The following is a 56,232-nucleotide window of genomic DNA, read 5'->3' as shown; positions in this document are numbered from 1 at the left end:
GGGCGCTCCTAGCGCGGCGCCATTCCGGCGGCTCGGTAGGCCGCGTCAACGAACGCCATGTTCTCCACCGCGTCAGCGGTGTCCAGCGGTAGCGCAGCGCCGTCGCGCACGTGGGCGGCGAATGCCTCCAGCTGGTAGGTGTACGACGGGCGCGTGCCCAGATGTTCTACCGAGACGCCTGCCGGTGTGCGGATGGTCAGTCGGTCGTCGTCCTGGGGCTTGATGAAGTTGTGCACGACGACATCTCCTCGCGTGCCGACAATTCGGAGGGTGAACGAGTAATCGTCGGCAACCATGGAGTTGGCGCTCAATCCCGTTGCGCCCTCAGGGAACGCGATCTCGACGTCGCACCATGCGTCGATACCCGGGCTCTGTTCCTTGGCGTGCGCGCGGACGATGGACGGATGACCGAACTGCCGCATGACGTGCAGGCCGTAACACCCCAGGTCCATCAACGCTCCACCTGCCATCTCGAGCGACCACCTCGGGTCGTCGGCCTCGGGAGCGGGCATCGCCATCCGCGCCTCGACATGCAGGAGGTCACCTACAGTGCCGTTGCCGGCGAGTTCCAGCGCGCGCCGTGTCGCCGGATGAAACAGGTAGTGGAAGCCTTCCAGCACAGTGACTCCCGCTGCGTCGGCGGCCGCGGCGACCTGCTGCGCTTCGGCGCGGTTACGCGCGAAGGGCTTCTCGGTCAGTACGGGCTTTCCGGCCGCGACCGCGACGAGGTTCCACGGAGCGTGCAGTGCGTTCGCCAGCGGGTTGTAGATGACGTCGACGTCGGGATCGTGAATGACGTCCTCGTAGGTGTGCAGCGCGCGTTCGACACCGTGCGTCTCGGCGAACGCCTCAGCCCGTAGCGGATCGCGGGCGGCGACCGCGACGAGTCGATGCCCGAGTTCGTGCGCGGGTCCGACGATTGCCAACTCCGCGATTCGGGACGCGCCGAGCACGCCGATTCGAAGGGTCATACCGGAGCGTGAATCCCGGCCATGAAGTCCACGCTGGCGCGGACGTCGCGCGCCGGCCCCTCGTCGGTGGGTTCGCCGTCGAGAATCGTGTCCTGCTCCATGACGAACCAGCCGTCGAAACCGTTGCGGCGCAACGCGGTGACAATGCCTGCGATATCGACGTCACCGGAGCCCAACGGTGTGTACATGCCCGCATGGACCGCCTCGGTGTACGTCAGCTCGCCGGCCTGTACGCGGCCGGCCACCGTCGCGTCGACGTCCTTCAAGTGCACATGGGCGATGCGCCCGGGTACGGTTCGGGCCAGCTGTAGCGGGTCGGTGCCGCCGATCAGCAGGTGACCGGTGTCCAGACAGAGCTGCACGCCCGACCCCGCCAGCACACGGTCGACGTCCTCGCGGGTCTCGACCATGGTGCCCACGTGCGGGTGCAGCACGGCGAGCACTCCGCGGTCAGCGGCCATCGCGGCGAGCCGATCCAGGTTGGTCAACAGTGCGGTCCACTGCCGGTCGTCCAGCGTGGGACGCGAGTCGTACCCCTCAGCTCCTGTTGCCGCAGCCATCACAAGAACCTCGGCGCCGCAGGCGATCAGCGCGTCGACGGGACCGGCGATGTCCGTCGCGGGATCGTGCCCGGCGTCGTGCAGCAGCACCGGCGCGAAGACTCCGACGCAGGTGAGTCCGTATGAGTTCAGCAGAGTCGTCAGCGCCGCGGGATTCGACGGCAGAAAACCCTCCGGCCCGAGTTCGGTGGCGGAGAGCCCGAGGTCGCGCATCTCGGCGAGCACGCGCTCAGGGCCGAGTTGATAGCCCCAACCGGGCACCTCGCAGACACCCCACGAAATGGGAGCACCAGCCAGTTTCATCGAGACCTCACTTCGTCGATCCGTACGGGGCCTCCGCGTCGCAGCGACTCGGTGGCGGCTTCGGCCAACCAGGCAACCTCGACCGCGTCGGCCACCGTGCACGCCGGGGCGGCGGCGCCGTTGACGACGTCGACGAACGCGGACAGCTCGGCACGAAACGCCTCGGTGAAGCGGTCCATGAAGAAGTGATGCGCCGGACCGGCCGGAAATTCGTTGTCGGGGTCGACGTTTCGCACCGGTGCGCCCTGGTCCCATCCGGCGACGACCGTGCCGTGGAAGCCGTGGACTTCCAGCCGGCAGTCGTAGCCGTGGCCGTTGTAGCGGGCCGCGGACACCAGTCCGAGCGTGCCGCCGTCGAACTTCACGACCACCGCGGCGGTGTCGACATCGCCGAACTCGGCGAACATCGGGTCGCCCTGCACGCTGCCGGTGGCATAGACCTCGACTGCCTGCTGCCCCGTGATCCATCGGATCACATCGAAATCGTGCACAGCGCAGTCACGGAAGATCCCGCCGGAGCCGGCGATGTACTCCATCGGGGGTGGCGCGGGGTCCATCGTCGTGCTGCGGACGGTGTGCAGCGCGCCCAGCGAGCCGTCGTCGACGGCGCGTTTCGCGGCGGCGAACGCCGCATCGAACCGCCGCTGATACCCGACCTGCACCGGCACGCCGGCGCGCAGGATGACCTCGGCGACCCGGGCGCTTTCGGCCGCGGTCGACGCTATTGGTTTCTCGCAGAAGGTCGGTAGCCCCCGTTCGATCGCGGCCAGCGTCAGCTCGGCATGTGCGGGAGTGGCGGCCGCGACGACCACGCCGTCCACGCCCGAGGCCAGCAGTTCCTCCACTGAGGCCGCCGGCTTCGCACCGTGTTTGACCGCGACTGCCGCCACCAGTTCCGGGCGATCGTCGGTGACCACCAGCCCGTCGATGTTGTCCAGCCCGCAGAGGGTGTCGGTGTGGAAGGCACCGATGCGGCCGAGCCCGATCACGCCGAGGGTGGTCATGGGATTCTCCGTTCGTTCTGGTTGCGCAGCGCGAGATCGAGTTGTTCGGGGCTCAGCTCGTCGGCAAGCGCCGCGAGCACCGTGTCGACCTGACTGGGCGGAGCAAGGCTGCCGATCGGCTGATCGCGGTCCAGGTTGGTCGGGAAGGCGTAACCCTCGGCGGTGGCGACGACGACGTTGACTAGATCGCGATCGGGTCGCCCGGCGGTCTTCATCGCGAGGAGATCTGGATAGACCGCTCGCACCATGGCGGTGCGGTCGAGCGCCTCCATGGCGCGGCCGAACGGCGACGACACCTGCAGCAGGTTCGCGATTCGGCGGATGCCGGCCGAAACGTTCGATCCTGCACCGTGATACAGCGCCGGGTTGAAGAACACCGCATCGCCTTTGGCGAGGGGGAGTTGTACGTGATGGTCGGCGAAGAAGTCGATGAACTCCGGCCGGTTGAAGGCGAGGTAGCCGCCCGCGAACTTCTGCGAATGGGGTAGCAGCATCGTCGGACCGCTGGCCACAGGCATGTCGCAATGGGCCACCGCGCCCTGCAGCGTCAACACCGGCGACGTGCGGTGCACGTGCGCTGGATAGTGCGCCAGATGTTCGTCGGGGACAAAGCCCAGGTGATAGTCGCGATGGGGGACCTGTGGCGCGCTGCCCGGGTTGACGACGTTGACCTGAGAGGTGAGCTGATAGCGCGGGCCCAGCCAGGCCTGCGAGATGACGGCGACGGCGTCGTTGGCGTAGTAGTCGGCGAACACCGCGGGGGAGTGCAGGGCCAGCTTCTGTGCCGCGTTCCAAATCCGATCGTTGGCACCCGGTTCGCCGAAGTGATCACCGGCCGCCGTGTCTTCGGCGCGCTGTCGGTCGATGATCGCGAAGAACGCGGCGCTGGCCCGGTCGACGATGTCTGCGGCGAACGCGCCTTCGACCAGCACCACCCCGGGCCCGTCGGCGAGCGCGCCGATCAGCTCGGTTTGCAGCACGCGTCGGTCGGCGCGCGCGAACCCGTCGGCCGTGTAGAGAAGCACGTTGTCCCGCACGCCCTCGGCGTGTGGGTAGGCCGCGGTATCGGTCTCGCGAAGCACCTCGGCGCGGAAGTCCTCGAGCCGGAGATCAGCCTCGTGTATCCAAGCTCGATTCGCCGAGCTCACGGGTGCCGCCATGTCGTTCAGTCTTGCCGTATCAGTGGCCTCAGGCAACGGCATGAATCCATCAAAAATACCTCACGGCCGACGACGCTCAGGGGCATCGGATCACCGATGCCCCTGAGCCTTAATCGCGCGGACTAGCGAGCAGTCCTGCGGTCCGGCCGGTCAGACGCCACCGTCGTCGCCACCGGCACCGCCGGCTCCGCCGCCGCCTCCGGGGCCGCCCGAGCTGCCCATGCCGCCCGCGCCTGCGGTGCCGCCCTTTCCAGGCTGGCCCGCGGTGCCGTCGCCGCTGGTGCCGCCTGCTCCGCCGACGCCACCGGTGCCACCCTTGCCGCCGTCGCCGTTCTCTCCGGCCGTGCCGGATGTATCACCGCTGCCGGCCGACCCGGCCGTGCCGCCCTTGCCGCCGGTGCCGCCGGTTCCGCCCTGGCCGCCAGTGCCACCTGCGCCGTCGGTTCCGCTGCCGCCGCCACCGGTTCCGGCTGAACCGCCGTTGCCGCCCTCGCCTCCGGCGCCACCAGTGCCGCCCGCGGCGCCGTCGCCGCCGTCGCCGCCGTCGCCGCCTGGCCCGATCTCGGTGTCGCCGCCGTCACCGCCTGCACCGCCGCTGCCGCCAGTCGCTCCGGTACCGCCTTGGCCGCCCTGGCCGCCAGCGCCGCCGTCGCCCCCAACGCCGAGGAACCCGCCGCTGCCGCCCTTCCCGCCGTTACCGCCGGCCGTGCCGGTGCCGCCGGTGACACCGGCCGCACCGTTTCCACCGTTGCCGCCGTTGCCGCCGACGCTGTAGTCGAGACCGGTCGGGTCATCTCCGCCGTCACCGCCCGCGCCGCCGTTGCCGCCGCCGCCGAGGGCGTTACCGCCGTTGCCGCCGTCACTCGCCAAATTGGAGTCCGTCCCATCAGCGCCGGCCCCGCCGATTCCGCCGTTGCCGCCGCCCGTACCGCCCTGACCGCCGTTGCCGCCAGCGGTGCTGCCATCGAACTCGGCCGTGCCGTCGGCGCCTGGACCCCCGTTTTGAACGCCGACGCCGTCGTTGCCGTTGCCGGTCGTGGGATTGGTGCCAGCCGTGTTCATGGTCACTGGGTTCTTGCCGGGGGCGCCGGTGCCGCCATTGCCGCCGGCGCCACCGGACCCGCCCTGGCCGATGCCGAACAGGGCGCCGTTGCCGCCGTCGCCGCCATTCCCCCCGGCGAGGGTGGCATTGCCGTCGGCGCCCTTGCCGCCGTTGCCGCCGTTGCCGTAAAACCATCCGGCGTTGCCGCCCTTGCCGCCATTGGCCCCGGCGGTGGTCGGGCTGAAGCCGTTGCCGCCGCTGCCGGCGAACATTCCGCCGGCGAAGCCGTCCGGATGCGCCGCGGTGCCGTCTGCGCCGTTGCCGATGAACAGATTCAGGACCGGGATCGCCCCGGCCATATCCAGGAACGCTTCGATGTCCGCCGGGTTACCGATGGCGAACGCGTCATTGAGAGCCTGGGAGTTGCCCAGCTGGGCGCAGCCGAACAGGCTGCTGTTGGCGCACGAGAATGAAGCCACAGGCGCGGACTCCTCGGGCAGCGCATGCGCTGCGGGAGCGGCGAGCAACGCCGCTGCGGGTGCGGCGAGCACGATGCCTGCGCCGCTGATCGCGACCGCCGTAGTAGTTACGCGACGATGCGACTTCGATGAACGATGCGAGCCCGGACCTCGCTTGCTTCGATTGGACACCTGAACTTCCCCCTTCAAGAGTTCCTGCCACCGGCAGCTCGAGCGTCCGCCCGCGGCATTGCTGTACGTAGGGCATCGTCGGTCGGCAGCCGCCTCACGGCGTGAGTAGCCGGCTACTCGAAATTTGCAGTGACACCACGCGAATACCGCGTTGGCGGGACGGAGAGCCGCTACTGTGGGCCGGACAGCCAGCGTCACACCAGAAACACCTCATAAACACCTCAGAACGGACCACGATGCCGCACCGCTACAAAGTCCGGGAGATTGCACAGCAGTCCGGCCTGAGTGAGGCGACGGTCGACCGCGTGCTGCACCGGCGCCCGGGGGTGCGCGAGAACACCAGGGCCGAAGTCGAACAGGCGATCGCCGATCTCGACAAGCAGCGCGCGCAATTGCGACTCAACGGGCGGCGTTACCTGATCGACGTCGTCATGCAGACCCCGCACCGGTTTTCCGATGCCTTTCGCGCGGCGATCGAGGCCGAACTGCCCGCGTTCGCGCCCGCCATGGTCCGGGCGCGGTTTCACCTCTGGGAGTCCGGACCGACCGATCAGATGGTCGAAGTACTCCACGGACTTCGCGGCAGTCACGGCGTGGTCCTCAAAGCGCAGGACGCACCCGACGTCGTCGAAGCAATCGACGGCCTCGTCGAGGCCGGCATCCCCGTCGTCACCTATGCGACCGACGTGCCGACGAGTTCGCGGTGCGGGTACGTCGGCATCGACAACCACGGCGCGGGGCTGACCGCGGCGTACCTCATGCGTCAGTGGCTCGGTTCCACTCCGTCCGATGTCCTCATCACGCTCAGTCGCACGGTCTTCCGCGGTGAGGGGGAGCGCGAGGTCGGTTTCCGCACGGCCTTGCGCGGCTCCGGACGCACGATCGTCGAGGTCAGCGACAGCGATGGCATCGACGCAACGAACGAGCGCCTGGTGCTCGAGGCCCTGGAGCAGAACCCAGCCGTCTCGGCGGTCTACTCCGTCGGCGGCGGCAACACCGCCACCGTCGCCGCCTTCGACCGGCTCGGCCGGGCATGTCAGGTGTTCATCGCCCACGACCTCGACGCCGACAATCGGCGGCTGCTGCGCGAGGGCCGCATTTCAGCGGTACTGCACAACGACCTGCGGGCGGACGCTCGACTCGGGATGCGACTGATTTTGCAGGAACGCGGCGCGTTGCCGGCCGAGCCGACTCGACCGGCGCCCATCCAGGTCGTCACCCCGTACAACCTGCCGCTCTAGGTGCTAGCAACTGGCTACTGATCGGTAACTATTTCCTTAGAATCGGATGTCTCGCAGACGTGACGAACACCACAGTTTTGTCTCATGGCAGGTGGTCGCACATCGCCTGATCAGCGGGTTCGGTCAACAACCGACGGTTCGCTCGCCATCGTCTCGGTAAAGGGCTACCTAAGAGAAGTGCAATAATCGGTACTGGCAGTGACATCAAAACTTCGGTGAGTGTCCACCGACGGCGCGTCAGCATGACCGCGACGCGAACGACATTCGCTGGCGCAGGGCGCAAGCAGACGGAAGGCAGGCGTAGTGGGGGCCAAAGACAACGTTGTCAGTCCCGGAACTGCAGGGCCTCGGCAGAAGCTCGAAAAGGTCGTCATCCGGTTCGCCGGTGACTCCGGCGACGGTATGCAGCTCACGGGTGACCGCTTCACGTCGGAAGCCGCCTTGTTCGGCAATGACCTTGCGACACAACCGAATTACCCCGCCGAGATTCGCGCGCCCCAGGGCACGCTGCCGGGTGTGTCGTCGTTCCAGATTCAGATCGCCGATTACGACATCCTGACCGCGGGCGATCGCCCCGACGTGCTGGTAGCGATGAACCCCGCCGCGCTCAAGGCCAATGTCTCCGACTTGCCCCGTGGCGGCCTGATCATCGCCAACTCCGACGAGTTCACCAAGCGCAACCTCGCCAAGGTCGGCTACGAAGCCAATCCACTGGAGACCGAAGAACTCTCCGATTATGTCGTGCAACCGGTCGCGATGACCACGCTGACGCTGGGTGCGGTGGAATCAATCGGCGCGTCGAAGAAGGACGGCCAGCGCGCCAAGAACATGTTCGCCCTCGGCCTGTTGTCGTGGATGTACGGTCGCGAGCTCGAGCACAGCGAGGCCTTCATCCGCGAGAAGTTCGCCCGCAAGCCCGACGTCGCCGAGGCCAACGTGCTGGCACTGAAGGCCGGCTGGAACTACGGCGAGACCACCGAAGCCTTCGGCACGACCTACGAGGTGTCGCCGGCCAAGCTCAAAGAGGGCGAGTACCGCCAGATCTCGGGCAACACCGCGCTGGCCTACGGTCTCGTCACCGCCGGTCACCTCGGCGATCTGCAAATCGTGCTCGGCACCTACCCGATCACGCCGGCGTCGGACATCCTGCACGAGCTGTCCAAGCACAAGAACTTCAACGTCATGACGTTCCAAGCCGAGGACGAGATCGCCGGCATCGGTGCGGCCATCGGTGCTTCCTACGGTGGCGCGCTGGGCGTGACGAGCACCTCGGGCCCGGGCATTTCCCTGAAGTCGGAGGCCATCGGCCTGGCCGTGATGACCGAGCTTCCGCTCATCGTCATCGACGTGCAGCGCGGCGGACCGTCGACCGGGCTGCCGACCAAGACCGAACAGGCCGACCTGCTCCAAGCGATGTTCGGGCGCAACGGTGAGTCGCCGGTCGCGATCCTCGCGCCGCGTTCGCCATCGGACTGCTTCGACGTCGCGATCGAAGCGGTACGCATCGCGATCAATTACCACACGCCGGTGATGATCCTGTCCGACGGCGCGATCGCCAACGGCTCTGAGCCGTGGCGCATTCCGGACGTCAGCACCTACCCCGCGATCGAGCACATCTTCGCGAAGTCAGGCGAGCGGTTCCAGCCGTACGCCCGTGACCCCGAAACCCTGGCCCGCCAGTTCGCTGTCCCCGGCACTCCCGGTCTCGAGCACCGCATCGGTGGACTCGAATCTGCCAACGGCTCGGGCAACATCTCCTATGAGCCCAAGAACCACGATCTGATGGTGCGACTGCGGCAGGCCAAGATCGACGGCATCGCAGTCCCGGATCTCGAGGTCGACGACCCGAGCGGCGACGCCGACCTGCTGATGATCGGGTGGGGGAGCAGCTATGGCCCCATCGGCGAGGCGTGCCGACGCGCGCGGCGCAGGGGCCTGAAGGTCGCCCACGCGCAGCTGCGCAACCTCAATCCGTTCCCGGCCAACCTCGGCGAGGTGCTCCGGCGCTACCCCAAGGTCGTGCTGCCGGAAATGAACCTCGGGCAGCTGGCGCTGCTGCTGCGCGGCAGGTTCCTCGTCGACGTTCAGTCGGTGACGAAAGTGGAAGGCATGGCGTTCCTGGCCGACGAGGTCGAGGGCATCATCGATGCCGCTCTGGATGGAACGCTGGGCGACAGGGAAATCGACAAGGCCAAGTTCGCGCGGTTGGCAGCAGCCACCATCGAGGTGGACGCCGACGCGACTGGCGTAGGAGCAGGCGCATGACAGACGTGCTCGGCAACGATCTCGGGTTGACCCCGCTGACGAAGATCAGTGGAGTGCCGAAGACCGACCAGCCACAAAAGGGCAAGGACTTCACCAGCGATCAGGAAGTCCGGTGGTGCCCCGGTTGCGGCGACTACGTCATCCTCAACACGATCCGCAACTTCCTGCCCGAGCTGGGGCTGCGCCGCGAGAACATCGCGTTCGTCTCCGGCATCGGTTGCTCGAGTCGCTTCCCGTACTACCTGGAGACGTACGGCTTCCACTCGATCCACGGGCGCGCGCCGACCATCGCCACCGGTCTGGCGCTGGCGCGCGAGGATCTGTCGGTCTGGGTCGTCACCGGCGACGGCGACGCGTTGTCGATCGGTGGCAACCACCTCATTCATGCGCTGCGCCGCAACATCAACATCACGATCCTGCTGTTCAACAACCGCATCTACGGCCTGACCAAGGGTCAGTACTCGCCGACGTCCGAGGTCGGCAAGGTCACCAAGTCGACACCGATGGGCTCACTGGACTACCCGTTCAACCCGGTGTCGCTGGCGCTGGGCGCGGAGGCGACGTTCGTTGGTCGCGCGCTGGATTCGGACCGCAAGGGTCTGTCCGAGGTGCTGCGCGGGGCTGCACAGCATCGCGGCGCGGCTCTGGTCGAGATCATGCAGGATTGCCCGATCTTCAACGACGGCTCCTTCGACGCGCTGCGCAAGGAAGGTGCCGAGGAGCGGCTGATCAGCGTCACCCATGGTGAGCCGATCGTTTTCGGCGCCGACGGTGAGTACTGCGTGGTGAAGTCCGGGTACGGCCTCGAAGTCGCCAAGACCGCCGACGTGGCAGCCGACGAGATCGTTGTGCACAACGCCCGGGTCGACGACCCGGCGTACGCGTTCGCGCTGTCGCGGTTGTCCGAGCAGAATCTCGAGCACATGGTGATGGGCATCTTCCGTCAGGTCAGCAAGCCGACCTACGACGACGCCGCCCGCCAGCAGGTGCGGTCGGCCATCGACGCCAAACCTCACGACACGGCGGCACTGCAGTCGCTGCTTCGCGGGAAAGACACCTGGACCGTCGACTAACGTCACGGGTGTGACATCCCCCATACCCCTGGCCGGCGTTGTGCTCGCCGGAGGCGCGTCGCGACGGATGGGCCGCGACAAGGCCACTCTCGCGTACGACGGAACCACGTTGGTCGAACGCATCGTGTCGATCGTGCGTCCCCGCTGCGCGCCGGTGTTCGTCATCGCCGCACCCGGCCAGGCGCTGCCTGCGCTGGACGCCGACGTACTGCGCGACGAGATCAGCGGCGTCGGACCGTTGCTGGCGACGGGGCGTGGTTTGCGAGCGGCGGGCGAGGCCGGGATCGAGCACGCCTTCGTGTGCGCTGTCGACATGCCGCTGTTGTCCGTCGACTTGTTCGACGAACTCGCCGGTCCCGCTGGGCGCCTCGGTGCCGATGTGGTTCTGCCCTGGGACGGACGGGATCACTATTTGGCTGGGATCTACCGAACCGCCCTGGCCGACCGGGTCGCCGCGCTGGTCGAGGCCGGCGCACGAAGCATGAGAGCGCTGATTGACACCGTCGACGCCCATCGGATCGTGATGCCCGAGCAACCGTCTCTGACCAACGTGAATACGGCCGAAGATCTCGGCCGCGCGACGCCGTCGGGCAGAGCCAGCAAACTCGCAATTGCGCGCACCTAAATCACTTTTCTAGTTCGCACGGTCGATCAAAGCGATTCGTTCGGCAGCGGACCGTGATCAAAGGCGGCAACTGGGCAAATCACGGTGGTCAGGTGCAGGCGCCAACCTCATAAGCTGTGGCGCTAAAAGCATTGGTCCGCAGCATGTCTCGTGAGATTTCGGCTATCGCGGGCCGGTTCAGGAAGCGTTTCAGTGCGAGTCCTGGCCTGTATAACGCCTCCGTCGACTCCTGGCGCATTCCCTTGCCGCAGGGGCACGCCCCATCATCGGGAGTGGCATTCCTCGGACTTGCGCCGATTCCGCCTTCGATACGGCACCGCGAGTGATCCGTAAAACTGCTATCCCACAACGATATTGACGACTTACGTGCCCCGTCTTGATCTTGCAAAGGATTGAGCGGTCGGTGCGACAATCGCTGAATCTCTCGAACACATTGTGGAGCAGTAGTTTTCGCAATAGCGCTGTGCCTCGGAAGACAACAGCGAACCTAGGTTGCATATGCAAATAGTCGCGACGCATCGATTCATCAACCGGCGCTGCAGGTTTCACGGGCCGCGCCGCCATGATCAAACGTGAAAAGCGAGTGTGCCACGTCACAAAAAGGCCGTGATATGAGTCACGACGACACGCCCTGCGTCGCCATCCTGAAGGCCCGTCAATCGCCGGGGTGACCTGCGTGGACGACACACATTCGGCGTCGTGATCTGCCCGTGATCTTGTCGCGACACGTTCTTCACCGAAATGACTTTCACCGAATCGGTTTGTACGGTCCGAAGCGGCTCCAAACGGAGCAAATAATTCAAAAACCACGAACCTGCGTGTGAGTGGGGCTGCGAAGGTGGGTTTCACCTTCTGCGGCCGCCGGGTCCAACACCCGGTGGGGCATCTCGGCCTCCCGCTGCCGCACCTGACCGAGACGGTGCGGCCCTAACTTCTGGCCTGTGAAGGCAGCTGCGCCTGCGCGTCCCTGCGCGGGTGCTGATGGCGCGCGCTTGGCGAAAGGATCGAAGTTGAAGAACATCCGCAAGACGTTTGGTCTGGCCACCATTGCCGGCGCGCTCGCTGTGGCGCCGATGGCGCTGGCGACCGGCACCGCCAATGCGGAGAGCGTCGACTGGGATGCCGTCGCGGCCTGTGAGTCGGGCGGCAACTGGGCGATCAACACCGGCAACGGCTACTACGGCGGCCTGCAGTTCACCATGGGCACCTGGCAGTCCAACGGTGGCTCGGGGTCGCCCCACAACGCCAGCCGCGAAGAGCAGATTCGCGTCGCCGAGAACGTCCTGGACAGCCAGGGCATCGGCGCGTGGCCGACCTGTGGCGGCCGCGGCTAAGCACCGCGCAAAGCGATCGGAGACGGCGCTGGGTCCTCGGGCCCGGCGCCGTCTCTACTTTCTCAGGAGCCTCTTACGCCAGATAAGTAACGATTAAAACTTTCGACACGGCAGTAACACGTGATGTTCATCACCCGACACACCGGATAACCGCCGTGTGAAGCAGCAGTCACCTGCGGGCCTTGTGTCAAACGGTCGGGGAAGGACCGCAGTGATGAACATGTGTAATGCCGTGATCAAAGGCCTCTGGGCCACCGCTATTGCCGCCGTACTCGCCATCGTGCCGATGGCGCTCTCGACGGCGACCGCCCAGGCCGATTCCGTTAATTGGGACGCCATCGCGCAGTGCGAATCCGGCGGCAACTGGGCCATCAATACCGGTAACGGTCACTACGGCGGCCTCCAGTTCAAGCCCGCGACGTGGGCCTCCAATGGCGGCGTCGGAAACCCGGCGACCGCGTCCCGTGCCGAACAGATCCGCGTCGCCGAGAACGTCCTTCGCACGCAGGGCCTGAAGGCCTGGCCGAAGTGCGGCGCCAATGCCGGCGCCCCCGCGGTCTGGCGCCAGCCCGGCACGCCCACCGCACCGGCGGCGACGGGCGGCTGCGCCGCAATGCCCTCAAAGGGCTTGCTCGGGTTCATCAACCCGCGTCAGATGTGCTCGGCGCTGCTCAACCCGTTCGGCGCGCTGGCGGCACCCCGCTGAACTCGTTGCGCTGAGGATCGACCCCAGCGCCTGAATCGACGGTCCACTGCCAGCGATTCGGGGCCACCCGCTCGTCCTCCACCCGAACGAACTTCCAGATCAACTGTTCCCAGCCGGCCGCGCCGTACAGCCAGCGCGGCGTCCCGTCCGGTCCGTTGCGCACGTCGGCGCCGACCTGTCGTGCCCACCACGCCGCGAGTTCTTCGGGCCGGGCGCTGTCGGTGCACACGGCGAAAGCCTCGGCCGGCGGATCCGGCGCCGCCGCGGGGTTCGGGAACGCGCAGAACTCGTTACCCTCGACGTCGGCCAGCGTCACCCAGCCGGAGTGCTCGCTCAGTATTCGTGCGCCAAGCTCCAGCAGCGGTGCGGTGTCGCGAACGTAGAGGTCGAGGTGGACGCGGTTCTTCACCGTCTTGGGCCGGGACTCGGGTCGGAACGTCAGCAGCTGCCGGGCGGCGCCGACTCCGAGCGCGGCGGTCCAGAACCGCGCCATGGCACCCGGATTCACGGAGTCGACGACGAGCGGTCCCAGTCGCAGCGTCATGCCGGCAGCACGTTGGCCTCGGTCGGCAGCGTGAACGCCGAGCGCGCCGCGATCGACGCCAGGTGTCGGGTCACCACGGCCTCGGGCGCCAGCACCGAGGCCCGGCCGGCGAGCGTGCTGAGCAGTGGTGTGTTCATCACGCGGCCGATCACCACCGACTCGCGGACGAGCGCCCGCACGCGCGGCTGACGGAATGCCGCGAAACGCGCGAACGCAGTGGGTAGGTCGTCGGCCAGTGCCACGAATCGGGCCAGGATCGCGGCATCCTCCAAGCCCTGGCATCCGCCCTGCCCGAGGTGCGGGCGCATCGGGTGTGCGGCGTCGCCGACCACCACCGCGGGCCCGCGCGCCCACTGCCGGGCCGGGTCGCGGTCGTAGAGGTCATTACGCAACACTCCGTCGGGGTCGGTCGCGGCAAGGACGGCAGGGATGGGATCGGTCCAGGCGGCGAATTTCTCCTGCAGATAGGCCAGCTCGCCGCCTCGAGCCGTCCCGCCTTCCTGTGTTCGTTCCGTGGCGAACCAGTAGGTGCGGTCGGCGCCGAGCGGCACATGACCGAACTCGGTAGCTGGCCCCAGCACCTCGCCGGCGAGATCCGGGTCGATGGCGCAGTCAGCCACCCCGCGCCAGGCGGTGTAGCCGACGTACCGATCGGTCAGTGCGCCGTTGAGATGGCGGGCCACCACCGACCGGGTGCCGTCGGCGCCGATAACCGCGTCGGCCTCCCACGTCGAGCCGTCCGACAGCGTGACACGGACGCCGTCGGCGGTGACCACGATCTCGCGCGCGGACCGGCCGTCGTGCAGCGAACTGCTGGCGAGGGCGCCGGCGAGCACCGAGGTCAGCGCGGAGCGGCGGATGACCACGAGGGGTTCGCCCAACGCCCTCACGAGCCGCTCCCGTGCCGGACGGCGCAGCCAGGTGCCGTCACGCCAGCGCATTGCGCCCGCGGTGATCCTGCCTCCGGCCTCGCGCACGGCGTCACCGAGGCCGATCTCGTCGAGGGCGGCCAGCGCGTTGGGCCAAATGCTGATTCCCGCGCCCGACGAAGTGTCGGTGCGTTCTTCGACGACGCTGACGTCGTGTCCGCGCTGTTGCAGTGCCACCGCGGCCGCAAGCCCCGAGATGCCCGCCCCGACCACGAGGATGCGCTTCGACATCCGTCGAACGTATCGCGCCGACGGCGGTGAGTTACAGGTCGAAGATCAACAGAGTGCTGCTGGCGGTGGCCACAACGGAACCGGAGGAGTCGGTCACCGTGCCTTCGGCGAACCCGATTCGCGAACCGGACTTCACCACCGTGCCCGTCGCGGTCAGCGTGCCGCTGCTGAGCCGGACCGCCTTCAGGTAATTCACCTTGATCTCGACCGACGTGTAGCCCTTGCCCTGCGGCAGGGTGCTGTGGATCGCACAGCCTGTCACCGAGTCCAGTAGCGTGCAAATCAGGCCGCCGTGGATGGCGCCGATCGGGTTGTACGCCGATTCATCGGGCACACAGGTGAATTCGACACGGCCCGGTTCGACGTCGCCGAGTTCGAATAGCATCAGGCCTGCGATCGGCGGTTGCGGCAGCACGCCGTCGGCCATTGCTCGCAGATAGTCGATGCCGGCCATGGCGAGGCCCTTGGCGGTCGTGGGTGCGGGGTCGTGCCAGGTGACGGTCCGCGAGCGCTGCGGGCCCCAGTCGGCGCGGTCGGACGTCTTCGACAGTTCGACAGTCATCGGGATCCCTTCAGGTCGCGCAACGGGCGGTAGCGGGGCAGGCGGGCGGGGTCGTCGGCGGCGACCGCGTGGGCTTTGCCCCACGCCAGCAGTGCGTCGAGGACGGGGATCAGGTCCTCCCCGGATGCGGTGAGCCGATATTCGTGGCGCGGGGGAGAGCTCTGGTACGGCGACCGGGTGATGACCCCCGCGGCCTCGAGCGCCTTCAGCCTCGCGGCGATGCGGTCACGCGGAGCGCCCGTGCCACGCACGATGTCACCGAAGTGCGTGGCACCCAGGGCGATCTCGCGGACGACGAGCATTGCCCACCGCTCACCGACGAGTTCCAGCGCCGCGGCGATCGGACAGGGCCGGCCGGGCAATCGCTCCAGGCCCACCGTGGTCATGACACCAGCCTGACAAGACTCAGTTTGAAAGTCAAACTCACAACGACTGTGCTACGAACTACAGGCATGGCGACGCCCTTCCATGACCTCGACGAGTTCATTGCGCTGCCGCGCGTGTCCGGGCTCGCGCTGGCCCCCGACGGATCGCGCCTGGTGACGACGGTGGCCGAACTCAACAGCAAGCGCACCGAATACGTCAGTGCCGTTTGGGAGCTCGACACCGCCGGCCAACGGCCGGCCCGCCGGCTGACGCGCGGCGCGAAGGGTGAGTCGGCGCCCGTGTTCACCGTCGACGGCGATCTGCTCTTCGTCGCGGCGCGTCCCAGCGAGGACGACGACAAGCCGCCTGCGACGGTGTGGCGCCTGCCGGCGGCAGGGGGAGAGGCGGTCCAAGTGCTGTCGCTGCCGGGTGGTGTCGAGGCGGTGGGTACCGCCCGAGGGGCCGACGTGGCCGTGGTGCGCGGGCCGATGCTGCCGTCGGCGCGCAATGTCGACGACGACCGCCGCCTGCGGGAGCTGCGCAAGGACAACAAAATCACCGCGATCCTGCACACCGGATATCCGGTCCGGCACTGGGACAGCGATCTCGGCCCAGCCGAACCCCATCTGTTCGTCACGAATTCGGCGGGTGCGCCGCCCACCGACCTCACCGTCGCGCCGGGTAGTGCCCTGCGCGACGCCGAGTTCGACGTCAGTGACGACGGCCGCTTCACCGTCACGCACTGGCAGGATCCCGCGCCCGGCGCATCACGGCACGCCGTGCTTGTCCGCATCGATACCGACACCGGCGAGCGGACCGTGATCGCCGACGATCCGGACGCCGACCTGTGGAATCCGGTGGTCGCGCCGGACGGGTCGGCGGTGGCCTACGTTCGCGAGTCGTACTCAACCCCAGACGATGCGCCGCGAATCAGCCTGTGTTGCACTAGATTCGGCGCAGGGCCAGCCGCGATAGCGCCGGGTTGGGATCGCTGGCCGACGTCGGTCACGTGGTCGCGAGACGGCTCGGCGTTGTTCGTCACCGCCGATCAAGACGGCAGGAGCCCGATCTTCCGGATCGACCTCGCCGACGACGCTGTGACGCAGGTGACCTTCGACGACTACGCGTACACCAACGTCAACGTCGCTCCCGACGGCGTCATCTACGCGCTCCGCAGCTCATACGCGGCGCCGCCGCACCCGGTACGCATTGATTCCGGCGGCGTGGTCAATGAGTTGCCGTGCGTCGAGCCACCGCAGGTCCCCGGCACGGTGTCCGAGATCGAGGCGACGGCGACCGACGGGACCCGGGTGCGTTCCTGGCTGGTGCTGCCCGACGAGGACGCCGGCCCCGCGCAGGCGCCACTGCTGCTGTGGATACACGGCGGACCACTCGGCAGCTGGAACAGCTGGCACTGGCGGTGGAACCCGTGGGTGTTGGCGGCCCGCGGGTACGCGGTGCTGCTGCCGGATCCGGCGCTGTCGACCGGCTACGGTCAGTCCTTCATTCAAAGAGGTTGGGGCGCATGGGGAGACGCGCCATATCACGATTTGATGGCCGCGGTCGACGCCGCGTGCGCACATCCGCGCGTCGATGCCGACCGGACCGCGGCGATGGGCGGTTCGTTCGGCGGTTACATGGCCAACTGGATCGCCGGGCACACCGACCGCTTCGACGCGATCGTCACCCATGCCAGCCTGTGGGCTCTCGACCAGTTCGGCGCCACTACTGACGCGTCGTACTACTGGCTCCGAGAGATGACTCGGGACATGGCGATGGCGAACTCTCCGCATCGTCACGTCGATGCGATCCGCACACCGATGCTCGTCATTCACGGCGACAAGGACTACCGCGTGCCCATCGGCGAGGCGCTGCGCCTGTGGTACGAGCTGCTGACAGAGTCCGCACTGCCCGCCGATGCCGGGGGTGACAGCCCGCACGCCTTTCTCTACTTCCCGTCGGAGAACCACTGGGTACTCTCACCGCAGCATGCCAAGATCTGGTACCAGGTGGTGACGGCGTTCCTGGCCCGCCAAGTGCTGGGTGAGGACGCCGGACTACCCGAGACGCTCGGGTAGCGTCGCCTTCATGAGCGCCGACCGTGAATTCGACATCGTTCTCTATGGCGCGACCGGATTCGCCGGCAAGCTGACCGCCGAATACCTGGCTCGTGCAGCGTCGGGCGCCAGAATCGCCCTCGCCGGCCGCTCGCAGGACAAGCTGCTGGCGGTGCGCGAGTCGCTGGGGGAGACGGCGGCGTCATGGCCGCTCATCACAGCTGACGCAGCACAGCCGTCCACGCTCAATGCGCTGGCAGCCCGGACCCGGGTCGTCGTCACCACGGTCGGGCCTTACGCCCACTACGGGCTACCGTTGGTGGCTGCGTGCGCCGCTGCCGGAACCGACTATGCCGACCTCACCGGCGAGACGCTGTTCATCCGCGAAAGTGTCGACCAGTACCACAAACAAGCCATCGACACCGGCGCTCGCATCGTGCATTCGTGCGGATTCGATTCCATCCCTTCCGATCTCACGGTATTCGCATTGCACCGACGCGCTGAACAGGACGGCGCGGGCCAACTCGTCGACACCAATCTCGTGGTGCGGTCGTTCGCGGCAGGCATCTCCGGTGGCACCGCCGCCTCGATGGTTGAGGTGATGCGCGCGGCCTCGTCGGACCCGGAGGCGCGGCGGCTGATGAACGACCCGTACACGCTGTCGCCGGACCGTGGCGCCGAGCCTGAACTGGGCGGTCAGCCCGACCTGCGTTGGCGGCGGGGTCGCGATATCGCTCCGGAACTCGACGGCTTCTGGGTGGGCCCGTTCGTCATGGCGGCGGTCAACACCCGAATCGTGCGGCGCAGCAACGCCTTGCTCGACTACGCCTACGGGCGTCGGCTCGAGTACGGCGAGCAGATGAGCATGGGGCGGTCCGCGGTCGCGCCGGTGGCCGCCGCGTTGGGCGCGGCAGGCAACGCCGCGACGATGGCGCTGGGCAGCCGTTACTTCAACCGGCTGCCGCGCAAGGCCGTTGAGCGAATCCTTCCGAAGCCGGGCACCGGTCCGAGCGAGCGCACCCGCGAAAAGGGTCACTACACCGTTGAGACATACACCACCACGAGCACGGGTGCGCGCTACCGGGCCACCATGTCGCAGAAGGGCGACCCGGGATACAAGGCCACGTCGGTGCTGCTGGGCGAGAGCGGGCTGGCGCTCGCAATGGATCGCGACCGGCTCTCCGACCTGCGCGGCGTGCTGACTCCCGCAGCGGCGATGGGCGACGCGTTGATGGCTCGATTCCCGGCTGCCGGAGTCGCATTGGAGACCGTGAGGCTCGACTGATCGGCCTGCGGCGAACGTCGGGCCAAGATCACTGCGGTCGCGGAGGTCCTCGGTGGCGATGACGGCATCGCTTTGCCAAGTCGCAGGCCCAGCCGACCAGCGGTGGGTTTGGCGACATCCTCGGCGGATTACCCGGCGGCAAGAAGTAGTCCCGAACCTGCCCCGGTAATCCGGTTGGGCAGTGCTGACCGCGCACTCCATAGAATGGCGCGGTGCCCGCCAGCTTCCAGTCCGCCGACGCCCTGCCCAAGTCATGGGATCCGGGTGCGGTGGAAAGCGACCTGTATGAAGGCTGGGTCAACGCCGGCTACTTCACTGCCGACGCCGCAAGCGGCAAGCCGCCGTACTCGATCGTGCTTCCGCCACCGAACGTCACCGGCAGCCTGCACATGGGGCATGCGCTCGACCACACGCTGATGGACGCGCTCACCCGGCGCAAGCGCATGCAGGGCTACGAGGTGTTGTGGCTGCCGGGCATGGACCATGCCGGAATCGCGACGCAGAGCGTTGTGGAAAAGCAGCTCGCCGTCGACGGCAAGACCAAGGAGGACTTCGGCCGCGAGCTGTTCATCGAAAAGGTGTGGGACTGGAAGCACGACTCAGGCGGCACCATCGCCGGGCAGATGCGTCGCCTGGGCGACGGCGTGGACTGGAGCCGTGACCGGTTCACCATGGACGAGGGCCTGTCGCGCGCCGTCCGCACCATCTTCAAGCGGCTGTTCGACGCCGGTTTGATCTACCGCGCCGAGCGGCTGGTCAACTGGTCGCCGCTGCTCGAGACCGCGGTGTCCGACCTCGAGGTCAAGTACGAGGACGTCGAGGGTGAACTGGTCTCGTTCCGGTACGGGTCGCTCAACGACGACGAACCGCACATCGTTGTCGCCACCACCCGCGTTGAGACCATGCTCGGAGATACGGCGGTCGCGGTGCATCCCGACGACGAACGTTACCGCCATCTGGTCGGCACCACCCTGCCGCACCCGTTCGTCGACCGTGAGCTGATCATCGTCGCGGACGAGCACGTAGATCCGGAATTCGGTACGGGGGCAGTCAAAGTCACGCCCGCACACGATCCGAACGACTTCGAGATCGGCATGCGGCATCAGCTGCCGATGCCGACGATCTTGGACACCAAAGGCAGAATCGCCGACACCGGAACGCAATTCGACGGCCTCGACCGGTTCGAGGCGCGTGTGAAGGTTCGCGAGGCCCTGGCGCAGCAAGGTCGGGTCACCGCCGAGAAGCGACCCTATCTGCACAGCGTGGGGCACTCTGAGCGCAGCGGAGAACCGATCGAACCCCGGCTGTCGCTGCAGTGGTGGGTGAAGGTCGAGACGCTGGCCAAGGCCGCAGGTGACGCGGTGCGTGAACACCGCACCGTAATTCATCCGCCCAGCCTGGAACCGCGCTGGTTCGCCTGGGTCGACAACATGCACGACTGGTGTATCTCGCGTCAGCTGTGGTGGGGCCACCGCATCCCGATCTGGCATGGCCCCGACGGTGAGATGGTGTGCGTCGGTCCCGACGAGACGCCGCCGCAGGGTTGGGAACAGGACCCCGACGTCCTGGACACGTGGTTCTCCTCGGCGCTGTGGCCGTTTTCGACCATGGGTTGGCCCGAGCGCACGCGTGAGCTCGAGAAGTTCTATCCGACAACTGTTCTCGTTACCGGATATGACATCCTGTTTTTCTGGGTGGCGCGGATGATGATGTTCGGCAACTTCGTCGCCGACGACCCGGCCGTCACCCTCGAGGGTGCACGCGGGCCGCAGGTGCCGTTCGAGAACGTCTTCCTGCACGGGCTGATTCGCGACGAGTTCGGCCGCAAGATGAGCAAGTCTCGGGGCAACGGCATCGATCCGCTGGACTGGGTCGACCAGTTCGGCGCCGACGCGTTGCGCTTCACCCTGGCCCGCGGCGCCAGCCCGGGTGGCGACCTGTCGATCGGTGAAGACCACGCCCGCGCGTCGCGCAATTTCGCCACCAAGCTGTTCAATGCGACCCGGTTCGCGTTGATGAACGGGGCCGCCCCGGCCGATCTGCCCGCGATCACCCAACTCACCGACGCCGACCGGTGGATTCTGGGCCGGCTGGAAGAGGTTCGTGCCGAGGTGGATTCGGCGTTTGATGCCTATGAGTTCAGCCGCGCGTGCGAATCGCTGTATCACTTCGCCTGGGACGAGTTCTGCGACTGGTACCTCGAATTGGCGAAGGTTCAACTGGCCGACCCGGATGAACGCGTCGTGCAGCACACCACCGCGGTGCTCGCCGCGGTGCTGGACACCCTGCTCAAGCTGTTGCACCCGGTGATGCCGTTCGTCACCGAGGTGCTGTGGAAGACCTTGACCGGTGGTGAGTCGCTCGTGATCGCCGACTGGCCGCAACCGTCCGGCATCAGCGTGGATCCGGTTGCGACTGTGCGGGTCGCCGATATGCAGAAACTCGTTACCGAGGTCCGCCGTTTCCGCAGCGATCAGGGGCTGGGCGACCGGCAGAAGGTGCCCGCCCGGCTGTCCGGCCTCGCGACGGCCGACCTCGACGCACACATCCCCGCCGTCAGCGCGCTGGCCTGGTTGACCTCGGCGGAAGAGGGCTTCACCCCGTCTGCCGCGGTCGAGGTCAGGTTGTCGCAGGCCACTGTGACCGTCGAACTGGATACCTCGGGCACCGTCGACGTGGCGGCCGAGCGCAGACGCCTCGAGAAGGATCTCGCAGCGGCGCAGAAGGAATTGGCCGGCACGACAGGCAAGCTCGGCAACGACGCCTTCCTGGCCAAAGCCCCGGCCGACGTCGTCGACAAGATCCGCGCCCGCCAGCGGGTGGCCAGCGAGGAGGTCGACCGCATCACGGCCCGGCTGGCCGGCCTGACATGAGCGAGCCCGTCCCAACACCGGACGAGATCGCGTCGCTCCTGCAGGTCGAGCATCTGCTCGACCAGCGTTGGCCGGAAACCCAACTGGAACCGAGCACGGTCCGTATCTCGGCGCTGATGGAGATGCTCGGCTCGCCGCAACTGGGCTACCCGTCGATCCACATCGCCGGTACGAACGGAAAGACGTCGGTGGCACGGATCGTCGACGCGCTGCTGACGGCGCTGCATCGCCGCACGGGCCGCACCACAAGTCCGCACCTGCAGTCCGCGGTGGAGCGCATCTCGCTGGACGGCAAGCCGATATCACCGGCGCAGTACGTCGCGACCTACCGGGAGATCGAACCGTTCGTGCACCTGGTCGACCAGCAGTCCGAGGCCGGGCAGTTCGGTGGCCAGGGACCGCGACTGAGCAAGTTCGAGGTGGTCACTGCGATGGCCTTCGCGGCGTTCGCCGACGCACCCATCGACGTCGCCGTCGTCGAAGTCGGCCTCGGTGGCCGCTGGGACGCGACCAACGTGGTCGATGCGCCGGTCGCGGTCATCACGCCGATCGGGGTCGACCACGCCGACTACTTGGGCGACACCATCGCCGAGATCGCCGGGGAGAAGGCCGGAATCATCAAGAAGCAGAAGGACGACCTGGTGCCTACCGACACGGTCGCCGTCATCGGCCGCCAGGTGCCCGAGGCAATGGAGGTGCTGCTGGCCCAAACGGTGCGCGCGGATGCGGCTGTGGCCCGCGAGGATTCGGAGTTCGCGGTACTGGGCAGGCAGGTCGCAGTCGGCGGCCAGGTCCTCGAACTGCAAGGCCTCGGCGGGGTCTACAGCGACATCTTTCTGCCGCTGCACGGCGAACATCAGGCGCACAACGCCGTCGTCGCGTTGGCCGCTGTCGAGGCGTTCTTCGGCGCGGGCGCGCAGCGCCAACTCGACATCGATGCGGTGCGCGAAGGCTTCGCGGCGGTCACCAGCCCCGGCCGGCTCGAACGGATGCGCAGCGCGCCAACCGTTTTCATCGACGCGGCGCACAATCCCGCCGGTGCGGCGGCGCTCGCTCAGACACTGCAGGAGGAATTCGACTTCCGTCACCTTGTCGGCGTCGTCTCGGTGATGGCCGACAAGGACGTCGACGGCATCCTGTCCGCCCTCGAGCCCGCGCTCAATCAGATCGTGGTGACGCACAACGGGTCACCGCGCGCGCTCGAGGTCGAGGCGCTGGCGTTGCGGGCCGAGGAGCGGTTCGGGCCGGAGCGCGTCGTCGTCGCCACGACGCTGGCTGACGCAATCGAGACGGCCACCGCGCTGGTGGAAGATGCCGGGCTCGAGGGCGAGGGATTCGGCGGCGCGGGCATGATCATCACCGGCTCGGTGGTCACCGCCGGAGCGGCGCGCACGCTGTTCGGAAAGGATCCCGAATGACCGCACCCCCGCCGCCAGACCCGTGGAAGAGCTTTCGCGGCGTCATGGCGGGCACGCTGATTCTCGAGGCCATCGTGGTGCTACTGGCCCTGCCGGTGGTGGCCCGGGTCGGCGGCGGGCTCACCGCCCTCAGCGGCGGGTACCTGGTCGGTCTGGCAGTCGTCCTGGTGCTGCTGTGCGGTGTGCAGGGCAGGCCGTGGGCGATCTGGGTGAACGTGGCCATCCAACTGGCGCTGATTGCCGGCGTCTTCGTGCAAGGGGCGATCGGCATCCTCGGGGTGATCTTCCTGGCGGTCTGGCTGCTGATCGCCTATCTACGCGCCGAGGTGCTGCGCAGGCAGAAGCACGGGCTGCTGCCCGGCCAGCAGCTTCCTCCCGAGTAGTCACGCCGGGCCGCTAGGCTGTCGGCCGTGAATGAGCCGATCGAGCGGACCCTCGTATTGATCAAGCCGGACGGTGTCCAGCGTCGCCTGGTGGGAGAGATCCTGCGCCGGATCGAAGGCAAGGGCCTGTCGATCGCGGCCCTGCAGCTCAAGGACGTCAGCGACGACCTCGCTCGTCGGCACTACGCCGAACACGAGGACAAGCCGTTCTTCGGATCGTTGCTGGAGTTCATCACGTCCGGACCCGTCGTGGCGGCCATCGTGGAGGGCCCACGCGCCGTTGCGGCCTTCCGCCAAATCGCCGGTGGCACCGATCCCGTCGAGAAGGCCGTGCCGGGCACAATCCGTGGTGACCTGGCACTTGTCACCCAGGACAACCTCGTGCACGGCTCCGATTCGCCCGAGTCGGCCGCGCGCGAAATCGATCTCTGGTTCCCCGGCGCCTAGCCTCGCGATGACGCCTGACCCCAGCCTGGTCGGGGCCGGCGGCGTGATGTGGGATACTGAACGCGGGTAGCCGGCCTTCAACCAGGGCCGGACACCCGGATGAAGACTTAGACGTGCGCGACCATCGCCACGCGCGGGGTGCCCACCTGTGCTCCTCGCGTGCGCGTGCGGCGCCGACCGTCCAGCCATCATTCAGACCGGCACTGGGTTGGTTCAACAAGAACTGCTCGGAGCAAGACCACAACACGCTCGGGAGAAGTAGCCCGGGCCCATAGCGGAAGCCCTCGCGTGGCCGCGTCAGATACGACGCGCCCGGGGGCTTAGAGGAGAATTCGTGGCCGACAGTGACCATTCTCAAGCCCCAACCGAAGATGAATCAGCAGAGACGCAGCACGATGAGGACTCCAGCCAGTCCGGCGAGCTGAGGTTCCAGTCGTTCGCTGCGCCCGCCGATGAGCCTCTCGACGCCGACGAGCCGACGGCGGTCGACGGCGACGAGCCTGAGTCGCGGCTGATCCTGGAGACACCCGCGCAGAGCGCGCCAGAACCGGCTGACTATCTCCCGCTCTTCGTTGCGCCGCAACCCGTCGTGGCCCGTTACGAGGCCGGCGCCGACGACGATGACGACGAGGACGACGACGACACCGACGACCACGACACCGAAGACGCCGACGAAGCCGGCCCGGACGCAGACGAGGACCAGTCCGAGCGGCCGTCGGGCCGCCGCCGTCGTCGCGGTCGCCGCGGCCGCGGTCGGGGGCGGGGCGAGCAGAACGGCGACGACATCGACGGCGAAGGCGATTCGCCGGACGGTGGGCGCGATGAGGACTCCGATGACGCCGACGACGACAACGACGCCGACGACGACAACGGCGATGACGACAGCACGGGCGGTGACGGAACAACGCGTCGCCGCCGTCGCCGCCGTCGTCGCAAGTCCGGTTCCGGTAACGACGACAACGGGTCATCGCCCGACGATCCGCCCAACACCGTTGTGCACGAACGCGAGCCGCGGCAATCGGGCAAGGGCGACAAGTCCGCCAAGGGTGGTGGCGACGGCGAGATCCAGGGGATCAGCGGGTCAACCCGGCTGGAGGCCAAGCGGCAGCGCCGCAGGGATGGCAGGGACGCCGGTCGGCGTCGCCCGCCGATCCTGAGCGAGGCCGAGTTCCTGGCTCGTCGCGAGGCCGTCGAGCGGATGATGGTGGTGCGCGACAAGGTCCGCTCCGAACCGCCGCATGAGGGTGCCCGCTACACCCAGATCGCCGTCCTCGAAGACGGCGTCCTTGTCGAACATTTCGTGACTTCGGCGGCCCAGTCTTCGCTCGTCGGCAACATCTACCTCGGCATCGTGCAGAACGTGCTGCCCTCGATGGAGGCGGCGTTCGTCGACATCGGCCGCGGCCGCAACGGCGTGCTCTACGCCGGCGAAGTGAACTGGGAGGCCGCGGGCCTCGGCGGCCAGAACCGCAAGATCGAACAGGCCCTCAAGCCGGGCGACTACGTCGTCGTGCAGGTCAGCAAGGATCCGGTCGGCCACAAGGGTGCCCGACTGACGACACAGGTGTCGCTCGCGGGCCGCTATCTGGTGTACGTGCCCGGCGCCTCGTCGACGGGTATCAGCCGCAAGCTCCCCGACACCGAGCGTCAGCGTCTCAAGGAGATCCTGCGCGAGGTCGTCCCGTCCGACGCCGGAGTCATCATCCGCACCGCCTCCGAGGGCGTGAAGGAAGAGGACATCCGCTCTGATGTGAACCGCCTTCAGGAACGCTGGACCGAGATCGAGGCGCGGGCCATCGAGACCAAGAAGAAGGCCGCCGGTGCCGCCGTCGCGCTGTACGAAGAGCCCGACGTTCTGGTGAAGGTCATCCGCGACCTCTTCAACGAGGACTTCACGGGGCTGACCGTGTCCGGCGATGACGCCTGGGAGACGATCAACGGGTACGTGAAAGCAGTTGCGCCGGATCTGCTTCCGCGGCTGAACAAGTACGAGCCAGCGAGCCCGGATGGTCCGGACGTGTTCGCGGTGCACCGCATCGACGAGCAGCTCACCAAAGCGATGGACCGCAAGGTGTGGCTGCCCTCGGGCGGCACGCTGGTGATCGACCGGACCGAGGCCATGACGGTCATCGACGTCAACACCGGCAAGTTCACCGGCTCCGGGGGCAACCTGGAACAGACCGTCACCCGCAACAACCTCGAGGCCGCCGAGGAGATCGTGCGCCAGCTCCGGCTGCGCGACATCGGCGGCATCGTCGTCATCGATTTCATCGACATGGTGCTCGAGTCGAACCGCGATCTCGTGTTGCGGCGGCTCACCGAAGCCCTGGCCCGCGACCGCACCCGGCACCAGGTCTCCGAGGTGACCTCACTCGGGCTGGTCCAGCTCACCCGAAAGAAGTTGGGCACCGGCCTGATCGAGGCGTTCTCGACATCGTGCACGCACTGCGGCGGGCGCGGCATCCTGCTGCACGGCGATCCCGTCGACTCGGCATCGGGTAACGGCCGCAAGTCGGAATCGGGCGGCCGCCGAGGCAAGCGCGGCAAGAAGGCGGGCAAGACCGAGGACGTCCCCGTCGTGAAGCTGCCCGCGCATCCCGCAGGCGAGCATCCGATGTTCAAGGCGATGGCCGCCGCCAACGGCCGCCACGACGACGACGAGGACGAAGGCGCCGAGGAGAACAAGCCCGTCGAAGAGGTCGCCGAGGCTGATTCGGATGCCATCCGCGCCGCCGTCACCGAAGACGAAGAGCTCGACGACGACTTCGACGAGGACTCCGACGACGAGGACTCCGAAGACGAGGACTCCGACGACGAGGCGGATGAGGACGACATCGACCTCACCGATGACGAGGACGACGACATCGACGACGACATCGAGGTCATCAACGGCGATTCGGAGGACGAGTCCGACGACGAGTCCGATGATGACGATGACGAGGAGTCCGACGACGAGTCCGATGATGACGATGACGAGGAGTCCGACTCCGACGACGACGACTTCGAGGACGAGCCCGTCCGCCCCGTCGGTCGCCATCGCCGGCGCGCCGCCGCCCGGCCAGCGGGACCGCCTGCACAGGAAAGCTGATCGTGGCGTTCAGTGACGAGGAAGTCGCCTTCCTGCGGTCACAGCCGATTGCGCGCTTGGCCACGGTCAATGCCGATGGTCAGCCCGACGTCGTGCCAGTGGCATTCGAAGTCTCTGACGACCACATCTGGATCGGCGGCGTCGGTGCCGCGGTGCTGACCACCCGCAAATTCCGCAACATCGGGGCGGGGCGCACCAAGGTGTCGCTGGTCGTCGACGACCTACTGTCGGTCGACCCGTTCGTCGCGCGGTCGATGCGCGTGTACGGAGACGCGGACCCGCCGGTCGAGCGCACCGGACTGATGGGCCCCGGCCTGTACAGCCGTATCACCCCGAAGGTGTCGTGGAGCTGGAATCTGGCCGGAGAACCCGCCGGTGAGCAGTGGTACCCGGCCAAGCGCACCGTCCACGAGCCGTGACCTGCGGTGATTTGACCCTCAACCCGCTGGTCACGTACCCTTGACCAGTTGTCGCCAGGCATGGCCGGCGACAGTCGAAACCCAGACCAGCGCAGCGGCAAATAGCGCGCGCCCAGTGAACGACGTAGGAGTGGCAGCACGATGGCGACGTACGCAATCGTCAAGACCGGCGGCAAGCAGTACAAAGTCGCCGTCGGAGACGTGGTCAAGGTGGAGAAGCTCGACTCGGAGCCGGGTGCGGCCGTGTCGCTTCCCGTCGCCCTCGTCGTCGACGGCTCGAAGGTCACCAGCGACGCCAAGTCGCTGGAGAAGGTCGCCGTCACCGGTGAGGTGCTCGAGCACACCAAGGGCCCCAAGATCCGGATCCACAAGTTCAAGAACAAGACCGGCTACCACAAGCGGCAGGGCCATCGTCAGCAGCTGACGGTCCTCAAGGTCACCGGAATCAAGTAGGAAGGCGTTCAGATGGCACACAAGAAGGGCGCTTCCAGCTCACGCAACGGTCGCGACTCCGCCGCCCAGCGGCTGGGCGTCAAGCGGTTCGGCGGCCAGATCGTCAAGGCCGGCGAGATCCTCGTCCGCCAGCGCGGCACGCACTTCCATCCCGGCGTCAACGTGGGGCGCGGCGGCGACGACACGCTGTTCGCCACCGCTCCGGGTGCGGTCGAGTTCGGCAGCAAGCGTGGTCGCAAGACGGTCAACGTCGTGCGACCGTCCGTTCCTCAGGCCTAGGCTTCGCGACTGTAACGACACGGCGGGATCGCAAGCCTCTTCCCGCCACGACGTTACATTCGGAGGTTCATCGCAATGCCGCGCTTCATCGACCGCGTCGTGATCCACGCGCGAGCCGGTAACGGCGGTAACGGCTGCGCCTCGGTCCACCGCGAGAAGTTCAAACCCCTCGGCGGCCCCGACGGCGGAAACGGCGGCCGGGGCGGCAGCATCGTGCTCGTCGTCGACCCGCAGGTGCACACCCTTCTCGACTTCCACTTCCACCCGCATGTCGTCGCGCCGTCCGGCAAGCAGGGCGCTGGCAGCAACCGCGACGGCGCCGCGGGCGCCGACCTCGAGGTCAAGGTGCCCGACGGCACGGTTGTGCTCGACGAGAGCGGTCGACTGCTCGCCGACCTGGTCGGCGCCGGCACCCGCTTCGAGGCCGCGGCGGGCGGTCGCGGCGGACTGGGCAATGCGGCGCTCGCATCACGTGCGCGCAAGGCGCCGGGCTTCGCGCTGCTCGGCGAGAAGGGGCAGGCGCGCGATCTCACCCTGGAACTCAAGACCGTCGCCGATATCGGGTTGGTCGGTTTCCCGTCGGCAGGCAAGTCCTCGTTGGTATCGGCCATCTCGGCCGCCAAACCCAAGATCGCCGACTACCCGTTCACCACGCTCGCGCCCAACCTCGGAGTGGTGTCGGCGGGGGAGCACACGTTCACCGTCGCCGACGTGCCCGGGCTGATCCCGGGCGCATCGGAGGGCCGCGGACTCGGGCTCGAATTCCTGCGGCATATCGAAAGATGCGCGGTGCTGGTGCACGTCGTCGACTGCGCGACGCTGGAACCCGACCGCGACCCGGTGTCCGACATCGAGGCTTTGGAAGCCGAACTGGCCGCATACACGCCGACGTTGCAAGGCGACACGACTCTAGGTGACCTCGCCGAACGACCACGAGCGGTGGTGCTCAACAAGATCGACGTGCCCGAGGCACGCGAGTTGGCCGACTTCGTTCGCGAGGAAGTCGGCACCCGCTTCGGCTGGCCGGTCTTCGAGGTGTCGACGGTCAGCCGAGAGGGGTTGCGGCCGCTGACGTTCGCGCTGTGGGACATGGTCGCCGCGTACCGCGAGGCTCAGCCGGCGCTCGTTCCACGGCGGCCAGTCATCCGGCCGGTGCCGGTCGACGAGAGCGGTTACTCGGTCGAACCTGACGGCCAAGGCGGGTTCATCGTCCGCGGTATCCGCCCGGAACGCTGGGTCAGCCAGACGAACTTCGACAACGACGAGGCCGTCGGCTATCTCGGTGACCGGCTCGCGCGGCTCGGTGTCGAAGACGAACTGCTGCGACTCGGCGCTCGGCCTGGCTGCGAAGTCACCATCGGCGACGTGACCTTCGACTGGGAACCGCAGACGCCGGCCGGGGTGGACGTCCCGCTGTCGGGCCGCGGCACCGACGCGCGCCTGGAGCAGACGGATCGGGTGGGCGCCGCCGAGCGCAAGGCCGCACGCCGCGAACGCAGGCGTCCCGGAGCGCACGAGTCGTGAGCGCGAACCGCGAGGCGATCCGCTCCGCGCGCAGCGTCGTCGTCAAGATCGGCACCACCGCTTTGACCACCCCGTCGGGGGTGTTCGACGCGAGCCGGCTGGCCACATTGGTCGAAGCGATCGAGGGCCGGATGAAGGCCGGCTCGGACGTGGTGATCGTGTCGTCGGGCGCGATCGCCGCGGGCATCGAGCCGCTGCGCCTGACCAAACGACCCGCCGACCTGGCGACCAAACAGGCCGCGGCCAGCGTCGGGCAGGTCGCGCTGATCAATGCGTGGAACAACGCGTTCGCCCGGTACGGTCGCACGGTCGGCCAGGTGCTGCTGACCGCGCACGACATCTCGATGCGGGTGCAGCACACCAACGCTCAGCGCACACTGGACCGGCTGCGCGCGCTGCACGCGGTCGCGATCGTCAACGAGAACGACACCGTCGCCACCAACGAGATCCGGTTCGGCGACAACGACCGGCTCTCGGCGCTGGTGGCCCATCTCATCGGCGCCGACGCGCTGGTGCTGCTTTCCGACGTCGACGGCCTGTACGACTCGGACCCGCGAAAAGGCAACGCGCGCTTCATCACCGAAGTTGCCAGACCGGACGACCTCGACGGTGTGGTCGCCGGACGGGGCAGCCATCTGGGCACCGGCGGAATGGCCTCGAAGCTGTCGTCGGCACTGCTGGCCGCCGACGCCGGGGTACCGGTCCTGTTGGCTGCCGCGTCGGACGCCTCGACGGCGCTGGCCGACGCGTCGGTGGGCACCGTGTTCGCGCCGCGGCCTGAACGGATGTCGGCGCGCAGGTTCTGGGTGCGCTACGCCGCGGAGGCGTCAGGCGCGCTGACGCTCGACGATGGTGCCGTCAGAGCCGTTGTGCGGCAACGACGCTCGCTGCTGCCCGCAGGCATCACGGCGTTGTCGGGCCGTTTCTACGGCGGCGACGTCGTCGAGTTGCGCTCGCAAGACGCGACGATGGTGGCGCGTGGCGTGGTCGCCTACGACCACTCCGAACTGGCCACGATGTTGGGCCGGTCGACGACCGATCTGCCCGCCGAGATGCGCAGGCCCGCCGTGCATGCCGACGACCTGGTCGCCGTCTGACCGCGATCTCGGCGCGTCAACCGTCGCCAGGCGAATGTATGCGCGCCGAAATCGCCGAGAGCATGGACTTGATCTGCTCGGCGCGCTCGTCGGCGTCGGCCATCACGTCGTCTGCCGCCGGGTTGACCGCGACGCCGTGCGCCCGCGCGGTGGACTCGAGACACTGACGAACGGCCGGATCGGCGAGTACCACCGCCGCGAGCATCCCCGGAGCGAGTTCGCGGTCGAAGAGCAGCCCGTCGTAGCGGACCTCCGCGGGTATCCGGATTTCGAGCGCACCACCTTCGAGCTGTTGTTTGGCGGCGGCTAGCAGCAGCGTCAACGCCGCGCGCGACACTGCTCCAAGCACCTTGCGGCGGAACGGGAACCACGGCAGCGGCAGCTTATCGATCTGCTTGTCCACGCCGCCGGTGAACAGGTATTCGATCAGGCTTCGGGTGCGGATCTCCTCGACGTCGGCCCAGCGGACCTCGTCTCCGTCGAATTCGACGCCGTCCTCACTGATCGCGACGCCACCGAAGTGGTTGAGCATGCGGAGCAGTCCGCTCAGCTTGTCCGGCGTCAGGGAGTGGTCGGCGATCATGTCGCCGACGCCGAGCGCCCATCTCCCCGAGACGGGTCCGGGATCTGGCCGCCTGCGTTCGAGCAGATCCCGAAGCCAGGACGCGTCGTCGGGCATCTAGGCCGTTCTCGCGACGGCGGGCAGTTCGTCGGCCAGCAGCGCCAGCATCGGCGAGCACCCGCTGTCGATCTTGACCCATGCGAGGTCGTCGCCGCGGGTGGGCCCGCGGTTGACGATCGCGATTGGCATGCCCGCCGCGGCGGCGTGGCGCACGAACCGGTAGCCCGAGAACACCGTCAGCGACGAGCCGGCCACCAGTAGCGCATCGGCCCGCTCGACCAGTTCGTACGCCCGCTCGACTCGCTCCTTGGGCACACTCTCGCCGAAGTAGACGATGTCGGGTTTGAGCATGCCCCCGCAGACCGGACAGTCGATGATGGTGAAAGAGGCGGTGTCGTCGACGACGGCGTCGGCATCCGGCGCTACCGCGATGCCGCCGACGGCCGCGGCGCGTTCAGCGAAGCCGGGGTTGGCCGCCTCCAGCATGTCGGCGAGATCCGACCGCGCCATGGTGTGGCCGCAGGCCAGGCAAATCACCCGTGCGTAGGTGCCGTGCAGATCGATCACGCAGCGGCTGCCGGCTTTGGTGTGCAGCAAGTCGACGTTCTGAGTGATGAGTCCGGACACCACGCCGGCGCGCTCGAGCGCGGCCAGCGCGCGGTGCCCGGCGTTCGGCAACGTCTGATCCATGTGGCGCCAGCCGACGTGGTTGCGCGCCCAATACCGCTGGCGAAACGCTCGGTCGGACGTGAACTGCCGAATCGTCATCGGGTTGCTCGGCGGCGAATCGGGCCCGCGGTAGTCGGGAATGCCGGAGTCGGTGGACATGCCCGCCCCGGTCAGCACCGCGACGCGCCGGCCGCGCAACAACGCGACGAGTTCGGGTGCCTCCACACCTTCGAGGGTAGTTCAGGCGGCCGGGGGCTCCTGGTCGACTGCAGCGCGCCTCACGACAGACACTTGGCGGCGGGCATGACGTCGGCATGCATGTTCGTGTTCATCATCGTCAACGCGGCGTCACCGAGTTCGGGATCGATGTGGGCGACGGCGTCGGATGGCACGACGACCTCGAAGTGGCGCACATATGCGTCGAGCGCGGTGTAGAGGATGCACTGCTCGGTGACCTGCCCGGTCAGGATCAGTCGCTTGGCATCAAGCCGGCCGAGCAGGTAATCCAGCGAGCTGGAGTAGAACGCGCTGTGGCGCACCTTGAGTACCCGGAAGTAGTCCTCGTCTGGCGCGATCGGCTCGACGAGGTCGGGTCGCTCGCCGTCGAGGGCGGCGCGCACGATGTCGTCGAAATCGGCGGTGAAGTCGCCAAAGTTGTCATTGACGTAGACCAGGTCGACGTCGTCGCGTTCGCGCGCGGTGGAGATCAGCCCGGAAAGCGGGTCGATGATCTCCTTCACCTGCGGGACCAGCTTGTCCGCGTCCTCATGTCTATAGGTGTTCAGCATGTCCACGACCAGTAGGGCAACGTCACTCATAGCGACTTGCATACCCCGATACGTTTTCGGGCAACAATAGGAATCGATGGACTTCTACTCGGCGTACAACCACGGCTTCGTGCGCGTGGCCGCCTGCACCCACAAGACCACGCTGGCCGATCCACACGCGAACGCGGAGTCGGTACTCCAGATGGCCCGCGATTGCCATGACGACAGCGTCGCGCTCGCCGTCTTTCCCGAGTTGACGCTGTCGGGATATTCCATCGAGGACATCCTGCTTCAGGACGCCCTGCTGGACTCGGTTGAGGACGCGGTGCTCGACGTCGTCGTCGCGTCCGCGGACCTGATCCCCGTGCTGGTGATCGGTGCGCCGCTGCGCTACCAGAACCGGATCTACAACACCGCGGTGGTGATTCATCGCGGCCGTGTGCTCGGCGTCGTGCCCAAGTCCTACCTGCCGACCTACCGCGAGTTCTACGAGAAACGGCAGATGGCCGGCGGCGACGACGTGCGCGGTGTCATCCGGATGGGTGACGCCGATGTGCCGTTCGGCCCGGACCTGCTGTTCGCCGCGACCGACATGCCCACCTTCGTGCTGCACGTCGAGGTATGCGAGGACATGTTCGTGCCGATCCCACCCAGCGCGCAGGCGGCGCTGGCCGGGGCGACGGTTCTGGCGAACCTGTCGGGCAGTCCGATCACCATCGGTCGGTCCGAGGATCGCTGCCTGCTGGCGCGCTCGGCATCGGCGCGCTGCCTGGCCGCCTACGTGTATGCCGCGGCCGGAGAGGGTGAGTCGACAACCGATCTGGCCTGGGACGGCCAGACGATGATCTGGGAGAACGGCGAGTGCCTGGCGCAGTCGGAACGGTTCCCCAAGGGACCGCGGCGGTCTGTCGCCGACGTCGACGTCGAATTGCTGCGCAACGAGCGGTTGCGGATGGGCAGCTTCGACGACAACCGCAAGCATCACGACATCAGCGCGGACTCGTTCCGCCGCGTCGAGTTCCGGCTCGATGCGCCGACGGGCGATATCGGCCTGCGCCGCAAGCTGGAACGGTTTCCGTTCGTGCCATCGGACCCGCAGCGGTTGGAACAGGATTGCTACGAGGCGTACCGAATCCAGGTCTCCGGGCTCGAGCAGCGGATGCGTGCGCTGGACTACCCGAAGTTGGTCCTCGGGCTGTCGGGCGGCCTCGACTCCACCCACGCGCTGATCGTGGCCGCACAGGCGATGGACCGGGAAGGGCGACCGCGCAGCGACATTCTGGCGTTCACGCTGCCTGGCTTCGCGACCGGTGACCGCACCAGGAACAACGCGACCCGGCTTGCCGACGCGCTGGGGGTGACGTTCGAGACCATCGACATCAAGTCGACCGCCGAGCTGATGCTCAAGGAGATCGACCACCCCTTCTCCCGCGGCGAGAAGGTCTACGACGTCACCTTCGAGAACGTGCAGGCCGGGTTGCGCACCGACTACCTGTTCCGGCTCGCCAACCAGCGCGGCGGCATTGTGCTCGGCACCGGTGACCTGTCGGAGTTGGCGCTCGGCTGGTCGACATACGGTGTCGGCGATCAAATGTCGCACTACAACGTCAACGGTGGTGTCCCGAAGACACTGATACAGCACTTGATTCGCTGGGTGATCTCCTCAAAACAGTTCGACGACACCGTCAACGAGGTGCTGCAGGACGTACTGAACACCGAGATCAGTCCCGAGCTCGTGCCTGCGGGCGAGGATGAGGAGATCCAGAGCAGCGAGGGCAAAGTCGGCCCCTACGTGCTACAGGACTTCTCGCTGTTCCAGGTGCTGAGGTTCGGCTTCCGCCCGTCGAAGGTGGCCTTCCTGGCCTGGCACGCGTGGAGCGATCCGGAAAGCGGCGACTGGCCCTCCGGCATCCCCGAGGACAAGCGACCGCACTACTCCCTCAAAGAGATTCGGCACTGGCTGCAGGTCTTCGCCCAGCGGTTCTACTCGTTCAGCCAGTTCAAGCGGTCGGCGTTGCCGAACGGGCCGAAGGTCTCGCATGGCGGATCGCTCTCACCACGCGGTGATTGGCGGGCCCCGTCGGACATGTCCGCCCGCACCTGGCTCGACGAGATCGAGCGCGAAATCCCCGAGGACTAACGGCGCTTGCGTCCGGCACCGGGGACGAACCGGCCGACAGTGGCGAGGTAGTCACGATACGTGTCGCCGTGCACCGTCAGCAGGTACGGCTCTTCGACGACGCGAACCTGCAGCTCAATGGTGACGACCAGCAGCAACAAGCCGACGATGGCGACGAAATTCGGTGTCAGCAAAGCCATTCCGAGGCCGAACACGAGCATCGCAGTGAAGATCGGATTGCGCACTATGCCGAAGACGCCGGTGCGCACCAGGGTGGTCGTCTCGTGGTGGTCGACGCCGATGCGCCACGAATCGCCCATGTCCAGCTGCGCGTACACCGTCGCGATGATCCCGACGACGGCGATGACGGCGCCGCCGACCTGGATCCAGGGATGGTGCAGGACGGCCACCGGCGCGACGAATCCGAGCAACTGCAGGACCGGTGCGATCACCGCGGCGGCCATCGCGACGACGAAGCCGACGCCGGCGGCCCACTCTGTCGACCCCGGGCGGCCACTGATGCCGCGGAAGCCCGTCGATCCGGTTCGACGCCGTTGTTCCCAACTGCGCCAACCGAACCCGAGTATCGCGAAGACGGCGAAGACAACGAGCGCCAGGACGGGCATCACGATTCCTCTCGTCAGCAGCATGGGTCTCCGCGCCACGCGTCGACGCCTTCGCGGACGGCGATGGCGGCGATGCCCAGCGCCGCGACCGGGTCGGCCCACCACCAGCCGAGGTGCCCCAGCGCCAGCCCGGCCAGCAGGATCGCGGACAGGTAGGTACACAGAAGTGTCTGTTTGGAGTCGGCGACCGCCGACCGTGAACCGATCTCCCGGCCAGCGCGGCGCTGGGCCAGCGACAGCACGGGCATGATCACCAAGCTGAGTGCGGCGAGCACGATGCCGATGGTCGATGGGCGCGGCTCGCGCACGCCCGAGAAGGCGAGGACAGCTTCGACGCTGACATAGACCGCCAACGCGAAGAACGAGAACGCGATGAAGCGCAATGCGGTCTTCTCGCGCGTCTCAGGGTCGGCCGCGGCGAACTGCCAGGCAACCGCTGCGGCCGAGGCGATCTCGACCAACGAGTCGAGCCCGAAGCCGATCAGCGCCGACGACGAGACGCGCGTGCCCTCAGCCAAGGCGATGGTCGCCTCGATCACGTTGTAGGTGATGGTCGCCGCCACCAAGAGCCGGATGCGGCGCGTCAGTCTCGCTTGTCGGGTGACAGGTGACATCAGCAGCAGCCGTCTTCGGCGGCGCGACAGCAAGCCGGATCGACGGTCAGCACCAGGCCGAGCAGGTCGTCGAGCGCATGCCCGATCCGCTCGTCGGCAAGGCGGTATCGGCTGCGCCGGCCTTCGGGTTCAGCGACGACGAGGCCGCATCCGCGAAGACATGCCAGGTGGTTGGACAGGATCTGCCGCGAGACGCCGATCGCGTCGGCGAGGTCGGAGGGGTACCCGGGCGCGTCGCGCAGCGTCAGCAGGATCTCGGTGCGGGTGCGGTCGGACAAGGCATAGCCGAACCGGGTGAGCGCGTCGCTGTGCAGGGCGGTCGGCATACGACCGACAGTACATCAAATTCTGTATTCAGAAATCACTGAATATCGCTTAGAGGCGGCCATCTTTGCGCAAGTCGGGGTGCACCCATTCCGGTGACCGTCGGTCCTTGAACGAACGGAAGCCTTCGAGCGCCTCCGCCGACGAGTAGCTGGCCTGCATGCCGATCCGGTCGAACAGCCCCAGATAGTTGTCGAGACTCGACTTGATCAGGCTGCGTGCGCCGGGCGCGGTACGGCAGCACTGACCCAGCACCTCGCGGGCGGCGTCGAGCAGGTCGTCATGCCGGACGACCCGCGCGACCATGCCCCAGTCCAGCGCCTCGGCCGCGGTCAGCGTCCGTCCCGTGAACATCAGGTCGCGGGTGCGCACCGGACCGATCAACCGCGCCAGCATCTGGCTGTAGTACGTGTCGGCGATGCCGCGCAACAGTTCGGGCACTCGGAACGTGGCCCGGTCGCTGACCACCGCCATGTCGCTGCACAACGCGATCTGCAGACCGCCCCCCTGGCAGAGTCCGTTGACCGCCGACACCACCGGCTTCACCGACTGCCGCAACGTCTCGAACGGCGTCACATCCATGCCGAGCGCCGATCCGAACGTCAGCCAGTTGTCGCTTCCGTCGCCGCCGCCCATGTCGCCGCCGGGAGCGAACACGTCACCGGTGCCGGTGATCAGCAGTCCCGCGAGGTCGGGGTCGGCGTCGACGTGGCGGACCGCATACCGGATGCCGAAGTACATGGCAGGCGTCATCGCGTTGCGGGCTTCCGGCCGGTCCAGGGTGCACACCCCGAACGGGCCCTCCCTGGTGAAACGCAGATACGGCGTGCCGAGCCAGTCGCCTTCCGGTGGGCGCGTCGAGGTCGTCATCGGTGTGATTCTCCCGCCTTTCGATTGAGCACAGCATCATCGATGGCCTCCGCGTAGGGCGCGCAATCGCCCGCCCCGGGTACCAGAGTCGCCAAGGCGCCCGCCGCACACGCACGCCGAAGCGCATCTTCGTGGCCGTCGAGCCAGCTGGCGGCCAGCACGCCTGCGAACACGTCGCCCGCGCCAGTGGTGTCCACGGCCTCCACGGTCGGTGCCGGCACGTCGAATCGCTCGTCCTGCCCGAGATAGCTGGCACCACGCGCGCCGCGGGTGATGACCAGGTGCGGAACGGGCCAGTGCCATTCTCGCGCCTCGGCTTCGTTGACGACGACGACGTCGGCCAGCTCGGACAGCGCGAGCAGCTCATGTGGCGGCGCTCCGGCCGGCGAGGCGTTGACGATGACGACCGCGCCCGCGGCCTGTGCCGCGCGTGCCGCGGCAATTGCGGTGCCGATCGGGATCTCGAGCTGCAGCAACACCACGTCGCTGTCGGCGATCGCGGCGCGGACGTCGGCGTCGGCCACGCTGAGGTGTCCGTTGGCGCCAGGCGCGACGACGATCGTGTTTTCGGCCCCGGCGTCGACCGTGATCACCGCCGAACCGCTCGGCCCCGGCAGGGAGACCATCGCGTCGAGACCGACCTCGTTGCCGCGTAGGTGAGCTCGCAGTTGGTCGGCCGCGGAATCGGTTCCGACGGCGGCGACCAGCTGTACCGACGCACCTGCGCGGGCCGCGGCCACCGCCTGGTTACCGCCCTTGCCGCCGGGTGCCGTCGACACCGACGACGCCAGAACTGTCTGCCCGGGCCGCGGGAGCGCATCGACGGTGAAGGTCAGGTCGGCGTTGACGCTGCCGACGACGCAGACCCGAACCATGTCGTCAACGCTAGCCGAGCCGTGCTACCTGACACGTGTCCAACGTCGCAGGCACGTTCGATACGCTGGATCGATGAGCGTGGAAGCTCCGTCAATCGCCGACTTGCGCCAGCAGGTGCACGACGCCGCCCGCCGGGCCCGTGGGGCGTCGCGCAGCCTGGCGACGCTGAGCACCGAGACCAAGAACCGCGCGCTGCACGCCGCCGCCGATGCGGTGCTGTCGCGGGTACACGAGATCCTCGCCGCCAACGCACAGGATCTGGAGGCCGCGCGCGCCGCGGGCACACCGGAGGCGATGCTCGACAGGTTGGCGCTCAACCCGCAACGTGTCGACGGCATCGCGGCAGGTCTGCGTCAGGTCGCCGGCCTGCCGGACCCGATCGGCGAGGTGCTGCGCGGTCGCACGCTGCCCAACGGCCTGCGGCTGCGTCAGCAGCGCGTGCCGCTCGGCGTCGTCGGCATCGTCTACGAGGGCAGGCCGAATGTCACCGTCGACGCGTTCGGACTGACGCTGAAGTCGGGCAACGCCGTTCTGCTGCGCGGCAGTTCGTCGGCCGCGCGGTCGAACGACGCGCTCGTCACCACGCTGCGAGGGGGACTGGTAGGCGAGGGCCTCGAGGCCGACATCGTGCAACTGCTGCCCAGCGAGAACCGCGCCAGCGTCACCCATCTCATCCAGGCACGCGGCCTCGTCGACGTCGTCATCCCGCGCGGTGGCGCCGGACTGATCGACGCGGTGGTGCGCGACGCCCAGGTGCCGACCATCGAAACCGGCGTCGGCAATTGCCATGTGTACGTTCATGAATCGGCCGATCTGAAGATGGCCGAACGGATTCTGCTCAACGCCAAGACCCGCAGACCCAGTGTGTGCAACGCGGCCGAGTCCGTTCTCGTTGACGCGTCGATCGCCGACGTCGCGTTGCCCCGGCTCAGGAAGGCGTTGCAGGACGCGGGGGTCAGTGTGCATGACAACCCGTCCGACGACGAGCTGCGTGCCGAGTTCCTCTCGATGGACATCGCGCTGGCGGTGGTCGACGGACTCGACGCCGCGATCGAGCACGTCAACGAATACGGAACCGGCCACACCGAGGCCATCGTGGCCACCGATCTCGCTGCGGCACAGCGGTTCACCGATCGCGTCGATGCGGCGGCCGTCATGGTCAACGCCTCGACCGCGTTCACCGACGGTGAGCAGTTCGGCTTCGGCGCCGAGATCGGAATCTCCACGCAGAAGCTGCATGCCCGAGGCCCGATGGGGCTGCCCGAACTGACGTCAACCAAGTGGATTGTGTGGGGAGACGGCCACACCCGCCCGGCATGAAACAGGAGAACCGATGAGCCTTTGCGCGAACAGGATTGGAGCCGCTTCGTGAGCGTCCCCGCACGTCCGGCGCCGTTGTTCGCCGATATCGACGATGTCGGACGGCGGCTGGCCGAAACCGGCTACCTGCCCGACACCGCCACCGCCACCGCGGTGTTCCTTGCCGACCGGCTCGGCAAGCCGTTGCTGGTGGAGGGTCCGGCCGGCGTCGGCAAGACCGAACTGGCCCGTGCGGTTGCGCAGGCGACGGGTTCGGGTCTGGTTCGGCTGCAGTGCTACGAGGGCGTCGACGAGGCCCGCGCGCTCTACGAGTGGAATCACGCCAAGCAGATCCTGCGCATTCAAGCCGGCTCGCAGGACTGGGATCAGACCAAAACCGATGTGTTCTCCGAGGAGTTCCTGCTGTCGCGTCCACTGCTGACCGCGATCCGGCGCACCGAGCCGACGGTGCTGCTGATCGACGAGACCGACAAGGCCGACATCGAGATCGAGGGTCTGCTGCTGGAGGTGCTGTCCGATTTCGCGGTGACGGTGCCGGAGTTGGGCACCATCACCGCCGAGCGCGCCCCGTTCGTCGTGCTGACCTCCAACGCCACCCGCGAACTGTCCGAGGCGCTCAAACGCCGATGCCTGTTCCTGCACATCGACTTCCCCGACGCCGACCTGGAACGGCGCATCCTGCTGTCGCGGGTCCCCGAGCTACCAGAACACCTCGCCAAGGAGATCGTGCGCATCATCGGCGTCCTGCGCGGCATGCAGCTCAAGAAGTTGCCATCGGTTGCCGAGACCATCGACTGGGGACGCACGGTGCTCGCGCTGGGCATGGACACCATCAGCGACGCGACCATCGCGGCCACCCTCGGTGTCGTGCTCAAGCACCAATCCGATCAGATCAAGGTCAGCGGCGAACTCCGCCTCAACTAGGAGCACTGATGGCCCCCCGCCGAGTCCGTCCCCAACAACCGCTGGCGCCACATGGCATCCCCGGCCACCTGGTCGAGTTCGTCGAAGCACTGCGCGGGCAGGGGATTTCGGTGGGGCCGTCGGAGACGGTCGATGCCGGCCGTGTCATGACGGTGCTGGGGCTGGGCGATCGGGAGGTGTTGCGGGAGGGCATCGCCTGCGCGGTGCTGCGCCGTCCCGACCACCGCGACACCTTCGACGCATTGTTCGACCTGTGGTTCCCCGCGGCGCTGGGGGCCAAGACGGTGCTGGACGACGACGAGGCGGGCGATGACCCGCAGGGCCTGCCGCCTGAGGATGTCGAGGCGATGCGTGCCGCGCTGCTCGACCTTCTTTCCGACAACGCCGAGCTGGCCGATCTGGACGAGCGCCTGGCCGCGATGATCGCCCAGATCGTCGAGGCGTACGGCAGATACAACTCCAGCCGCGGCCCGTCGTACTCGTCGTATCAGGCGCTCAAGGCGATGAACCTCGACGATCTGGAGGGCCGGCTGCTGGCGGGGTTGTTGGCGCCCTACGGCGACGAGCCGACACCGACTCAAGAGCAGATCGCCAAAGCCCTTGCTGCGCAGCGCATCACACAGCTTCGCAAGATGGTCGAAGGGGAGACGAAGCGACGCACCGCCGAGCAGCTGGGCCGAGACCACGTGCAGATGTACGGCGTCCCGCAGCTGGCGGAGAACGTCGAGTTCCTGCGCGCATCCGGTGAGCAGCTGCGCCAGATGCAGCGGGTGGTCAAACCGCTGGCGCGCATGCTGGCCACCAGGCTGGCCGCGCGGCGGCGACGGTCGCGGTCCGGCGAGATCGATCTGCGCAAGACGCTGCGCAAGTCGATGTCCACCGGCGGTGTGCCGATCGACGTGGTGTTGAAGAAGCCGCACCCGGCGCGACCGGAGCTGGTGGTGCTGTGCGACGTGTCCGGCTCGGTGGCGGGATTCAGCCACTTCACCCTGATGCTGGTGCACGCGCTGCGCCAGCAGTTCTCGCGGGTACGCGTCTTCGCCTTCATCGACACCACCGACGAGGTGACCGAGCTGTTCGGCCCGGACGCCGACCTAGCGGTCGCCGTGCAGCGGATCACCCGCGAAGCGGGCGTCTACACCCGCGACGGGCACTCCGACTACGGCCATGCTTTCGCGTCGTTCATGGACCGGTGGCCAAACGCCCTTTCGCCGCGCAGCTCACTGCTGGTGCTCGGCGACGGGCGCAACAACTATCGCAACCCCGAGCTGGATCTGCTGTCGCACATGGTGAACTCCGCCAGGCACGCACACTGGCTCAATCCCGAGCCAAAGCATCTGTGGGGCAGCGGCGACTCGGCGGCGCCGCGCTATCAGGACGTCATCACGATGCACGAATGCCGCTCGGCCAAGCAGCTGGCTTCGGTGATCGACCAGCTGCTCCCGGTCTGAGGCCGCACCGGCACGCACCTGCATGCGCAGATCTCCCGCGCCCCGCGCAGATCTCCCGCGCCCCGAAATCCGACTTCTGCAGGAAAAGTGCGAGTGGGCGCCTACAAAAGTCGGATTTCGGGGTGCGCGGAGCCGGTGGATAGAGCGGTCGCCTGCTCTGATCATCCGATGACGCTGCCGTAAGCTGGCTATTCGTGGCTGGACGCAAGCTGGGAGTGATGGGCGGGACGTTCGATCCCATCCACAACGGCCACCTCGTCGCGGCCAGCGAGGTCGCCGACCTGTTCGACCTCGACGAAGTGGTGTTCGTCCCCACCGGACAGCCGTGGCAGAAGCATCAGCGCTACGTCAGCGCCGCCGAGGACCGCTACTTGATGACGGTGATCGCGACCGCGTCCAATCCGCGGTTCTCGGTCAGCCGCGTCGACATCGACCGCGGTGGTCCCACCTACACCAAGGACACGCTGCGGGATCTGCGCGCGCTCGACCCCGCGGCCGAGCTGTACTTCATCACCGGGGCCGACGCGCTGGCCTCGATCCTGTCCTGGCAGAACTGGGAGGAAATGTTCTCGATCGCCAAGTTCGTCGGCGTCAGCCGCCCCGGATACGAGTTGGACGGCAAACACATCGCGGCCGCGATGCGTGAACTGCCCGCCGATGCGCTGACCCTCGTCGAGGTGCCGGCGCTGGCGATCTCGTCGACCGACTGTCGCGAGCGCGCCGGGGTGAGTCGACCGATCTGGTACCTGGTGCCCGACGGCGTCGTCCAATACGTGGCCAAGCGCAATCTCTATGCGACGCCCAGCCTGACAACCCAGGAGCCCACCCATGACGGCCTCTGACGACGCCATCTCGATGGCGACGGTCGCCGCGCGCGCGGCCGCGTCCAAACTCGCCGACGACGTCGTCGTGATCGACGTATCGGGGCAGCTGGTGATCACCGACTGTTTCGTCATCGCATCGGCGTCCAACGAGCGGCAGGTCGGCGCCATCGTCGACGAGGTCGAGGAGAAGATGCGCCTGGCCGGTCACAAGCCCGCGCGTCGCGAAGGCACCCGTGAGGGGCGGTGGGTGCTGCTGGACTATGTCGACATCGTCGTACACATCCAGCATCAGGACGAGCGCAACTTCTACGCGCTTGATCGGTTGTGGCGCGACTGCCCGGTCCTGCCGGTCGATGTGGACGGCGACGGGCCGTGAGGATCCGCCGATTGGTCATGCTGCGCCACGGCCAGACCGCCTATAACGCGGGCAGCCGCATGCAGGGCCAGCTGGACACCGAGCTGACCGACCTCGGCAGGGAGCAGGCCGTCGCCGCGGCTGAGGTGCTGGCCAAGCGTCAGCCGCTGGCGATCGTCTCGTCGGATCTGCGACGTGCACTCGACACCGCGGTCGCCCTCGGCGAGCGGGCCGGGATGCCGGTGGCCGTCGACACCCGGCTTCGTGAAACGCACCTGGGCGACTGGCAGGGGATGACGCATCTCGAGGTGGACGCGGTGGCACCCGGCGCACGGCTGGCGTGGCGCGACGATGCCCGCTGGGCTCCGCACGGCGGGGAGAGCCGGGTCGATGTCGCCGCCCGCGGCATGCCGCTGGTGCACGAACTGCTGACCGAGCAGACCGAGTGGGGAGTCGACTCCGAGCGACCCGTGGTGCTTGTGGCGCACGGTGGTCTGATCGCCGCGTTGACCGCGGCGGTGCTCGGCCTGCCCGTCGACAAGTGGCCGATTCTCGGCGGCATGGGCAACGCCAGCTGGGTGCAGCTGGCAGGGCACTCCGAGCCCGATGCCGCGCCGGCCGACATCCGCTGGCGCCTCGATGTATGGAACGCCTCCGCGCAGGTGGCCACCGATGTCCTCTGACCGCCCGACGCTGCTCGTCTTCTGCGATTCGCTGTCCTATTACGGGCCTACCGGCGGGCTGCCGTCCGACGATCCGCGCATCTGGCCCAATATTGTTGCCAAGCAACTGGATTGGGATGTCGAAGTCATCGGGCGCATCGGATGGACGTGCCGCGACGTCTGGTGGGCCGCCACGCAGGACCCACGCGCGTGGGCGGCGCTGCCGCGGGCGGGCGCGGTGATCTTCGCGACCGGTGGCATGGACTCGCTTCCGTCTCCGCTGCCGACCGCGTTGCGCGAGCTGATCCGCTATGTGCGCCCACCCTGGCTGCGCCGTTGGGTGCGCGACGGTTACGGATGGGTGCAGCCGCGCCTGTCGCCGGTGTCGCGCTCTGCGCTGCCGCCGCACCTGTCGGCTGAGTATCTCGAGATGACGCGCAGCGCGATCGATTTCAACCGGCCCGGCATCCCGATCGTGGCGTCGCTACCCGCGGTGCACATTGCCGAGACCTATGGCAAGGCCCATCACGGCCGGGAGGGGACGGCCAGGGCCATCACCGAATGGGCTGAGCAGCACGATATTCCGCTTGTCGACCAGAAAGCGGCGGTAGCTGAACACATCCTGACCGGCAATGGCAATCCCGACGGCATCCATTGGAACTTCGAAGCGCATCAAGCCGTGGCGGACCTGACGTTCAAAGCACTGGCAGAGGCCGGCGTTCCATGTCCGTGATCGTCGTCACCGACTCGTCGTGTCGCCTGCAGTCAGATGAACTGAAGCAGAGCGACATCCGGCAGGTGCCGCTGCACGTTCTGCTCGACGGCGAGGATCTGCGCGACGGGATCGACGAGGTGCCCTACGACGTGCACGAGCGCCCGCGCGTGACCACCGCGGGCGCCGCGCCGGTGGACCTGGCAGACACCTACCGGCAGGCGCTGGCGGACAGTGACGGCGACGGGGTTGTCGCAGTGCATATCTCGGCGGCGCTGTCGAGCACTTACAGTTCGGCGGTGCAGGCGGCCCGGGAGTTCGGTCCGTCGGTGCGCGTGGTCAACTCGCGCACGGCGGCGATGGGTGTCGGGTTCGTGGCTCAAGCCGCGGCCAGGGCTGCGGCGTCGGGCGTCGATCTCGACGCCGTCGAGACCGCGGCCCGCGCGGCGATCACCGACAGCCACGTGTTCGTCGTCGTGCACCGCCTCGACAACCTGCGGCGTAGCGGTCGGATACGAACCACTGCTTCGTGGTTGGGTACGGCGCTGTCGCTCAAGCCGTTGCTGTGCCTGGACGTCGACGGCCGGCTAGTGCTCGACCAGCGGATCCGCACGGTGTCGAAAGCGCACGCAGCGCTGCTGGATCGCGTCGCCGAGGTGATCGGCGACCGGCAGGCGAGCGTCGCGGTCCACCACGTCGACAACCATGACGCCGCAGACGAGATTGGTGCGGCGTTGACGGCGCGGCTTCCGCAGATCGAGTCCCTGACCGTCGCCGATATGGGACCGGTACTGGCGGTCCATGTCGGCGGCGGTGCGGTCGGGGTTGCGGTGCAGGTACATCAGTAAGTTCTAACTAACGGTTGACAGTCACTTACCGTTAGTGCACGCTTACCGGTGTGCCCGCATCCGCCTCCGCCGTCCTCGATGCGCTCGGTGACAAGACGCGCCGGGCGATACTCGAGAAGCTCATTGACGGCCCGGTGGCGGTGGGCGTGCTCGCCGACCAGCTGCCCATTTCGCGACCGGCCGTCTCGCAGCACCTGCGGGTGCTCAAGGACGCCGATCTCGTCGTCGAATCAGTCGCAGGTACCCGACGGCTGTACCGCGTCAACGAGGCCGGACTGATGGCGTTGCGCGACTACCTCGACCGGTTCTGGGCTCAGACCCTGGCCGGTTTCAAAGAAACCGTCGAGCGTCTTGAAGGAGACCACACATGACTCAGACCAACCTCGGGACCATTCGTCACGAGATCGTCGTCAACGCACCTTTGGAGCGGGCGTTTCGTGTTTTCACCGACCAGTTCGGTGACTTCAAGCCCCGCGAGCACAATCTGCTGGCCGTCCCGATCGACGAAACGGTCTTCGAGCCAAGGGTCGGCGGCACCATCTACGACCGCGGTGTCGACGGCAGCGTCTGTACCTGGGGCCGCGTCGTCGCTTTCGAGCCGCCGAACCGACTGATGTTCACCTGGGACATCGGTCCGACGTGGCAGGTCGAATCCGACCCCGCCCGATGCAGTGAAGTCGAAGTGCGCTTCCTCGCCGAGTCAGAATCGCGCACGCGCGTCGAACTTGAACACCGCCATATCGAGCGACACGGCGACGGCTGGGAAGCGGTGGCGTCCGGGGTCGGCGGCGACGCGGGCTGGCCGCTCTACCTCAACCGCTACGGCACGCTGTTCGAGGCCGTATGACGTCCACTATGCAGCTGGCGCGCGCCGAACGTGAGGAGTTCGCCTCGCTGCTCGAAGGGCTGACTCCGCAGCAGTGGGATAGTCCTACGCTGTGCGACCGGTGGCGGGTGCGCGACGTCGTCGCTCACGCAATCGGTTACGACCCGTTGACCCGTCGGCAACTGCTCGGCCTCTTGGCGAAGGGCTTGTTCACCTCCGGCGGCGCCAACGCGGTCGGCGTCGCCGCGTATGCCGACACGCCGCCCTCGGAATTGCTCTCGCTGGTACGCCGCTATGCCGAACCACGCGGCCTCACAGCAGGTTTCGGCGGAAAAATCGCGTTGACCGACGGCATGATTCATCAGCAGGACATTCGCAGGCCGCTCGGTATACCGCGCACCATCGACCAGGAACGCCTGCTGGTCGCCCTGGACTTCACGCTGTGGGCCCCTCGACTGCTTGGCGCCGTGCGATCCAGGGGATTCCGGCTCGACGCCGTCGACGTGAACTGGTCGCACGGTAAGGGTCCCGAAGTTCGCGGTCCCGGTGAGGCGCTGCTGATGGCGATGGCCGGTCGCCGCGCGGCACTCGACGACCTCGACGGACCGGGCAAAACCCAGTTGGCGCAACGCCTTTGAATGACGGAGCGGCGAATCACCGTGCCGCTCGGCCAGCCACCGGTGGCAGGTCCTTCAGCGTGACGATGCCGGGCTCGGCCGCCACGACGGCGGGCACGGCGTTGGTGACGGGCATGGCGGTGTAGATCATGCCGAGCCCCATGAACCCCGGCTCGGTCCAATCCTTCGGCGGCAGGCAGTGCAGCACCGTGCGCATATTGGGCAGTCCGAACACTTGGATGACGTGACCGTGCTCGAGGGGCTTGGGCGGAGTGACGTGCTCGCCCATGGTCCAGTTGAATCCGACACTGACGACATTGCGGTCGCCCACCCAGCCGCGGTGATAGCCGAAAACGCCACCCACGGTGCCCTTCGGAATCTGCATGAAGCCCAGATCGGAGTCGCCCGTCGCGGCGGTGAAGGTGACATCGAACGTCATCCGGTCGAGGTGGGCGCCGATCGCGTCGGCCATCATGGCGGCCGATTCGGCGAACACCTCGCTTTCCCGCCGGACGCTTTCCGCCAGCCCTGGAGTGTCCGGGTCCTGGGAGAAACCCATCGCGGTCTGCGTGCCCGCCGACTCGTAGGTCGAGCAGTCCACCGACTCGGTGATGCGAATCTCGTCGACGCGTTCGCAGGCGCCGGACAGCACCATTCCCACCATGTTGGTCATTCCCGGATGCGCACCGCTGCCGAAGATCGTCGAATTGCCGTTCGCACAGGCTTTTCGGATTCTTTCGAGGTCCTCCGGTGTCTGTTTGCCGCCGGTGATCCACGCCGCGCTGGAGCAGACGTTCACGCCGGACTCGAGCAGCCGGATGAGCTCATCGACGTTGGGCCACAAGGGGTTGTAACAGCATGCGTCGGGTTGCAGTGCGATCAGCGCGTCGATGTCGTTGGTCGCCGTCACGCCGGTGGGTTCCGGCCAGCCGGCCAACTCGGCGGCGTCCACACCGACCTTGTCGGCCCCGTGTGCGTAGACCCCGACAAGCTCCATGTCGTCGCGGCCGATGATCGCGTGCAGGGAACGCCTGCCGATGTTGCCGGTCGTCCACTGGACGACGCGAAGCGGCCGGTCAGGTGTCGCCATCAAATCTCCTCGGTGTCAATGAACTACATGTGGGTGCCGCCATCGATGCGGACCTCAGTCCCGGTGACGAAATAGGCCTCGGGAGCGGCGAGCATGGCGACGACGGCCGCCACCGCATCGGGCTTGGCGAACATGCCGCCGCCCTCGACCGGCAGCGTCGGGGTGATCTTGCCGAACAACGAGTAGTCGGCATCGGGTGGCAGGCCCGGACCGATGCTCTGCTTCGATTGGCCTGTGCCGTCGGTCATTCCGGATGAAATGGACCCCGGCTGCACGCAGTTGAAGCGAATGCCTTCCTTGCTGAACTCCAGGGCGAGCGTGTGTGTCATGGCCTTGATACCGCCCTTTGAGGCCGCATACGCCGACATGTACGGATGCGCGAAATCCGCCGATGTGGAACTGAAGTTGACCACGGCGGGGGTATTGCCCCGCCGCAGCGCGGGCAGGGCTTCCCGGATGACCAGGAACGTGCCGATGAGGTTGATCCGCAAGACCTGCTCGAAGTCGGCCAGCGTCGTGTCCGCGAAATGCGCCGACCTCAGAATGCCTGCACCGTTGACCACCGCGTCCAAGCCGTTCATCGCGTCCACTGTGCGCGCCACACCGTCGGTGACAGAGTCCTCGCTGCCCACGTCCATCACCAGCGTGGTCAGCCGATCGGCCGATTCGCTCGCCTTGGTTTCGGTGTCGGCCAGCCCCGTCTCGCTGACGTCGGCGGCCACGACCGTGCCCCCTTCGTCGAGGATCCGCAGAGCGGTCGCCTGGCCGATGCCCGATCCCGCCCCTGTGATGAGCACCCGACGGTCGGTGTATCGCTGCAACGTCGCCACCGGGGGAATGTTAGTGCGTCGGTTCGGAGCGGCCGGGTGCTTCAGCCGCTATTCGGCCTCGAGCGGCGGGTCGGTCTCGCGGGCGTCCGCCTTCGGCGCCGTCGACTCGGCCGGGCCTGATTCCTCCGGAAGCGACAGGGCGACCCCGAGCGCGACGAAGAACGCGATGAACAGCGGGCCGCCCAGGTAGTGGTTCATCGGGCCGCCGGGCGAGATGAAACTACCGGGCGGGCCGATGATGGTGATGGTTTCGATCAGCTGCTCGACGGCGAAGATCGCGGCGATGATGCCCAGCCAACGTGGGAACTGACCGGCGTTGGCTGCCAACAGGATTGGCACCGCCACCATGATGTCGGCGACGGTCAGCACGGGTCCCCACATGATCGCGATGTCGGTCACGGTGCGCGCGGTGGCCGAGCCGAGCTGGTCGGGATGCAACGACAGTCCGCCGACGAACCACATTGCGGTGTTGACCTCCACCAGGACGATGGCCGAGCCGATGGTGAAGGCGTATGCGGGCGGGCCGGTCAACCGGTCGCGGGCGTATGCGAGCACGGCGACAAGCGCCAGCGAACCGAACGCCATCAAAAGGACCTGAACCCGCATCGCGCTGGAATGCTCGTTGACATAGGCCACGACGTCGGAGCCCGGTTTGTCGATCCCCGGCAGCGTCGGCACCGCGAGCAACGCCGCGGCGTAGAGCACCGCGAAGGCGATGCCGGCGATCATCGGGAGGCGACGATTCATCGTGAGGCTCATCGTAATTTGCTGGTTATCCCCAATGCGTGATTGATCCACAGACCGTTGCGGCGCGTCGCGTTCACGGCCGGTCCGGTCGGGTCACGCGCCTACCGTCGGCCGCATGCGAACCGAACTGCCCGCCCAGCGGTTGCACCGCCGCCTCAGCGCAGAAGGATCAGAGCCGGACGGCGAGCACGAGGATGAGCAGTCCGACACCTCGCTGTCACGCTGGCTGCCCGACACCAAGCCGTCGGGCACTGCCGGTTGGCTCGCCACCATCCGGGCCGATCCCGGCCGCGCCGGTGTCATCGCTCTCGGCGTCGTCGGAGTATTGGCCGTACTGGTCACGGTCTTCACCGTGGTTCGTGACAAACCGCCGCCGGTGGTGTCGGCCAAACTGCCGCCGGTGCAGATGGTTTCCTCAGCAGGCCCGACCCCGGGCGCGCCGCCCGCGCCCGAAGGGCCGGTCGTGGTCAGTGTGGTCGGCCTTGTGCACAAGCCCGGCCTGGTCACGCTGGACTCCGGCGCCCGGATCGCCGACGCCCTCACCGCGGCCGGCGGGCCACTGGACGGCGCCGACCTCATCGGCCTCAACATGGCTCGGCGCGTCGCCGACGGTGAGCAGATTGTGGTCGGAATCGCCGCCCCACCGGGACAGCCGACACAGATGGGCAGTTCGGTCGCGGCCGATCAGGACGCGGCGACGACGTCCGGCGCGACCACCTCCGAAAACCCCACGGCGCCGGGCGGTTTGATCGATCTCAACACGGCGACCGTCGAACAACTCGACACACTTCCCGGGGTCGGCCCGGTGACCGCGTCCGCCATCGTCGCCTGGCGCGACGCCAACGGGCGGTTCGCCAGCGTCGATCAATTGGGCGACGTCGACGGTATCGGGCCGGCGCGGCTGGAGAAGCTGCGCGCACTCGTGCGTGTGTGACCGCGACACCACCCGGCCCGGTCGGGGCGGACCTCCGGCTGGTGCCGTCGGCCCTCACGGGCTGGGCGGTGACGGCGTCCGGCATCCTATGGCACGTCGCGGGGTCGTTGGCGGCCATCGGGCTGTGCGTGCTCGGCACCGCGCTGGCGGGGCGGTGCGGTGTCCGCCGTAGCGGCGGCTCCGGCCGGGCGGTCGTGACGGCGGCAGTCGCCGCGGCTCTGGCGGGCGTGGGCTTCGCCGTCGCGGTCGGCGTGCGCGTCGACGAACTGCGCGACCATCCGATCGCCGAGCGGTACGGCACGATCGCCTCCGTCGTCGTCACTCCGAGCGAGAGTCCCCGCGCGCTCGGGGGCAACCGGACGATGTTCCGCGGCACCGTGCAGGCACTCGACGGACACGAGATGAACGGTCGGGTGGTCGTTCTCGGTTCGGCCACCGACTTCGCATTACTGACGGCGGGGCGACCGGTCGGCTTCCGAGCGCGGATCGGCAAGCCGATGCGGCGCGATCTGACAGTGGCGGTGCTGTCCGCCTCGGGGCGGCCGGTGTGGGGCGACGCCGCGCCGATCCATCGCGCCGCGCACCACGTCCGGGCCGGCTTCGCCGACGCGGCCAGGCGCGCGTTGCCCGCGGACCAAGCGGCGATGTTGCCCGCGTTGGTGCTCGGGGACACGTCGGCCGTGGCGCAGCAGACCAGCGCGCAGTTTCGCGCCGCGGGGTTGACCCATCTGACCGCCGTGTCGGGCGCCAACGTCACCATCGTGTGCGGGGCCGTACTGCTGTCGGCGGGCCTGATCGGTCCACGGGCCGCGGTCGGACTCGCCGCGGTGGCGCTGGTGGCGTTCGTCGTCGTGGTTCAGCCGTCGGCGAGCGTGCTTCGCGCGGCGGTCATGGGTGCGATCACCTTGCTCGCCGTGGCCTCACACCGCCGGCGACAGGCGATTCCCGCGCTGTCGGCCAGCGTGCTGGCCCTGCTGATCGCGGCGCCGGAGCTGGCCGTTGACCTCGGATTCGCGCTGTCGGTGTCGGCCACGGCGGCGCTCGTGGTCATCGCTCCGGTCTGGTCACGCCGTCTGGTCGGCCAGGGCTGGCCCAAACTGCTCGCGGACGCGGTCAGCGTCGCGGTCGCCGCGCAGCTTGTCACCGCACCGCTGGTGGCCGGCATGGCGGGCACCTTCAGCGTTCCCGCGGTCGCCGCCAACCTCGCAGTGGCCGTGGTGATCGCGCCGATCACCGTCGTCGGTACGGCCGCCGCGGCACTGTGCCCGCTGTGGCCCGCAGGCGCCGAACTGCTCGTCCGGTTCACCGGTCCCGAATTGTGGTGGCTGCTGAGCGTGGCGCGGTGGGCGGCCGTCGTGCCAGGCGCGGTGCTGCCCGTGCCGTCCGGACTGCTCGGCGTCGGCACCATCGCGGCGGCCGGCATCGGCGCGGTGATGTCGTGGCGGTGGCACTGGTTCCGGGTCGCGGCGTGCGCGACCACGCTGTGCCTGCTCGCATGGACGGTGTCAGGACTGTCGGGCGGGCATGACACGATCGGGGGGTGAGCCAAGAGGAGTCGCGCCTGCACCTGGTGCTGGGCGACGAGGAACTGCTTGTCGAACGTGCCGTGGCAGCGGTGCTGCGGGCCGCGCGCAAAAGTGCCGGCACACAGGATGTTCCGATCGACCGGTTGCGCGCAGGTGAGGTCAGCACCAACGAGCTCGCCGAACTGCTCAGCCCGTCGCTGTTCGCCGACGAACGGGTGATCGTCCTCGAAGCCGCCGCAGAGGCCGGCAAGGAGGCGGTCACGCTGATCGCCGACGCCGCGGCCGACCTGCCTCCCGGCACCATCCTCGTCGTTGTGCACTCCGGCGGCGGTCGCGCCAAGGCGCTCGCCGATCAGCTCAAAAAGGTTGGCGCGCAAGTTCATCCGTGTGCACGGATCACCAAGGCCGCCGAACGCGCCGACTTCGTGCGTCGCGAGTTCCGCGCGCTGAAGGCCAAAGTCGGCGACGACACCGTCACCGCCGTCCTGGACGCGGTCGGCTCTGACATCCGCGAGTTGGCGGCCGTGTGCTCGCAGCTGATGGCCGACACCGGCGGCGCGGTCGACGCCGCCGCCGTGCGGCGCTATCACTCCGGCAAGGCCGAGGTGAAGGGTTTCGACATCGCGGACAAGGCGGTCGTCGGTGACGTCGCGGGCGCCGCGGAGGCCTTGCGCTGGGCGATGATGCGCGGCGAGCCGCATGTCGTTCTCGCCGACGCGCTGGCCGAGGCCATTCATGCGATCGCACGGGTCGGCCCGCTGTCCGGCGACCCGTACCGGCTCGCGTCCGAACTCGGCATGCCGCCGTGGCGGGTGCAGAAAGCGCAGAAGCAGGCACGCCGGTGGTCGCGCACCTCGGTGGCCGAAGCCATGCGTCTGGTGGCGGCGCTCAACGCCGATGTCAAAGGGGCGGCAGCCGATGCCGACTACGCGCTGGAAGCGACGGTGCGCAAGGTCGCCGAACTAGCCGACGGCTAAGACTCAGATCTTGTTGAGCGCCCGGGCCAGCGCCGACTTGCGGTTGGCGGCCTGATTCTTGTGGATGACGCCCTTGCTGGCGGCTTTGTCGAGCTGGCGGTTGGTCGACGCCAGCAGTTCGCCGGCCTTCTCCTTATCGCCGGCCTCGACTGCCGCGCGGAAGCCACGTACCGCCGTGTGAAGCGACGACTTCACCGACTTGTTGCGCAGTCTGCGGCGCTCGTTGGTCTTGATGCGCTTTTCCTGCGACTTGATGTTGGCCACGCGTGTAGTCCTTCGTAAATCTCAGCTGGGTTTGCACAAAAGTTGGTGGGCGCCCGGCGAGCGGGCAGCGAGGGTTCAGGTTACCAGCGCGGTGGGTAAATGCCCAAAGTGACGTGGCTGGCCTGCCGAAACACGGCCGGTGGTGCAGCATGTCCCTGGTGAGCCTGCGGACGCCGCACACGCGAGTAGCAAGACAGCCCAACGAGGCGGCGCGCCCCGCGCGCACTCCAGCCAATCGGTCCAGACAGCACCAGGGCGTTTTCGACGGCTACAACAGCCTGGGCAGCTATGCGGCCGCCTTCGACGAAATGTTCGACGGCCAGGGCAACGTGCGCGGGCCCTACAAGGGAATTTTCGCTGAACTCGCGCCATCGGACGCCTCCGAACTCGAAGCACGCGCCGAGGCGCTCGGCCGTGCGTTCATCGACCAGGGCATCACCTTCTCGCTCTCGGGCCAGGAACGGCCGTTCCCGCTCGATCTCGTGCCGCGGGTCATCTCGGCCGCGGAGTGGACGCGGCTCGAGCGGGGCATCCGCCAGCGGGTGCAGGCCCTGGAGATGTATCTCCACGACATCTACGGCGAACAGGACATCCTGCGCGACGGGGTCATCCCGCGCCGGCTCGTCACCTCCTGTGAGCACTTCCATCGCGAAGCCGTGGGCATCGTCCCGCCCAACGGCGTACGCATCCACGTCGCGGGTATCGACCTGATTCGCGACGCCAAGGGCGACTTCCGGGTGCTGGAAGACAACCTGCGCTCACCGTCCGGGGTCTCGTATGTGATGGAGAACCGCCGCACGATGGCGCGCGTGTTCCCCAACCTGTTCGCCACCCATCGCGTCCGGGCGGTCGGGGACTACCCGTCGCACCTGCTGCGCGCGCTGCGTAACGCGGCGGCCAACAACGTCGCGGACCCGACCGTGGTGGTGCTGACGCCGGGTGTCTACAACTCGGCCTACTTCGAGCACTCGCTGCTGGCGCGGCAGATGGGCGTGGAACTCGTCGAGGGCCGCGACCTGTTCTGCCGCGACAACGCCGTCTACATGCGCACCACCGAAGGGGAGCGACAGGTCGACGTCATCTACCGGCGCATCGACGACGCGTTCCTCGACCCGATGCAGTTCCGGCCCGACTCGGTACTCGGGGTCGCGGGGCTGCTCAACGCCGCGCGGGCCGGCAACGTCGTGATCTCCAGCGCCGTCGGCAACGGGGTAGGCGACGACAAGCTCGTCTACACCTATGTACCGACGATCATCGAGTACTACCTCGGTGAGAAACCGTTGCTGGCCAACGTCGACACCTTCCGCTGCTGGTTGGACGACGAGCGCGAGGAAGTCTTGGATCGCGTCGCGGAACTGGTGATCAAACCCGTCGAGGGGTCCGGCGGCTACGGCATCGTCTTCGGACCCGACGCGTCGGCCAAGGAACTGGCCGCCATCACCAAGAAGATCCGCAACGACCCCCGCGGCTGGATCGCGCAGCCCGTGATGCAGCTGTCGACGGTGCCCACCAAGATCGACAACACCTTGGCGCCGCGCCACGTCGACCTGCGGCCGTTCGCGGTCAACGACGGCGACGACGTCTGGGTGCTGCCCGGCGGGCTCACCCGGGTCGCCCTGCCCGAGGGCTCGCTGGTGGTCAACTCGAGCCAGGGCGGCGGATCGAAAGACACCTGGGTGATGGCATCGCGCACGTCGGTCGCCGACCGCGAACTCGGTGCGGCCGAAGTGGTGCGCGCGCTGCCCAAGGCGGCCAAGGGGCGCAGAGCCGACGGCAGCGACGGGCAGACGCAGGATCAACAGCAACAGCAACAGCAGTGAGGCGGGTGACACCTGATGCTGGCGCGCAACGCTGAATCGCTGTACTGGATCGGCCGGTATGTCGAACGCGCCGACGACACCGCGCGCATCCTCGACGTGACCGTGCACCAACTGTTGGAGGACTCCAGCGTCGATCCCGACCAGGCGTCGCGGACGCTGCTGCGGGTGCTGGGCATCGACCCGCCCGACGAGCCGCTGGACGTGTGGTCGCTGACCGACATCGTCGCGTTCAGCCGCGGCGCCCACGGCGGCTCCATCGTCGACGCGATCTCGGGCGCACGCGAGAACGCCCGCGGCGCAAGGGAAGTCACATCCACCGAGATCTGGGAGTGTCTCAACACGACCTACAACGCACTGTCGGAACGTGAGCGCGCCGCCAAACGGCTTGGGCCGCATGAGTTCCTGTCCTTCGTCGAAGGTCGCGCGGCCATGTTCGCCGGCCTGGCCGACTCCACGCTGTCGCGCGACGACGGGTATCGCTTCATGGTCCTGGGCCGCGCCATCGAGCGGGTGGACATGACCGTGCGCCTGCTGCTGTCCCGCGTAGGCGACAGCGCGTCCTCGCCGGCGTGGGTCACGTTGTTGCGCTCCGCCGGAGCACATGACACGTATCTGCGGACCTACCGCGGTGTGCTCGACGCCGGCCGCGTCGTGGAGTTCATGCTGCTGGACCGATTGTTCCCGCGGTCGATCTTCTACTCGTTGCGCCTTGCCGAACACAGCCTTGAAGAACTGCTCAACCGGCCGAGCAACCGGCTCGGCGCGACGGCCGAGGCGCAGCGACTGCTGGGCCGCGCCCGCAGCGAGTTGGAGTTCCTGCGACCGGGTGTGCTGCTGGAGTCGCTCGAGCAGCGGCTGGCCGGGCTGCAGAAGACCTGCTCGGACGTCGGGGAAGCGTTGTCGCTGCAGTATTTCCATTCGGCGCCGTGGGTGGCCTGGCACGAGACCAGTAGCAGCGGCTCGCTGGTCATCGAAGAGGGTGAGATCTGATGTGGCGGCTGCGGGTCGTGCACTCGACGGGCTATGCGTACAAGTCGCCGGTCACCGCGTCGTTCAACGAGGCGCGGCTGACACCGCGATCGGACTCACGGCAGAACGTCATCCTGAACCGCGTCGAAACCGTCCCTGC

Annotated in this window: 55 protein-coding genes and 4 pseudogenes (2 of these 59 running past the window's edge); 37 read left to right on the top strand and 22 right to left on the bottom strand. The window is 67.7% G+C overall.

Annotated elements, in window-relative coordinates; all coding sequences use genetic code 11:
• Positions 1–12, top strand: the final stretch of a protein-coding gene (locus N4S67_RS18780) for a hypothetical protein (protein ID WP_260994500.1). 135 nt of this gene lie to the left of the window's left edge; 12 of the gene's 147 nt are visible here — the last part of the coding sequence; its start codon lies off the left edge, out of view; its stop codon occupies positions 10–12.
• Here N4S67_RS18780 and N4S67_RS18775 read toward each other — a convergent pair.
• The 6 genes and pseudogenes from N4S67_RS18775 to N4S67_RS28120 form a co-directional block, all read right to left on the bottom strand.
• Entirely contained in the window at positions 9–971 is a 963-nt protein-coding gene (locus tag N4S67_RS18775; protein WP_260994499.1) for a Gfo/Idh/MocA family protein, read from the bottom strand. The two genes, N4S67_RS18780 and N4S67_RS18775, sit on opposite strands and share 4 nt — an antisense overlap.
• Entirely contained in the window at positions 968–1,834 is an 867-nt protein-coding gene (locus N4S67_RS18770; protein ID WP_260994498.1) for a TIM barrel protein, read from the bottom strand. Before N4S67_RS18770 ends, N4S67_RS18775 begins: the two co-directional genes overlap by 4 nt.
• Positions 1,831–2,838, bottom strand: a complete 1,008-nt coding sequence (locus N4S67_RS18765) for a Gfo/Idh/MocA family protein (protein WP_260994497.1) — start codon at positions 2,836–2,838, stop codon at positions 1,831–1,833. The genes N4S67_RS18770 and N4S67_RS18765 overlap by 4 nt, the downstream gene beginning before the upstream one ends.
• Positions 2,835–3,998: a phytanoyl-CoA dioxygenase family protein gene (locus N4S67_RS18760; protein ID WP_260994496.1), complete on the bottom strand. Its 1,164-nt coding sequence runs from the start codon at positions 3,996–3,998 to the stop codon at positions 2,835–2,837. The genes N4S67_RS18765 and N4S67_RS18760 overlap by 4 nt, the downstream gene beginning before the upstream one ends.
• Positions 3,999–4,148: 150 nt before the next feature.
• Positions 4,149–4,760: pseudogene (locus N4S67_RS28125) on the bottom strand (hypothetical protein); the annotation flags it as partial.
• A 459-nt stretch (positions 4,761–5,219) separates the two neighbouring features.
• Positions 5,220–5,312: pseudogene (locus tag N4S67_RS28120) on the bottom strand (hypothetical protein); the annotation flags it as partial.
• 614 nt (positions 5,313–5,926) lie between these two features.
• On the opposite strand from N4S67_RS28120, the gene N4S67_RS18750 reads away from it, so the two are divergent.
• From N4S67_RS18750 to N4S67_RS18725, 6 genes and pseudogenes are all read left to right on the top strand, one after another.
• Complete coding sequence (locus tag N4S67_RS18750) at positions 5,927–6,931, top strand: LacI family DNA-binding transcriptional regulator (RefSeq protein ID WP_260994494.1); 1,005 nt, start codon at positions 5,927–5,929, stop codon at positions 6,929–6,931.
• Positions 6,932–7,234: 303 nt separating this feature from the next.
• Positions 7,235–9,196, top strand: coding sequence for a 2-oxoacid:acceptor oxidoreductase subunit alpha (locus tag N4S67_RS18745; protein ID WP_260994493.1), 1,962 nt, complete (start codon positions 7,235–7,237; stop codon positions 9,194–9,196).
• Complete coding sequence (locus N4S67_RS18740; RefSeq protein ID WP_260994492.1) at positions 9,193–10,269, top strand: 2-oxoacid:ferredoxin oxidoreductase subunit beta; 1,077 nt, start codon at positions 9,193–9,195, stop codon at positions 10,267–10,269. The genes N4S67_RS18745 and N4S67_RS18740 overlap by 4 nt, the downstream gene beginning before the upstream one ends.
• A gap of 10 nt (positions 10,270–10,279) precedes the next feature.
• The gene (mobA, locus tag N4S67_RS18735) at positions 10,280–10,894 is read left to right on the top strand and encodes a molybdenum cofactor guanylyltransferase (protein WP_260994491.1); all 615 of its coding nucleotides are present in this window, start codon (positions 10,280–10,282) and stop codon (positions 10,892–10,894) included.
• A gap of 1,100 nt (positions 10,895–11,994) precedes the next feature.
• Positions 11,995–12,228, top strand: a pseudogene (locus tag N4S67_RS18730) (transglycosylase family protein); the annotation flags it as partial.
• A gap of 313 nt (positions 12,229–12,541) precedes the next feature.
• A pseudogene (locus N4S67_RS18725) lies at positions 12,542–12,763 on the top strand (transglycosylase family protein); the annotation flags it as partial.
• A 136-nt stretch (positions 12,764–12,899) separates the two neighbouring features.
• Here N4S67_RS18725 and N4S67_RS18720 read toward each other — a convergent pair.
• Genes N4S67_RS18720 through N4S67_RS18705 form a run of 4 tightly spaced genes read right to left on the bottom strand, consistent with a single transcriptional unit; the run spans position 12,900 to position 15,586 of the window.
• Complete coding sequence (locus N4S67_RS18720; protein ID WP_260994490.1) at positions 12,900–13,478, bottom strand: VOC family protein; 579 nt, start codon at positions 13,476–13,478, stop codon at positions 12,900–12,902.
• Positions 13,475–14,638 (bottom strand): FAD-dependent oxidoreductase, encoded by a 1,164-nt coding sequence (locus N4S67_RS18715; protein ID WP_260994489.1) that lies wholly within the window; start codon positions 14,636–14,638, stop codon positions 13,475–13,477. Before N4S67_RS18715 ends, N4S67_RS18720 begins: the two co-directional genes overlap by 4 nt.
• A gap of 31 nt (positions 14,639–14,669) precedes the next feature.
• Positions 14,670–15,200, bottom strand: a complete 531-nt coding sequence (locus tag N4S67_RS18710) for a PaaI family thioesterase (RefSeq protein ID WP_260994488.1) — start codon at positions 15,198–15,200, stop codon at positions 14,670–14,672.
• On the bottom strand, positions 15,197–15,586 hold the full coding sequence (locus N4S67_RS18705; RefSeq protein ID WP_260994487.1) for a winged helix-turn-helix transcriptional regulator: 390 nt from the start codon (positions 15,584–15,586) through the stop codon (positions 15,197–15,199). Before N4S67_RS18705 ends, N4S67_RS18710 begins: the two co-directional genes overlap by 4 nt.
• Before the next feature lie 66 nt (positions 15,587–15,652).
• On the opposite strand from N4S67_RS18705, the gene N4S67_RS18700 reads away from it, so the two are divergent.
• From N4S67_RS18700 to proB, 12 genes are all read left to right on the top strand, one after another.
• Positions 15,653–17,644: a S9 family peptidase gene (locus N4S67_RS18700; RefSeq protein ID WP_260994486.1), complete on the top strand. Its 1,992-nt coding sequence runs from the start codon at positions 15,653–15,655 to the stop codon at positions 17,642–17,644.
• Between the two features lie 10 nt (positions 17,645–17,654).
• A complete protein-coding gene (locus tag N4S67_RS18695) occupies positions 17,655–18,908 on the top strand; it encodes a saccharopine dehydrogenase family protein (RefSeq protein ID WP_260994485.1) in 1,254 nt (417 codons plus the stop codon).
• A gap of 212 nt (positions 18,909–19,120) precedes the next feature.
• Entirely contained in the window at positions 19,121–21,781 is a 2,661-nt protein-coding gene (locus N4S67_RS18690; RefSeq protein ID WP_260994484.1) for a valine--tRNA ligase, read from the top strand.
• The gene (gene folC / locus N4S67_RS18685) at positions 21,778–23,199 is read left to right on the top strand and encodes a bifunctional tetrahydrofolate synthase/dihydrofolate synthase (protein WP_260994483.1); all 1,422 of its coding nucleotides are present in this window, start codon (positions 21,778–21,780) and stop codon (positions 23,197–23,199) included. The genes N4S67_RS18690 and folC overlap by 4 nt, the downstream gene beginning before the upstream one ends.
• Complete coding sequence (locus N4S67_RS18680; RefSeq protein WP_260994482.1) at positions 23,196–23,582, top strand: DUF4233 domain-containing protein; 387 nt, start codon at positions 23,196–23,198, stop codon at positions 23,580–23,582. Before folC ends, N4S67_RS18680 begins: the two co-directional genes overlap by 4 nt.
• A gap of 39 nt (positions 23,583–23,621) precedes the next feature.
• Positions 23,622–24,029, top strand: a complete 408-nt coding sequence (gene ndk / locus N4S67_RS18675) for a nucleoside-diphosphate kinase (RefSeq protein WP_260994727.1) — start codon at positions 23,622–23,624, stop codon at positions 24,027–24,029.
• Positions 24,030–24,330: 301 nt separating this feature from the next.
• Positions 24,331–27,117 carry an Rne/Rng family ribonuclease gene (locus N4S67_RS18670; RefSeq protein ID WP_390893449.1) on the top strand — a complete coding sequence of 929 codons (2,787 nt, stop codon included), beginning with the start codon at positions 24,331–24,333 and terminating at the stop codon, positions 27,115–27,117.
• A gap of 2 nt (positions 27,118–27,119) precedes the next feature.
• Positions 27,120–27,536, top strand: coding sequence for a PPOX class F420-dependent oxidoreductase (locus N4S67_RS18665; protein ID WP_260994480.1), 417 nt, complete (start codon positions 27,120–27,122; stop codon positions 27,534–27,536).
• A gap of 141 nt (positions 27,537–27,677) precedes the next feature.
• Positions 27,678–27,989 (top strand): 50S ribosomal protein L21, encoded by a 312-nt coding sequence (gene rplU / locus N4S67_RS18660; RefSeq protein ID WP_260994479.1) that lies wholly within the window; start codon positions 27,678–27,680, stop codon positions 27,987–27,989.
• Positions 27,990–28,001: 12 nt separating this feature from the next.
• Positions 28,002–28,268 carry a 50S ribosomal protein L27 gene (gene rpmA / locus N4S67_RS18655; RefSeq protein WP_260994478.1) on the top strand — a complete coding sequence of 89 codons (267 nt, stop codon included), beginning with the start codon at positions 28,002–28,004 and terminating at the stop codon, positions 28,266–28,268.
• Positions 28,269–28,343: 75 nt separating this feature from the next.
• A complete protein-coding gene (gene obgE / locus N4S67_RS18650) occupies positions 28,344–29,792 on the top strand; it encodes a GTPase ObgE (protein ID WP_260994477.1) in 1,449 nt (482 codons plus the stop codon).
• Positions 29,789–30,889, top strand: a complete 1,101-nt coding sequence (gene proB, locus N4S67_RS18645) for a glutamate 5-kinase (protein ID WP_260994476.1) — start codon at positions 29,789–29,791, stop codon at positions 30,887–30,889. Before obgE ends, proB begins: the two co-directional genes overlap by 4 nt.
• Positions 30,890–30,905: 16 nt before the next feature.
• Here proB and N4S67_RS18640 read toward each other — a convergent pair whose 3' ends face one another.
• From N4S67_RS18640 to N4S67_RS18630, 3 genes are read right to left on the bottom strand one after another with little or no spacing between them, the layout of a single operon-like run.
• Positions 30,906–31,568, bottom strand: a complete 663-nt coding sequence (locus N4S67_RS18640) for a hypothetical protein (RefSeq protein WP_260994475.1) — start codon at positions 31,566–31,568, stop codon at positions 30,906–30,908.
• Positions 31,569–32,405, bottom strand: coding sequence for an NAD-dependent protein deacetylase (locus tag N4S67_RS18635; RefSeq protein ID WP_260994474.1), 837 nt, complete (start codon positions 32,403–32,405; stop codon positions 31,569–31,571).
• A gap of 53 nt (positions 32,406–32,458) precedes the next feature.
• On the bottom strand, positions 32,459–32,998 hold the full coding sequence (locus N4S67_RS18630; RefSeq protein ID WP_260994473.1) for a cysteine hydrolase family protein: 540 nt from the start codon (positions 32,996–32,998) through the stop codon (positions 32,459–32,461).
• A 46-nt stretch (positions 32,999–33,044) separates the two neighbouring features.
• Between N4S67_RS18630 and N4S67_RS18625 the strand changes: the two genes are divergently transcribed.
• Complete coding sequence (locus tag N4S67_RS18625) at positions 33,045–35,087, top strand: NAD(+) synthase (protein ID WP_260994472.1); 2,043 nt, start codon at positions 33,045–33,047, stop codon at positions 35,085–35,087.
• On the opposite strand, the gene N4S67_RS18620 is transcribed toward N4S67_RS18625, so the two are convergent.
• Genes N4S67_RS18620 through N4S67_RS18600 form a run of 5 tightly spaced genes read right to left on the bottom strand, consistent with a single transcriptional unit; the run spans position 35,084 to position 38,375 of the window.
• Positions 35,084–35,692 (bottom strand): methyltransferase family protein, encoded by a 609-nt coding sequence (locus N4S67_RS18620; protein ID WP_260994726.1) that lies wholly within the window; start codon positions 35,690–35,692, stop codon positions 35,084–35,086. The two genes, N4S67_RS18625 and N4S67_RS18620, sit on opposite strands and share 4 nt — an antisense overlap.
• 14 nt (positions 35,693–35,706) lie before the next feature.
• Entirely contained in the window at positions 35,707–36,306 is a 600-nt protein-coding gene (locus N4S67_RS18615) for a cation transporter (protein WP_260994471.1), read from the bottom strand.
• On the bottom strand, positions 36,306–36,632 hold the full coding sequence (locus N4S67_RS18610; RefSeq protein ID WP_260994470.1) for an ArsR/SmtB family transcription factor: 327 nt from the start codon (positions 36,630–36,632) through the stop codon (positions 36,306–36,308). The genes N4S67_RS18615 and N4S67_RS18610 overlap by 1 nt, the downstream gene beginning before the upstream one ends.
• Positions 36,633–36,681: 49 nt before the next feature.
• Positions 36,682–37,500, bottom strand: coding sequence for an enoyl-CoA hydratase/isomerase family protein (locus N4S67_RS18605; RefSeq protein WP_260994469.1), 819 nt, complete (start codon positions 37,498–37,500; stop codon positions 36,682–36,684).
• A complete protein-coding gene (locus N4S67_RS18600) occupies positions 37,497–38,375 on the bottom strand; it encodes a ribokinase (RefSeq protein ID WP_260994468.1) in 879 nt (292 codons plus the stop codon). The genes N4S67_RS18605 and N4S67_RS18600 overlap by 4 nt, the downstream gene beginning before the upstream one ends.
• Before the next feature lie 73 nt (positions 38,376–38,448).
• Between N4S67_RS18600 and N4S67_RS18595 the strand changes: the two genes are divergently transcribed.
• The 11 genes from N4S67_RS18595 to N4S67_RS18545 all read left to right on the top strand — a co-directional run bounded on the left by N4S67_RS18595 (position 38,449) and on the right by N4S67_RS18545 (position 46,936).
• Positions 38,449–39,696, top strand: a complete 1,248-nt coding sequence (locus tag N4S67_RS18595) for a glutamate-5-semialdehyde dehydrogenase (RefSeq protein WP_260994467.1) — start codon at positions 38,449–38,451, stop codon at positions 39,694–39,696.
• Between the two features lie 48 nt (positions 39,697–39,744).
• Positions 39,745–40,620: an AAA family ATPase gene (locus N4S67_RS18590; protein WP_260994466.1), complete on the top strand. Its 876-nt coding sequence runs from the start codon at positions 39,745–39,747 to the stop codon at positions 40,618–40,620.
• A gap of 8 nt (positions 40,621–40,628) precedes the next feature.
• Positions 40,629–42,071, top strand: a complete 1,443-nt coding sequence (locus N4S67_RS18585; protein WP_260994465.1) for a vWA domain-containing protein — start codon at positions 40,629–40,631, stop codon at positions 42,069–42,071.
• A 215-nt stretch (positions 42,072–42,286) separates the two neighbouring features.
• Positions 42,287–42,913 (top strand): nicotinate-nucleotide adenylyltransferase, encoded by a 627-nt coding sequence (gene nadD / locus N4S67_RS18580; RefSeq protein WP_260994725.1) that lies wholly within the window; start codon positions 42,287–42,289, stop codon positions 42,911–42,913.
• Positions 42,900–43,271, top strand: a complete 372-nt coding sequence (gene rsfS, locus N4S67_RS18575) for a ribosome silencing factor (RefSeq protein ID WP_260994464.1) — start codon at positions 42,900–42,902, stop codon at positions 43,269–43,271. The genes nadD and rsfS overlap by 14 nt, the downstream gene beginning before the upstream one ends.
• Positions 43,268–43,933, top strand: coding sequence for a glucosyl-3-phosphoglycerate phosphatase (gene gpgP, locus N4S67_RS18570; RefSeq protein ID WP_260994463.1), 666 nt, complete (start codon positions 43,268–43,270; stop codon positions 43,931–43,933). Before rsfS ends, gpgP begins: the two co-directional genes overlap by 4 nt.
• Positions 43,923–44,645, top strand: coding sequence for a diglucosylglycerate octanoyltransferase (octT, locus tag N4S67_RS18565; protein ID WP_260994462.1), 723 nt, complete (start codon positions 43,923–43,925; stop codon positions 44,643–44,645). Before gpgP ends, octT begins: the two co-directional genes overlap by 11 nt.
• A complete protein-coding gene (locus N4S67_RS18560; protein WP_260994461.1) occupies positions 44,636–45,472 on the top strand; it encodes a DegV family protein in 837 nt (278 codons plus the stop codon). Before octT ends, N4S67_RS18560 begins: the two co-directional genes overlap by 10 nt.
• A 50-nt stretch (positions 45,473–45,522) precedes the next feature.
• The gene (locus tag N4S67_RS18555; protein WP_260994460.1) at positions 45,523–45,843 is read left to right on the top strand and encodes an ArsR/SmtB family transcription factor; all 321 of its coding nucleotides are present in this window, start codon (positions 45,523–45,525) and stop codon (positions 45,841–45,843) included.
• A complete protein-coding gene (locus N4S67_RS18550; RefSeq protein ID WP_260994459.1) occupies positions 45,840–46,319 on the top strand; it encodes an SRPBCC family protein in 480 nt (159 codons plus the stop codon). The genes N4S67_RS18555 and N4S67_RS18550 overlap by 4 nt, the downstream gene beginning before the upstream one ends.
• A complete protein-coding gene (locus N4S67_RS18545) occupies positions 46,316–46,936 on the top strand; it encodes a maleylpyruvate isomerase family mycothiol-dependent enzyme (RefSeq protein WP_260994458.1) in 621 nt (206 codons plus the stop codon). Before N4S67_RS18550 ends, N4S67_RS18545 begins: the two co-directional genes overlap by 4 nt.
• A gap of 16 nt (positions 46,937–46,952) precedes the next feature.
• On the opposite strand, the gene N4S67_RS18540 is transcribed toward N4S67_RS18545, so the two are convergent.
• From N4S67_RS18540 to N4S67_RS18530, 3 genes are read right to left on the bottom strand one after another with little or no spacing between them, the layout of a single operon-like run.
• Positions 46,953–48,005, bottom strand: coding sequence for an NAD(P)H-dependent amine dehydrogenase family protein (locus N4S67_RS18540; RefSeq protein WP_260994457.1), 1,053 nt, complete (start codon positions 48,003–48,005; stop codon positions 46,953–46,955).
• A gap of 23 nt (positions 48,006–48,028) precedes the next feature.
• Positions 48,029–48,835, bottom strand: coding sequence for an SDR family NAD(P)-dependent oxidoreductase (locus N4S67_RS18535; protein ID WP_260994456.1), 807 nt, complete (start codon positions 48,833–48,835; stop codon positions 48,029–48,031).
• 48 nt (positions 48,836–48,883) lie between these two features.
• Positions 48,884–49,582 carry a hypothetical protein gene (locus N4S67_RS18530; RefSeq protein ID WP_260994455.1) on the bottom strand — a complete coding sequence of 233 codons (699 nt, stop codon included), beginning with the start codon at positions 49,580–49,582 and terminating at the stop codon, positions 48,884–48,886.
• Between the two features lie 115 nt (positions 49,583–49,697).
• Here N4S67_RS18530 and N4S67_RS18525 point away from each other — a divergent pair, with 115 nt between their 5' ends.
• Genes N4S67_RS18525 through holA form a run of 3 tightly spaced genes read left to right on the top strand, consistent with a single transcriptional unit; the run spans position 49,698 to position 53,019 of the window.
• Entirely contained in the window at positions 49,698–50,516 is an 819-nt protein-coding gene (locus N4S67_RS18525) for a ComEA family DNA-binding protein (protein ID WP_260994454.1), read from the top strand.
• Positions 50,513–52,060, top strand: coding sequence for a ComEC/Rec2 family competence protein (locus tag N4S67_RS18520; protein WP_260994453.1), 1,548 nt, complete (start codon positions 50,513–50,515; stop codon positions 52,058–52,060). Before N4S67_RS18525 ends, N4S67_RS18520 begins: the two co-directional genes overlap by 4 nt.
• The gene (gene holA, locus N4S67_RS18515; RefSeq protein WP_260994452.1) at positions 52,057–53,019 is read left to right on the top strand and encodes a DNA polymerase III subunit delta; all 963 of its coding nucleotides are present in this window, start codon (positions 52,057–52,059) and stop codon (positions 53,017–53,019) included. Before N4S67_RS18520 ends, holA begins: the two co-directional genes overlap by 4 nt.
• 3 nt (positions 53,020–53,022) lie before the next feature.
• Here the strand turns inward: holA and rpsT are convergent, their stop codons facing one another.
• A complete protein-coding gene (rpsT, locus tag N4S67_RS18510; protein WP_260994451.1) occupies positions 53,023–53,283 on the bottom strand; it encodes a 30S ribosomal protein S20 in 261 nt (86 codons plus the stop codon).
• 149 nt (positions 53,284–53,432) lie between these two features.
• Between rpsT and N4S67_RS18505 the strand changes: the two genes are divergently transcribed.
• The 3 genes in view from N4S67_RS18505 to N4S67_RS18495 are tightly spaced (at most 15 nt apart) and all read left to right on the top strand, a layout consistent with a single transcriptional unit that may run on beyond the window.
• Entirely contained in the window at positions 53,433–55,103 is a 1,671-nt protein-coding gene (locus N4S67_RS18505) for a circularly permuted type 2 ATP-grasp protein (protein WP_390893421.1), read from the top strand.
• A 15-nt stretch (positions 55,104–55,118) separates the two neighbouring features.
• Positions 55,119–56,093: an alpha-E domain-containing protein gene (locus N4S67_RS18500; protein ID WP_260994450.1), complete on the top strand. Its 975-nt coding sequence runs from the start codon at positions 55,119–55,121 to the stop codon at positions 56,091–56,093.
• Positions 56,093–56,232, top strand: the 5' end (the start) of a protein-coding gene (locus tag N4S67_RS18495; RefSeq protein WP_260994449.1) for a transglutaminase family protein. Its footprint extends 700 nt past the window's final position; only the first 140 of its 840 coding nucleotides appear in the window; the start codon lies at positions 56,093–56,095; the stop codon falls past the right edge of the window. Before N4S67_RS18500 ends, N4S67_RS18495 begins: the two co-directional genes overlap by 1 nt.

This window comes from Mycobacterium deserti (assembly GCF_025345615.1).
Taxonomy (GTDB): domain Bacteria; phylum Actinomycetota; class Actinomycetes; order Mycobacteriales; family Mycobacteriaceae; genus Mycobacterium; species Mycobacterium deserti.
This window is presented reverse-complemented; position numbering and strand designations above follow the sequence as displayed.

Bases quoted from the DNA above. Each gene is read 5' to 3' on its own strand.
- N4S67_RS18705 (WP_260994487.1), bottom strand. From the start codon at position 15,586: ATGACCACGGTGGGCCTGGAGCGATTGCCCGGCCGGCCCTGTCCGATC.
- N4S67_RS18680 (WP_260994482.1), top strand. From the start codon at position 23,196: ATGACCGCACCCCCGCCGCCAGACCCGTGGAAGAGCTTTCGCGGCGTC.
- N4S67_RS18610 (WP_260994470.1), bottom strand. From the start codon at position 36,632: ATGCCGACCGCCCTGCACAGCGACGCGCTCACCCGGTTCGGCTATGCC.
- N4S67_RS18630 (WP_260994473.1), bottom strand. From the start codon at position 32,998: ATGAGTGACGTTGCCCTACTGGTCGTGGACATGCTGAACACCTATAGA.
- rsfS (WP_260994464.1), top strand. From the start codon at position 42,900: ATGACGGCCTCTGACGACGCCATCTCGATGGCGACGGTCGCCGCGCGC.
- N4S67_RS18765 (WP_260994497.1), bottom strand. From the start codon at position 2,838: ATGACCACCCTCGGCGTGATCGGGCTCGGCCGCATCGGTGCCTTCCAC.
- N4S67_RS18545 (WP_260994458.1), top strand. From the start codon at position 46,316: ATGACGTCCACTATGCAGCTGGCGCGCGCCGAACGTGAGGAGTTCGCC.
- rplU (WP_260994479.1), top strand. From the start codon at position 27,678: ATGGCGACGTACGCAATCGTCAAGACCGGCGGCAAGCAGTACAAAGTC.
- N4S67_RS18600 (WP_260994468.1), bottom strand. From the start codon at position 38,375: ATGGTTCGGGTCTGCGTCGTCGGCAGCGTCAACGCCGACCTGACCTTC.
- N4S67_RS18695 (WP_260994485.1), top strand. From the start codon at position 17,655: ATGAGCGCCGACCGTGAATTCGACATCGTTCTCTATGGCGCGACCGGA.
- N4S67_RS18615 (WP_260994471.1), bottom strand. From the start codon at position 36,306: ATGTCACCTGTCACCCGACAAGCGAGACTGACGCGCCGCATCCGGCTC.
- N4S67_RS18605 (WP_260994469.1), bottom strand. From the start codon at position 37,500: ATGACGACCTCGACGCGCCCACCGGAAGGCGACTGGCTCGGCACGCCG.
- rpmA (WP_260994478.1), top strand. From the start codon at position 28,002: ATGGCACACAAGAAGGGCGCTTCCAGCTCACGCAACGGTCGCGACTCC.
- obgE (WP_260994477.1), top strand. From the start codon at position 28,344: ATGCCGCGCTTCATCGACCGCGTCGTGATCCACGCGCGAGCCGGTAAC.
- N4S67_RS18560 (WP_260994461.1), top strand. From the start codon at position 44,636: ATGTCCGTGATCGTCGTCACCGACTCGTCGTGTCGCCTGCAGTCAGAT.
- N4S67_RS18500 (WP_260994450.1), top strand. From the start codon at position 55,119: ATGCTGGCGCGCAACGCTGAATCGCTGTACTGGATCGGCCGGTATGTC.
- N4S67_RS18640 (WP_260994475.1), bottom strand. From the start codon at position 31,568: ATGCCCGACGACGCGTCCTGGCTTCGGGATCTGCTCGAACGCAGGCGG.
- N4S67_RS18540 (WP_260994457.1), bottom strand. From the start codon at position 48,005: ATGGCGACACCTGACCGGCCGCTTCGCGTCGTCCAGTGGACGACCGGC.
- N4S67_RS18710 (WP_260994488.1), bottom strand. From the start codon at position 15,200: ATGACTGTCGAACTGTCGAAGACGTCCGACCGCGCCGACTGGGGCCCG.
- N4S67_RS18715 (WP_260994489.1), bottom strand. From the start codon at position 14,638: ATGTCGAAGCGCATCCTCGTGGTCGGGGCGGGCATCTCGGGGCTTGCG.
- N4S67_RS18625 (WP_260994472.1), top strand. From the start codon at position 33,045: ATGGACTTCTACTCGGCGTACAACCACGGCTTCGTGCGCGTGGCCGCC.
- N4S67_RS18740 (WP_260994492.1), top strand. From the start codon at position 9,193: ATGACAGACGTGCTCGGCAACGATCTCGGGTTGACCCCGCTGACGAAG.
- N4S67_RS18750 (WP_260994494.1), top strand. From the start codon at position 5,927: ATGCCGCACCGCTACAAAGTCCGGGAGATTGCACAGCAGTCCGGCCTG.
- N4S67_RS18505 (WP_390893421.1), top strand. From the start codon at position 53,433: ATGTCCCTGGTGAGCCTGCGGACGCCGCACACGCGAGTAGCAAGACAG.
- N4S67_RS18585 (WP_260994465.1), top strand. From the start codon at position 40,629: ATGGCCCCCCGCCGAGTCCGTCCCCAACAACCGCTGGCGCCACATGGC.
- octT (WP_260994462.1), top strand. From the start codon at position 43,923: ATGTCCTCTGACCGCCCGACGCTGCTCGTCTTCTGCGATTCGCTGTCC.
- N4S67_RS18595 (WP_260994467.1), top strand. From the start codon at position 38,449: ATGAGCGTGGAAGCTCCGTCAATCGCCGACTTGCGCCAGCAGGTGCAC.
- N4S67_RS18760 (WP_260994496.1), bottom strand. From the start codon at position 3,998: ATGGCGGCACCCGTGAGCTCGGCGAATCGAGCTTGGATACACGAGGCT.
- N4S67_RS18550 (WP_260994459.1), top strand. From the start codon at position 45,840: ATGACTCAGACCAACCTCGGGACCATTCGTCACGAGATCGTCGTCAAC.
- N4S67_RS18700 (WP_260994486.1), top strand. From the start codon at position 15,653: ATGGCGACGCCCTTCCATGACCTCGACGAGTTCATTGCGCTGCCGCGC.
- folC (WP_260994483.1), top strand. From the start codon at position 21,778: ATGAGCGAGCCCGTCCCAACACCGGACGAGATCGCGTCGCTCCTGCAG.
- N4S67_RS18720 (WP_260994490.1), bottom strand. From the start codon at position 13,478: ATGACGCTGCGACTGGGACCGCTCGTCGTCGACTCCGTGAATCCGGGT.
- N4S67_RS18530 (WP_260994455.1), bottom strand. From the start codon at position 49,582: ATGAATCGTCGCCTCCCGATGATCGCCGGCATCGCCTTCGCGGTGCTC.
- N4S67_RS18525 (WP_260994454.1), top strand. From the start codon at position 49,698: ATGCGAACCGAACTGCCCGCCCAGCGGTTGCACCGCCGCCTCAGCGCA.
- N4S67_RS18620 (WP_260994726.1), bottom strand. From the start codon at position 35,692: ATGCCCGTCCTGGCGCTCGTTGTCTTCGCCGTCTTCGCGATACTCGGG.
- N4S67_RS18770 (WP_260994498.1), bottom strand. From the start codon at position 1,834: ATGAAACTGGCTGGTGCTCCCATTTCGTGGGGTGTCTGCGAGGTGCCC.
- N4S67_RS18775 (WP_260994499.1), bottom strand. From the start codon at position 971: ATGACCCTTCGAATCGGCGTGCTCGGCGCGTCCCGAATCGCGGAGTTG.